Raw genomic sequence first — 57,671 nt, 5'->3', positions numbered from 1 at the left:
ACAAATGCGGTTGGCGTTGTCGCCGCCATGAATGTGACCAAAGTTCATGGTGGGGTGTGGTACCGAAAAGCTTGAATCTGAATATTTATGCTTAAACTCTTCTTTTAATTTCATGAGTGCTGAAATCACTTCGTGCATCAGTTCTATGGCGTTAATACCCAGAGCTGGGTCTGAGCTGTGGCCGGAGCGTCCGGTAATACGTATTACTTCGCTCATGTGCCCTTTGTGGGCATATACCGGACGCATATCTGTGGGTTCGCCTATTACGCAGTAGTCGGGTTTGAGGTTGGCAAAACGACTGACCTCACGGGCACCGTCCATAGTGGTTTCTTCGTCGGCGGTGGCTAGTATCATAACCGGTTTGCTTTGCTGAGTTGCGTCCAGCTCACTCAGAGCCTGAATAACAAAAGCAAAAAAGCCCTTCATATCAATGCTGCCAAGACCGTACCAGCGGTTGTCCTGTTCAGTGAGCTTAAAAGGGTCGAAGTTCCAACGGCTGGCATCGTAAGGCACGGTGTCGGTATGTCCGGACAGCAGTAATCCGCCACTTCCGGCTCCCCGACGAGCCAGTAAATTGAACTTTCCCGGCTGACTTTGCAGCTCATTAATTTCGCACTCGAAGCCTAATACTTCCAACCATTCAGCCAGTAAATTCACAACCTTCTGGTTGCTGTGATCCCATTTAGGGTCAATAGAGCTGATGGAAGGTTGTGCAATGAGTTGCTGATACATTGAGAAGAATGATGGTAAGGCAGGGGTGTTCATGATAGTTAATCCTTAATATAATTATTCACTATTATTGCATAAGTATGTTTATTCGGTTATTCTGCATTTTTACTCAGAAACAGCAACAGGTTTTTGTCGCATGCAGTATACAGCAGCGCAGTCTCAGTCAGTCGCAATAATTGGAGCCAGCGGTTACGTCGGCGTCGAACTAACCCGCTTGGTGCAACAACATCCGGCGCTTAATCTTTTGGGTTGTTATGTCTCTGAGCATAGCAGTGATGCGGGCTCGTTGTTGAGTGATTTACACCCTCAATATGCACATTTAGTGAAACTGCCTTTGCAGGGCTTATCCAGTCATGAAAAAGACTTCATTAAGGGCTCAGCTGACACAGTGTTCCTCTGTACTGATCATGGCGTGAGTGTGGAGCTGGCTCCTGAGTTTCTGGCTGCGGGTTTGAAAGTGATAGACCTCTCCGGTGGCTTTCGCTTAAACAGGGTTGAAGATTACCCGGCATTTTATGGCTTTGAGCACGAGCAGAATCAGTGGCTAGAACAAGCGATTTATGGGCTGGCGGAATGGTACCCGCAAGAGATAGCCGCAGCGCAGTTAGTTGCTGTGCCCGGCTGTTACCCAACCGCCGCTTTAATGGCATTGCTTCCGGTAAAACAGGCAGGCTTACTCAGCGACAATAAAATTATTATTAATGCAGTTTCCGGCGTTACCGGTGCGGGTCGAAAAGCGTCATTGACGAATCATGGGGCAGAGCTATCTTTACAAGCTTACGGACTGTTTGAGCATCGCCATACTCCGGAAATTGCTCAGCAGTTGCAGCAAGACGTGCTGTTTACTCCGCATTTGGCGCAATTTCCGCGCGGTATTCTGGCGACTGTATATGCCGAGCTTAACGATGATGTAAGCGATACGGATTTAGATAAAGCGTACCAATGCTATGCAGGTCAGCCGCTCGTACGTTGTGAAAGACAAGCGCGGCCAGCCATTAAAAATGTGGTGCAGCAACCCTTTGTGGATATTGGCTGGCACCGGCAGGGCAACCAGTTAATTGCGCTGTCGGCTATTGATAACTTGCTAAAAGGTGCCGCCAGCCAGGCCATTCAGTGTGTGAACCTGCAGCTTGGTTTAGCTCTTGAAGAGGGGCTGTTATGAGAGTGATTAAGCTGGGCGGCAGCCTACTTGAACAGCCCGATGAGATGAAAGCGCTGTTTGAGTCTCTGGTCGACACTAAGAACAAGACGGTCATTGTGCACGGTGGTGGATCTTTGGCTCAGCAATGGCTGTCTACTGCTGGCTTAAAAAGTGAAAAGCATGAAGGGCTGCGAGTCAGCCCGGAACAACATATGCCATATATAGTGGGAGCCTTAGCCGGTTGTGCAAATAAACAGCTGATGTCTCAGGCAATAGCCACCGGTATACGGCCCATTGGCTTAACTCTGCACGAAGCAGGTATTTCCTGTCGGCGCCAGTCTGCCGCGCTGGGACAGGTAGGTACGTGCGAGCTGTTTGAGTCCGGGTTAATTGCTAACCTGCTCAAATGCGGCTACCTGCCATTAATAAGCTCTATTGGCTTTGGTAAAAAAGGTGAGTGGTTCAATGTTAATGCCGATGACGCGGCTGTTGCGGTTGCTGCAAATCTCGATGCCGATTTACTGTTTTTGACCGATGTTGACGGTGTGCTCGACAGTGAAGGTCAATTGATAGAGCAACTGAACACTCAGAGCATTGATGAGCTGACAAAAGCCGGCGTAATTCAGGACGGTATGCTGGTTAAGGTTCGTGGCGCGCTGGAAGCGGCCAGACACTTGCGACGATCTGTGCGAATAGGCAGTTGGAATGCAGTCAATAAACCCGATTCAGGCACACAGATTAGTGAGTAAGTATGATGAAACATTGTTTATCCGGGCTGGAGTTAACTCCGGCTAACACATTGCAACTACTGGCTTTAGCGCAAGAGCAAAAAGCACACCCCGAAAAATACTGCCAGACTCTGGCAGGCCGTAGCGTCGTCACTTTGTTTGAAAAGCCAAGTCTGCGTACGCGTTTGTCTTTTGATATTGGTCTGCAAAAGCTGGGTGGTCATGCGGTTTACCTGAATGAGCAGGGCAATGGTATGGGCGTACGCGAAAGCGTTGCCGATTATGCCCGCAATTTATCCTGCTGGGCCGATGCCATTGTCGCACGGGTTATGTCGCACCATACATTACAAGAACTGGCTCAGTACGCCTCGGTGCCGGTAGTTAACAGCTTGTGCGACCGGTTTCACCCGTGTCAGGCGTTGGCGGATTTTTTAACTCTACAGGAGCACTACGGCAAGGTGAAAGGTCTGAAGTTGGTGTATCTGGGCGATGGCAACAATGTCTCGCACTCGCTGATGCTGACTGCCGCCGCACTGGGTGCAAGCTGTACTATTATTTGCCCGTCCGGGTATGAACCCGATGCCGACCTTGTCAGCAAAGCGAAAAAACAAGCAGAAGAGAGTGGTGCCGACATTGTTGTTACCCATGATATTGCCGCTGTTGCAGGAGCTGATGCGCTCTATACCGACACTTGGGTGTCGATGGGCGACGATAAACCGCTGAGTGAAGTACGCGACACTTTCCAGCCTTATCAAATCAATTCGCAGCTGGTTGAGCACAGCGGTGCCACTTCGGTGTTGCACTGCCAGCCGGCGCACCGGGGTTACGAAATAACCTCCGATGTGATGGATGGCCCGCTGTCGCGCTGTTTTCAGCAGGCCGAAAACCGTCTGTATGCGCAAAACGCCTTATTAACTTTATTATTGAATCCGACGGCAGCCGTACTGCCAGAATCTATGGAGAAAGCCTCATGAGCAATGTAAAAAAAGTGGTACTGGCCTATTCTGGTGGCCTGGATACATCGGCGATTGTGCCCTGGTTAAAAGAAAACTACGGCTGTGAAGTGGTGGCCTTTGTGGCTGACGTAGGGCAGGGAGCCGAAGAGCTGGAAGGTGTTGAGGAAAAAGCCAAAGCCTCGGGTGCTTCTGAATGCCATGTGGTGGACTTAAAAGACGAATTCGTTAAAAACTATGTGTACCCGACCCTGAAAACCGGAGCGATTTACGAAGGCACTTACCTGCTGGGCACCGCCATGGCGCGGCCGATAATTGCCAAAGCTCAGGTTGAAGTGGCGCGTAAAGTCGGCGCTGACGCACTGTCTCACGGTTGCACCGGTAAAGGTAACGATCAGGTGCGTTTTGAGTCCTGTTATGCGGCTCTGGCACCTGACTTACAGGTGATTGCGCCCTGGCGTGAATGGGAATTAAGCAGCCGCGAGTCTTTGCTGGATTATCTGGCGGAACGCAATATTCCCTGTTCAGCTTCAGCGACCAAAATCTACAGCCGCGACGCTAACGCCTGGCATATTTCGCACGAAGGTGGCGAACTTGAAGACCCCTGGTGCGAACCCACAGAAAAGGTCTGGACTATGACGGTATCGCCGGAGCATGCACCGGACAAACCGGAGTACCTTTCTGTGACGGTGGAAAACGGTGAAATTGTGGCGGTGAATAACCAGGCGCTGTCGCCTTTTGAAAGTTTGAGTGTTTTAAATGACGTTGCTGCTAAACACGGTGTTGGCCGTGTGGATATTGTGGAGAACCGTCTGGTGGGAATGAAAAGCCGCGGTTGTTATGAAACTCCGGGCGGTACTGTAATGATGGCGGCGTTGCAGGCCATTGATGAACTGGTGCTGGACAAAGTCAGCCGTAGCTGGAAAACTCAGTTGAGCGAGCAGTTTGCACAATTATTGTACGACGGACGTTGGTTTACTCCTTTGCAGCAATCGGTTATGGCAGCGGCGCAGTCGTTATGCGCAACTGCCAATGGGGAGGTGGTTCTGAAACTCTACAAAGGTTCGGTAACCGCAGTGCAGAAACGCTCGCCGCACAGCTTGTACAGCGAAGATTTTGCGACCTTTGGTGCCGATGAAGTTTATAACCAGGCGCATGCCGAAGGCTTTATCCGGTTGTTCTCTCTTCCGAGCCGGATTGCGGCGCTACAAAAACAGCAAAAGGGATAGGTTATGGCGTTATGGGGCGGACGTTTTGCGGCAGGACCCGATGCCGCGTTTCAGCAGTTTAATGACTCGTTACCCTTTGACTATGTGCTGGCAGAGCAGGATATTACCGGTTCTAAAGCCTGGGCCAACGCGTTGCGAAAGGTCGGGGTACTCAGTGCTGAAGAATGTGAACAGTTACAACAGGCTCTGGACGAACTTTTAGGTGAAGTGCGTTCTGATCCTGCGGCTGTTGCTGTCGGCGGTGATGAGGACATTCACTCTTTTGTTGAGGCGGCTCTAATAGCCAAGGTTGGAGACTTAGCTAAAAAACTCCATACCGGGCGTAGCCGTAACGATCAGGTCGCGACCGACTTGCGGTTGTGGTGTCGTCAGCAGTCAGAAGTTTTGCAACAGGCGTTGCAGCAAATCCGGCAGGCATTGCTGGGTTTAGCTGAGCGCGAGCAGGGCACAGTGATACCCGGCTATACCCACTTGCAACGAGCGCAGCCGGTATTGCTGGCGCACTGGTGTTTAGCTTATGTAGAAATGCTGCAGCGCGACAGCGAGCGTTTAGAGGATGCCGTAACGCGCCTGAATAAAAGTCCGCTGGGTTGCGGTGCGCTGGCGGGTACGGCGTATCCGGTGGACCGTGAAGCCATTGCCAGCGAGCTGGGCTTTAGCCAGGCGACGCGCAACAGTCTAGATTCCGTTTCCGACCGTGATTTTGTGGTGGAGTTATTAAGCACCGCGTCACTGTCGATGCTGCATTTGTCGCGCTTAGCCGAGGATCTTATCTTTTATAATTCCGGTGAGGCGGGCTTTATTGAACTGGCAGACAATGTGACTTCAGGCTCGTCGTTAATGCCGCAAAAGAAAAACCCCGATGCACTGGAACTGGTGCGCGGCAAAAGCGGCCGGGTGGTGGGCTCGCTAACCGGGTTGATGATGACACTGAAAGCTTTGCCGCTGGCTTACAACAAAGACATGCAGGAAGACAAAGAAGGTTTATTTGACGCCTTTACCACCTGGCAGGCTTCGCTGGCGATGGTGACTTCCAGCCTGCAGGGCTTAACCGTGAACCATGAGGTTTGCCGCAAAGCCGCGCAGGGCGGTTACGCTAACGCCACCGAACTGGCCGATTATCTGGTCGCTAAAGGCGTACCTTTTAGGCAGGCACATCATAACGTCGGAGAGCTGGTTCAGCAGGCTATTCAGGCTCAAAAACCACTTGAAGACATGCCGCTGGAGGCGTTTCAGGCGGTTGTTCCGGTAATTGAGCAGGATGTTTATGAGTGGTTGACGCTGGATGCTTTACTGGAAAAGCGCTGTGCACTGGGCGGTACCTCGCCGCAGCGTGTGAACGAAGCCTTAAAAAGCGCTCAACAGCAGCAGAAAATTCGTATTAGGGATGCTAACCTCGGTGATATTGGCGCGATTCTGGATTTAGTTCAGCACTGGGCCGGAGCAGGAGAGAACTTACCGCGTGCAAAAGACGACATTGTGCACTCAATTAATGAGTTTGCCGTTACCGAAGTCGGCGGTAAAGTCATGGGCTGTGCGTCGCTTTATATTTATACCACTGGGCTTGCTGAAATTCGCTCGCTGGGTGTTCACCCGCATACGGAAGTGCGTGGGCAGGGCCGCATGCTGGTGTCTTATTTATTGAAAAAGGCACGGTTACTGCAGTTGAACCGGGTCATTGTGCTGACCCGGGTGCCGGACTTTTTTGAGCAACAAGGTTTTAGTCATTGTTCTAAAGACAGTTTGCCGGAAAAAGTCATGAAGGACTGCGAATTGTGTCCAAGGTTGGCCAACTGCGATGAGCTGGCCATGGACTTTCACCTGCAACCACCGGACGAACGGTTAATCTTTAGTACAGCGTTGTGATCCAGCGCTCTTCGTTTATAAAAGACCAGCTCCAGTCTTTCCATTGTTCACTCAGACCCTTGGTTTTTGCTTCATCAAGGGTCATTCCCTGTTGCTTCATGGCATCGACTTCGGCTTTGGTTTCTTTCAGCATGTCCAGAAAGCCTTGATAATCTTCTTTATTGGCTAAAGGGCCGTGACCCGGAATGATCACCGTGTCGTCATTAATGCGATTTAATAATTCTTCAACGTTGGCAATGTAGCCGTCAACGTCACCACCGCTCTTCAGGTCAATAAAAGGGAAGCGTTCATTAAAGAATAAGTCGCCCGGGTGCAGCACATTGGCTTCTTCAAACCATACGGCGCTGTCACCGTCGGTGTGCCCTGCAGGCAAATAAAACACATGAACAGCGTCATTGTTCAAGTGGAAGGTAAGGGTTGAGTCAAAGGTAATGGCTGGAAGGCCGGCTGCGTTGAAATCGCTATCCTGACTCAAACGTTCTCGCACATTGTCATGAGCATAAATAGTTGAGTTCTGATTATTGGCAAACCAACTATTAGAACCTACGTGGTCGCCGTGGAAGTGAGTGTTCAGAATATAACGCACCTCTTCACCACTCAGCTCCTTAATTTTTGCGGCAATTTTTTCTGCCACCTGAGTATACTGGTCATCTACCAGAAATACGCCATCGTCACCAGATGACATAAGCATGTTGCCACCGGCACCCGTCAGCATATAAATATTATCGGCCACTTCGTTATGCTCGACGATAACCTCTTCGGATTGATAGGCCGCGGCTGGTAAAGCAAGTACAGACAGAGTCGTCAGTACACAACTGAGTAATAATTTACGCATGGGGTTTCCTTTTTTGGGTTTTTCATTATTGATATAGGTTACTTATTCAACAAGCGCAAAGATCAAAAATACAACCTCAAATGACTAAAGTGTGAATATATTGTTATTTTAGTTTTCTGGAATGAGCAGGATAAACTGACTCGCCCTAAATTAGGTTGGGGGCTTTAACTAGTCCAGTTGCACTTCGCAACTAGCTTTTTTGCTGTTGGGTTCCCTGTGCTGTGTCGATGCAATTGATTATTTCATTGAGAGGTTACGAACTGCTTTCTCTTCAAGTTAAGCTCTAGCTCTTTAAGCCTTTGTCCTGGAGTCGGGTTTGAAGTAATAGCCATAAGGGTTAATTTCGGGTGATGCTAATCTTAGCAGGCATGCTTATGAAGCGACTTTATTTTAATATAGTGCTTCGTCCGTGTATTCTATATTTAGATTGCACTCACGTGTAGGTCGACTCACCTTTTTCTACTTCGCTTATTTTCAAGGTGGTAAAACAGAGGAATAAGGCCGTAATAAACAACTTACGGCCTTGTGCATAAGTTCTTAATTATTACCGAAAACAGCATTTTTAGATTGAATGAATAGAACCGATGTAATCCGTTACTCCATCTCTACAATCTTTTGCATCATCTCCTCTAAATTCTTCTAATATATATATTTTTAAAGGAGTATTGTTATTTTTCGCATTTGTTAAAGTGTTCAAGTACTCCCCCAATCGGTTGTCTTGATAGGAAATGATAAATGGATCATTCTTTGAGTAAGAGCTGATATTCGATGTGCTTACAACGACTCCATTAGGTTGGTTCTGAGTATTATCGACATATACCGAGCAGTATGTTGCCGCTACAGCAGATGAGGACATTAAACCCATAACAGTACAAAGAGTCAGAATCGAAATATTTTTTGTATTCATAACTTATGTTCCTTTTAAATTAATGTAATAACATCACCTCGATATGAAGCACTTGAGATTTTTCCTTAGTTGTATGACGGTGGAATGAAACATTTATTATCATTTCATTGGCTAAACTCCCGATTATTTCCGTGAGTTTTACTAGAATTCCTGCCTCTAAAGCCCATTCAATGGTTGGCTAGAAGATACAGAGCTGGCAGCACCAGCCTGCGTTCTGGTGCATCGAAGTGTAATGATTGGCTCAAGGCTTCTTGTGCCCACGCCGAATGAGCCCTTCAGTTGCAAGAAATTTACGGATGCCATATACCTTGTACTGAGCAGTTCAATCGCGCGTTTGACCACTGTGGCCAGAGGCACCCGGCTTAAGATAATGTGTTAATGTTGGCGGTAGGTTACTTCTTAAACAATCGCAAAGCTCAAAACCAAAGAGTTAGGTTACGAAATGGTGAATATTTTGTGACACTTTTGTGTTGTCACAATCTTGTCATGCAAGCGTCTTAGTCTTCTTCCGACTTAAATCATAACTGGATAAAATCCAAGTCGGGAGAACCCAATGAAATTTAATACCTTATTCAAAATCTCTGCAGTAACTACAGCTTTATTTTTAGCCGGTTGCGGCGGCGACATTAATGTTACACCAACGGTCAATAATGGCGGCGGCGCTGACGGTGGTAATGGTGGTGACGGTGGTAATGCTGTTGCCTGCGCAAGCTACGGTGATGTGGAAGGTACCTACGACGGTCAAGACTGTACCTATGATGAAAACTTCGCCAGTGCGACCATCGAAATTGATGAAGATATTACTTTTGAAGAATTGCCTGACGGCGGTGTGCACGTATTTGAAGGCGCGCTGCAAATTGGTGTCGATTGCGACACGACGACAAGTTGTGAAATTAACCAGAATGGCCCGGTTATGACCGTTGAGCCAGGTGCTACATTGGCCTTTACCTCTGGTGAAGCCATTATTCAGGTTGCTCGCGGCGCGCAGCTAAATGCTGTTGGTACTTTCGACAAGCCAATTAAATTTACTTCTGCCAACGAATTTGACCGTCTGAACGTTTCTGGTGATGCACCACGTTATGCAGACTGGGGCGGTATCATCATCAACGGTAACGGTATTACCAATCAGTGTACTGACGCGCAGCGCGATGGCGGTACGTGTAACGTAGAGTCTGAAGGTATCGTGAGCTATTACGGCGGCAACGATAACACTGACGACAGTGGTTCAATTAAATATGCAAAAATTTGGTACGCCGGTTCAGGCCCTCGTGATGGTGGTCCCGGAGATGATTTAAACTCTTTAACTCTGAATGCTGTCGGTTCTGGTTCATCTTATGAGTTTATTCACATTCATCAGGGTTTTGATGACGGTATTGAGTTCTTCGGGGGGAAAGCGGATGTTAAAAACGTGGTTTTCACCGATACTCAGGATGACTCAATGGACATCGATGCTGGCTGGCAAGGCCGTGCACAGTTCCTGTTTATTAAACACGGTACAGTAACTGTAGATGGCAATACTAACTACATGGGTAACGGCGGATTTGAAGCCGACGGTGAAAAAAATAACGGTCCAGACTATAGCCAGGCGCCAACATCAGCACCGACCATTGCTAACGTAACTATTATCACCACTGATGGTAAATCTGTACGTGACAACGATCCATCTATTGCCACTAAGTTTGATGATAACTTCCAGGGTCAAATGTATAACGTCCTGAAAGTTAAAGAGAATGGTACTGCTGACGACGGTTGTATCTTCTTTACGACAGACGGTGAAGCTGGCGTAGATAACGGCGAACTGGACTTCTACAGCTCAGTTTTAGCCTGTACTAACAACTTCGTAAATACCGGTGATAACACTTTCGCAGATGGCGAAACTTACTCAGCCTGGTATCCGAACGGTGGCGTAAACGAAATTCTTGATGGTTCCGCTACTGTCCTGAATGATGACGGTATCTCTACAGATATGACTTCATCTATCACTATCGCAGCGAATGACTTAACTGCATTGAACGATGACTTCTTTACTCCGGTTGATTTCATCGGCGCATTGTCTGACGACGATACAAGCTCTGAGTGGTACCAGTGGGTTGAAACTGCTGTAGCTGCTGCTGACGCAGACTAATTTGAGTTGGAATGCGAATGAATAGGCGCAACGGTGTTGCGCCTATTTTCCGATTTTATTGCAGGAGTTGGTTATGAAAAATCAATACAAACTCAAACCTGTTGCTTTAGCGGTTGGACTGGGGTTGTTTGCCTCTGCGCCGGCAGCTTTGGCTCAGCAAGCCGATGAAGCAGACGTTGAACGCGAATCGACGATTGAAGAAGTGGTTACCACTGGCAGTCGTTTGCAGGGTAGTGCCGCGGCTGTTGTTCAGGAACGCAAAAACCAGGCTTTTGTGGCTGATATTCTGGGTGCCGAGCAGTTGTCTCGTTCTGGCGACAGCGACGCGGCCTCGGCTTTACGCCGGGTGACCGGTTTAACCCTGGTTGATGGTAAATTTATTTATGTGCGCGGTTTAGGCGAGCGTTATTCAAGTGCCCGCATCAATGGTGCCAGCATACCCAGCCCGGATTTAACCCGTAACGTCATTCCTTTGGATATTATCCCATCAACTATCATTGAAAGCATGGCAGTGCAGAAGGTGTTTTCACCTTCAATGCCAGCGGCTTTTGGTGGCGGTAATATTGATATTCGTACGCGTTCTTTGCCTGACGACTTTGTCTTTAGCCTTGAAGCGGGCGTTGGTATGAACAGCAACGCAGACGAAGGTTATACCTATAACCGGGACGACAGCGGTATTCCGGCAGGCATAAAAGACGCAATTGGTCGCTATCAGGGTGACTTTAGTCTACGTAATATTGTTAATACTGACGGTCTGACCGGTTCTGGAAATAGTGCAGGGGATCAGGCTCGGGTAATAAATGCGTCGCTGGCTAAACAGTTACCACGAGACATGGTGCTGAAGAAAGAATCTTTAGATCCTAATATGGACTTTAAAGCCACCTTAGGTAATAGCTTTGACGAGTCATTTTTCGGTGGAACCATAGGCGTGTTAGCCGCGGCTTCCTACGATAATGACTGGGATGTTTCTGAACGCAAAAATGCGGTTATCAGTAACAACGCAACAGCTGATTGTTCAACTTCTCTGGCGACGGTCGAAGACATCTCTAAGTCTTGTTACAACACCTTTGAAGAAACCACAGTAACGACAGAAACGGAACGCTTGAATGGTTTCTTTACTGCGGGTTATGAACTGGATACACACAGTGTTAGTTATACCAAAATTTATCTTGAAGACTCGGAAGATGAATCGGAGTTTGGTATCAAGCAAAGCCCGAACGGCAGTAACCTGAAAACTATAGTCGGAACCGGTATTGCTAACCGCGAGCACGAATTCAAATACGAAGAGCGTGTCTTAAACGTGGATCAGTTCCGCGGCCAACATACTCTTATGGACTACTGGGGCATTGGTTTCGACTGGCAGTATACGGAATCAAAAGCGGAAACGGATATTCCTACCGAAGTTTCGTATCGTTTTGACGATATTTATGACACCGAGGGTAACTTCTCTGAAACTCGAGTAACGGGCGATGACAACCGTGCTATTTTCCAGTTTGTTGATATGGAAGATAACGTTAAATCTTACGGCGGTAATTTCTCATTACCACTTGCGTTTTCCGGAATAGAGCTTGAGCTAAAAGCGGGTTATGACTTTGTTGATAAAGCGCGTTATTACAGTACCAGTCGCTTTAGTCTGGACAATGCATCGGGTTCGCGTTTGTCAGTGCTGGACGACTTAGATGACGTGTTAGGTGTCACAGGTTATTTGACGGATGATGTTATAGATGACAACGACTTCCGTATTTCTTTCCGTGAACCCAGTGCGCCAAATGCGGATGACTATCTGGCAGCCCAGAAAATTGATGCCTATTACGGTGAATTCGACGCAATATTCGATAATACCTGGCGTGTAAGTGGTGGTGTTCGTTATGAAGATTTTAAACAGGTTTCTCTGGCAACATCGAGCTTAATTTTTAGTGAGCAGGATTTAAATAATTATTTCAATCCTGAGCGTGTGCTTGAAAGTACCATTGCTGAAGACGACCTCTACACGGCTTTATCGCTGACTTATATGGCCAGTGATAATTATCAGTTGCGTTTTGGTTACGGCGAAACCGTTGTGCGTCCGGATTTACGTGAAACAGTGCCGGTGGCTTACTACGACCCAATTACGGACATTCGTACGTTCGGAAGAGCTGGCTTAGAGAGCAGTGATTTACGTAACTACGATGCACGCTTTGAGTACTATGCCGATAATGGCGACAATTACACTATTGCGGCTTTCTATAAGGACATAAAGAACCCCATTGAATCAGTGCTTCAGGTGGGCGATGAAGATTACACCTTAAGTTACGTTAATGGTGAATCAGCTGAAGTCTATGGTGTTGAGCTTGAGTGGCTGCACGATTTAGGTTACCTGGCGAACGGGTTCTTTACCTCTGGTAACTTAACCTGGAGTGACTCTGAAGCGTCGATTGATCCGGCATTGGCGGGTAACTTAACCAACCGGACTAAGCGTATGACGGGACACTCTGAGTACGTTGCCAACTTCCAGTTGAACTACGACTCAGCTAACGGTGAACATGCCACTTCGCTGGTGTATAACGTGTTTGGTGAGCGTATCTTAGCGGCCGGTATCGGTGGACGTGAGGATGCTTACGAGCAACCCTTCCATTCACTGGATTTGGTTTACAGCTATTATCCGAGCTTTAATTCTAAAATCGGCTTCAAGGTGAAGAACATTCTTGGGGAAGATCAGGAAGTGACTCAGTCGGATATTCTAGTTCGTAGTAAAGAAGTTGGAACCGTGTTTAGCTTGAGTTATAGCTACGAGTTCTGATTGATGGGTGCTGTAGCCTGACATTTATGTCAGGTCCAATATCTCACCTGACGTGAACGTCAGGCTACATAGACGTAGCCTGGCGTTTTTTATGCTCTATCCAATATCTCACCTGACAAAGTGAGGTAGCCTGACATTTATGTCAGGTTCAATATCTCACCTGATGTGAACATCAGGCTACGTCATCTTTATCTCTAACGGCTTCAGGGTATCCAAATGCACGTCGCGCTGTGGGAAGGCGATAACAATATCGTTCTCGGCGAAAAGCTTATCCAGTTTAAAGCGGATATCAGACTGCACCCGGCGAATATCCATAGGGGCTTCTACTTCTGTCCAGAACAGCAAATTGAAGGTCAGGCTGTTGTCGCCAAACTCGTCGAAGAAAACCTCAAAGGGTAAGCGTTGAACTATTTTTTCGTGTTGGCTGGCCGCTTCCATCATCAATTCGCGAACCTTGTCTATCGGAGAGCCATAGGCAACGCCAACAGTCACTGTGCTGCGTATTTCAGTGGAAACCAGTGTCCAGTTTACTACGCGTTGCTCCAGAAAGTAACTGTTCGGTACCAGCACATGCACACCGTCGAAACGTTTGATGCGGACGCAGCGGTTACCTATTTCTTCGATACGGCCACGTTCGTTTTCCAGCTCTACAATATCGCCAATGCGAATAGGGCGTTCGGCAATTAATATCATGCCGGAAATAAGGTTGTTGAGCAGGTTCTGGGCACCAAAACCGACACCAATGGCTAATGCACCACCTAAAACCGCGAATATAGTAATAGGGATGCCAGCGACCGGTAGGGCAATAAGAACAATAAGCACGTAGCCCAGAAAAGAGAACAACTTACGAAAAGCGTAAATGGTGTTCTGCGACGCATGGCTGGACTTTAAGGCACGTTTAACCAGGCTGGAGCCTATCCAGCGTATGACAATGATGCCAACAACAATCAGCGTAATAGCGATAATCACCTGGCTGAGGTATATCTGAGCGTCTCCCGCTTTCCACAGCTCGATATTCCAGATCCTATCTAAACCAGAAGAGATGTCTGTCCAGGACATTTGCATAATCTATTTACCTATTATAGTGAATCTTTCTTTGTAATTTACGCGAAAAACACGTACATTGCGCGCTCAATTTTTACCCTATGATCCTGGATGTTGACTACGTGATTTCTGCTGCAAATATCACCATGCAATTTGGTGCAAAGCCTCTTTTTGAGAATATTTCTGTTAAATTCGGCAACGGTAACCGTTATGGCCTGATAGGCGCTAATGGCTGCGGTAAGTCGACCTTTATGCGCATATTAAGTGGTGAGCAGGAGCCTTCGGCTGGCAATGTGTCGCTGGAACCTAATATTCGCATCGGTAAGTTGCGTCAGGATCAATTTGCTTACGAAGACTACAGTGTCGTTGATGCCGTTATTATGGGGCACGAAGAGCTGTGGGCGGTAAAAGAAGAGCGTGACCGCATCTACAGCAGCGGCGAAATGAGCGAAGAAGACGGCATGCGTGTGGCCGACCTGGAAACCGAATTTGCTGAAATGGATGGTTATACTGCGGAGTCACGCGCCGGTGAGTTATTGCTGGGGCTGGGCATACCGGTAGAGCAGCACTTTGGGCTGATGTCGGCGCTGGCACCGGGTGTAAAAATTCGGGTGTTACTGGCGCAGGTACTGTTTTCCGAGCCGGATATTATGTTGCTGGACGAACCGACCAACAACCTGGACATTAACACCATTCGTTGGCTGGAAGGCGTATTAGCCGAAAAGCAAAGCACCATGATCATTATCTCGCACGACCGTCACTTTCTGAACACGGTTTGTACGCACATGGCTGACATTGACTATGGCGAGCTGCGTGTGTACCCGGGCAACTACGACGAATACATGTTCGCGGCGACTCAGGCGCGCGAGCAGTTAATGAGCGATAACGCCAAGAAGAAAGAGAAAATTGCCGAGCTGCAGAGCTTTGTCAGCCGTTTCTCGGCGAATGCCTCGAAAGCTAAGCAGGCGACCTCGCGCCAGAAACAAATGGAGAAAATTCAGCTGGACGAGGTTAAAGCCTCCAGTCGTGTTAATCCGTACATTCGTTTTACCCAGGAAAAGAAACTCTACCGGTTAGCGCTTGAAACCGAAAACGTGCGTAAGAGCTTCGAAGACGAAGCGGTCTTAAAAGGCTTGAGTACCTCGATAGAAGTGGGTGAAAAAGTCGCCATTATTGGTGCCAACGGTATCGGTAAAACCACGTTGTTGAAATGCCTGATGGGCGAATACACGCCGGACTCAGGCAGTATCAAATGGTCTGAAAACGCGGCTATAGGTTATTACGCGCAGGATCACGCCCACTGGTTTAAGCAGGAAATGACCGTATACGAGTGGATGTATCAGTGGAAGAAGCCGGGTGATGACGAGCAGGCCATTCGTGGTGTTCTGGGTCGTATGTTGTTCTCTTCAGACGATATTCAAAAGCCGGTATCGATTTTATCCGGTGGTGAAAAAGGGCGAATGATTTTCGGTAAACTGATATTGCAACGCCCGAACATTCTGGTGATGGACGAACCGACCAACCATTTGGATATGGAGTCGATAGAGTCGTTGAACCTGGCACTGGAACAGTTTGAAGGCACTTTGCTGTTTGTTAGCCATGACCGAGAGTTCGTGTCGTCACTGGCCACGCGTATTATCGAAATTACCGACAAAGGCTTACGTGACTTTGCCGGCAGTTACGATGAGTATCTGGCGCAGCTCGCTGCGGCTTAACGCTGTACCATTTTCTGGGCGCTCTTGACCAGTTCGTCAGGGTCGCCCATCCGCTCCGGCTTTGTTACGCCGCGTTGGCAGGCTGGGCGCTCACTAATGGTGTTCATCCAGCGTTTTAAGTTCTCCAGACCATCCAGACTCACACCGGACCAGTCATGGGTACGCACCCAGCACCAGTTGGCAATATCCGCTAACGAGAAGTTATCACCCGCTAAATATTCAGATTCACCTAAACGTGTGTTCAGCACTTCAAACAATCGGCGGGTTTCATTCTGGTAGCGCTCAATGGCTGAAGGCAGCTTCTCCGGAAAATACCGATAGAAGACATTGGCCTGACCCATCATGGGGCCAATGCCACCCATCTGAAACATCAGCCACTGGATCATACGTGAACGTTCTTTCGGGTCTTTAGGATTGAGCTTGTCGTAGGTTTCCGCCAGGTACAACATAATAGCGCCGGACTCGAATACCGCGAAATCATCGTTATTTTTATCGACAATCACCGGAATACGGCCGTTAGGGTTCATTTTTAGAAACTCCGGGCGTTTTTGCTCATTCTCCTGCAACTGCACATGGTGCAGGTTATAGTCCAGCCCCATTTCTTCTAAGGTGACCGTGGCTTTATAACCATTGGGGGTTGCTGATGTGTAGAGTTCAATCATGTTTATTCCTTAAACCTTTGATGAGTCGCGCTGTTTCATACGTTCGTACCAGGCTTTTAGATTAGGCCAGCGGTCGTCGACACGCAGCTGAATTAACCTATGCCTGCTTTAGCGAGATTGAAAGGTGCCCTTTAAGCTATTAGCAAAGGCTACGAACTTCTCTTTTATGGTGCGTTTTACTTTCACTTCAACCGAGCCAAGCAACTGGAAGCCTTCAATTCGTATATGCGGAGCTTGCTTTAGGTTGCCCATTGAGGGCGCTTTATTTTCGGTGGAGCCAAGAACACTAAAGACGTTGGTGCTAATGGTAATTTCTTCGGGCACAAAAACTTCAAGACTTGAAAGCCCGCCAATAATTTTGATAGTGACGTCCGGGTGCTGAAATACGGCATCAGTAAAGTCCAGCTCTACAGAGCCTAGCAGAGAGTAGATGGTGATTTCACGCGGCACTGTCCACACGCCGCAGCGCTCATTAGAAGACAGTATGGATATCACCTTTTCCGTTGGTTGAACGCGTCCTTCGCCATAATGTGGCGAGAATTTCTGCTCTTTCATGCTGTCGTAAGAGGTATCTGGCGTCAGCTCCAGGTCTTCTACCAATTCGGCCAGCTGGCTATGTTCAGTTGCGTCCATAGCTTGATCAAGCCGACGTTCAAAAGCCTCTTCAGATAATTCACCGTGGCCGTAGTTCATGACCAGCTGATCGATAGTCTCTTCGCGGACTTTTTCCAGTGGACGGTCTTCAAATTTTACACTCATGATGTTTCCTTGTTGTTCTTATCTTCTTATTATGGACAACAAAGCAATTCTTAGGCCAGAAATAAAATTAAATAAAATCAATCGGTTAAAAAATTTTCATTCGACTACGTCGTGTTAAAAAGCCAAATTATGGCGAAATTGGCTATTCAACAAATATTCTTGCCGTTAATTAAATAGAATTGGATTACATGCTTTTCTTCTTTCGGTACTTGGCATTCAGGCTTTTAGTGGGTTATGTTTATGTCATAACTTCTTTCATGGATGAAATATGAGTTAATGAGTGATAGTGGAATTGACTATTTATTGGAACTGCATGGCACTCAAGTACATAGAAGTGATGGGTACTGGTATAAAGTCGAGGCTTGGCGTGTGAAGCCTTCAAAGCATATCCCCCATGGAATTAGGTATAACTTAACTCTGCACGATAGAAGCAACAAACGTGTTTTTGGGATGGATAACGCGCACGGTATTAAGGCATCAAAAGCGTCAAAAGTGAATGGTAAAAGGCACGCTTATGACCATAAACACCGGCATTTATCAGATAAAGGTGTACCTTATGAGTTTTCTAGTGCATTTCAGCTTATAGAAGACTTTTTTATTGGTATTGATGACACTATTGAGCGGTTAAGCAGTAAATAAGGAGCAATATGATGAAAGCTAAAATAGGAATTATGTCGGAAGCTCTTATCAGAAAAAGAATGCTTGCGATTGCTGCCGGAAAATACGAATCAGATGCCAGTGAGCCCAAAGTTTGGTATACCTCTATGGCTGCGGTTTCGCATATTTTGAATGAACGAAACATTGAATTATTAAGGTTGATTGATAAAGCTCAACCACAAAGCTTGGCTGAATTAGCTGAGCTGAGCGGGCGTCATAAGTCCAATCTGTCAAAAACATTAAGCACTCTCTCAGAAAAGGGCTTTTTAAAAATTGAAAAGCATGGAAATAACATGTCAAAACCTGTGGCCTTATACACAGATTTTGAAATTGTTGTGGATAAGTATTATGAAGATAAAGTAGTGAAGGCAACTTCTGAGGAGGAAGCGGCGTAGCTTGGATTTTGCTCGACTACTAATAACTTAACTAAAACCTAGAAAAATCAGGTTACTTCAAACGGATACGGCTATGAGTAAACTACCTTTCGTTGTTGATGCCCATACCCACCTTTTTAACGCTCGTTATGTGCCTTTGCAGGGGATTCTTGAGAGTTGGGGGATTTGGAAACTATCGGCAAAGCTGATTAGCAAACTGGCCTATTCCCTAACCGCTAGTTCCACGCTAAAAGAGCGGCTAGAATCGTTTTCAGTAGCATCGAAAAAAGGCGCCACTGAAAAAATCTGTAATGAGTTTGCCAATCTGGTTTGTATTGAGATAGAGCATTACTTGGTAGAAGAGTCATTGGCAGACGGTGGTAGCAAGCCAGAGTTAGTCGAAGTCTATCAGGAGCAATTCGTAAACAGCGAGCTGTATTCAGTTCTGAAGGAAATACACCAGTATTACGGTGACAGTGAATCGGCTCAGGAACTTGAATTAGATTACATAAAAACGAAATGGACTTTCAAAGCAGAAAATCACGCTCAAGATAAAATATCAGGCTGGTTCTCAGGCATTCACAAAATGATTGAGCGAATGCTGCGTAAGTCACTGGAGTTTCTGGAAGACGCTGCGGACAAAATAGATTTTGTCCTGAATATGCTGCGTAGCGAAGTCGGGATACTTAAGCGGTTAAAAGGCTATTACGACAACTTCTCAGAACGTTATGTATTTTTTCATTACATGATGGATATGGCTTCTCCGTTCGACGATAACCCCAAGTACGATTTTTATGATCAGCAGTTAGAACGCATGACGGCGTTGGAGAATTTTTCGGATGGAATAGTCCTTGGCTTCTCCGCTTTTGACCCTTTACGTTTTGTCTCTCAATCTCCCTCTGACCGCGTGCTTCGTGATGCTATAGAAAGATCATTAGAACATGGTAAGGCAGGGTTCAAGTTTTATCCTCCTATGGGGTACAAGCCTGCAGGCAATGAACCTAACGTGGAACGAATTGTTGATTACTTTCTGGATTTTTGTGTGGAGTATTCCATTCCAGTTTTCACTCACTGCACTCCAGAAGGCTTTCAAGCCTATAAAGGCTCGGGTCTGAATTCAGACCCGGATTATTGGGAACAGGCGCTGACAAAGAATAAGCAGAGAGAAACCATGAGGTTATGCTTTGGCCATGCTGGTGGCGGAAAGCGAAAAATGAACGGACGCTGGGTTAAAGGGTGGCTGTCGGATACGGAAGACGAATGGAATGACCCCAATAACTACGCTCGTAAAGTTGTTGAGCTGTGTCGGCGCTACCAGCATGTCTATTGTGATTTGTCCTACCTGCACGAAATTGTTGGAAGCAAGAAAGCACAGGCAAGTCTGGCTAAACGACTTGAGATAGAGCTAACGCGTGAAGCGACTACCGACAAACCTTTTAAACTTGCCGATAAAATGATGTACGGTAGCGACTGGCATATGGTGTCTATGGTTAATGATATTGAAAGGTACTTCGGGCAGATAAAGGCTATTTTTGGAACGGAAAAAATGCAGCCCTTTGCCGATAGATTCTACTTTCAAAATGCGCTGAAGTACGTTGACTTAGGCGCTTATATTGAACGTGCAGAGAATGTCTTTAGTCCGGATTACATTGCACGGCTGAAGGAAGTTAAGGCGTATTTGATGTAGCCTGATGCTATTGCATCAGGTGAGATGTTCAAAACAGCAAAACGATACCCAAAACAGCAAAACTTAGCCTGATACTTTCGCATCAGGTGAGATGCCCAACTAATAAGAGGAATATTTATGACCCATGGCGTGGGAATTGCGCGGGCTGAGGAAGCTCTCAGCGCGTTGGAGGATATGACCGAAGGTGTTCAACCTATTGCACTGGAAGAATACCAACAGCGTGTTACTAAGGCGCAGAAACTGATGCGGGAACAAGGCATCAGCGCTATGTATTTAAACGCAGGTACTAACCTGGAGTATTTCACCGGCTTAAAGTGGTACCCCAGTGAGCGCCTAGTTGGAGCTATTCTCCCGGTTGAGGGCAATGTAACCTTGATAGCACCCGCGTTTGAAGTCGGTTCGTTAACTCAGGCAATGGTACTGCCCATGGATACGCTTTTGTGGGACGAGCATGAATCACCTTATGAAGGGTTGCTGGACTTTTTAACTGAGCAGTTTTCTGAAGGCTATAAACTGGCGTTGGATGAGTCCACACCATACAGCGTTGTGGCAAAGCTGGAAGAGCGTAAACCAGCCAAAACAATGTGCGACGCAAAAGTCATTACCGCTGCCTGCCGTATGCATAAGTCGCCCGCAGAACTGGCGTTAATTCAGGCGGCAATGGATATGACCATGGCGGTGCACAGAGCCACCGGTGCCATGCTGCACGAGGGGGTAACTGCTTCTGAAGTCAGAGCTTTTATTAATGAAGCACACCGCAAGGTTGGTGCGTCCGGCTCGTTTTTCTGCATTGTGTTATTTGGCAAGGGAACCAGCTACCCGCACGGCGTTAATTACGAGCAGAAATTAGGAAAAGACGACTGGGTACTTATAGATACCGGTTGCAAGCTGCACGGGTATCACTCTGATATTACCCGTACTTACCCCTTTGGCAACGCGACTGAAGAGCAACGGGCATTTTGGCAATACGAACGAGATTTACAGCAGGCTGCTTTTGATGCGGTTCATATCGGTAAAACCTGCGAATCCGTTGATGACGCAGTTCGGGTTAAATTGAACGAACTGGGCTTAAAAGCCGACTATCAATTACCCGGCGTACCGCACAGAACAGGCCATGGTATAGGTATGGACTTGCATGAATGGCCGTATTTAGTCGGTGGTGATAAGACTAAACTAGCACCGGGCATGTGCTTTAGTAATGAACCTATGGTAATTAACCCGGAAAAGTTTGGCGTGCGCCTGGAAGACCACTTTTATATGAGCGAAGAGGGGGTTTTTTGGTTTACTGAGCCATCTCGCTCAGTGGATGACCCTTTTAACCTTCTGTGATCTGCGAGCATGTAGCCTGACGTTTCACGTCAGGTTCTATGGTCAAATATTGTTTTCTGGTATGTAGCCTGACATTTATGTCAGGTGAGATATCGCACCTGATGTGAACATCAGGCTACAGAAACAAAAAAGCCCCGCTGTTTCCAGCGAGGCCTTGCAATATGTGGTGCCCGGAGGCGGAATCGAACCACCGACACGAGGATTTTCAATCCTCTGCTCTACCGACTGAGCTATCCGGGCAACGAGGCGTATTAAACGTTTTTTTCAGTTTCGAGTCAACCGCTTTTTGTACCTTTTCTACTGTTTGCTCAGTAATTGCGCACTACACGCCTGTTTTGGTGAATTATTCAACGCGTAAGTAGGTGCTCCCGGCTAAGCAGTGTTCGTAGAAGTTTGTCCAGCGGACACCTTCACGTGGCGCTAATGAGCCTTTTCGTACCTGACGGTCAATTTGTTTTTTCACCGTTTTGGCCATGTATTCGGTATTGTACTGCATGGTTTGTAGTACTTTTTCGGCCGATGTGCCCGGTACCACTTCTTCAATATAGAAATCGCCGGGCTCGTCGTCGTGGCAGTACACATGCACTTCGGTTAAGCGCCCAAACAGGTTATGCATATCGCCCATAACGTCCTGATATGCGCCGGTCAGGAATAAACCAACATGGTAGTCTTCGCCTTTGCGCAGGTTATGCATGGGAATGTGGTCGCTAATTTCTGTGCCTTCAATGTACTTACCGAGTTTACCGTCACTATCGCAGGTAATATCGACAATTGAGCAGCGTACTTCTGGCTGTTCGTTCAGCCGTGAAATAGGTACGACCGGAAGCACCTGCCCAATGGCCCAGGTATCTGCCGCTGACTGGAACACCGAAAAGTTACATAAGTATTGGCTGGCGAGCATGTCCTCCAGTTCTTCCAGCTCCTGCATTACATAGGTGTCTTTATCCAGCGAATGATGGATATCTGCCAGTATCTGCCAGTACATGGTATCCAGTTTGGCCATTTCATTCAGCGATAAAATACCCAGTTTAAAAGCTTCATAGGCATTTTGCTTATAACCGGCGGCGTCGTTGTAACGCTCCTGCGGGTGGAACTGGTCGCCCGAGCTGTGCAGTTCGCGCATATTTTTAACTAAAATGTGTTCGTCATCGCTGGCGGAAATATCGAACTGCGTGCCCGCAGGTTTCATTTCGCCGACAATGTTAGTGACTACACAGCTATGATGTGCGGTCATAGCGCGGCCACTTTCGCTGACCAAATTAGGGTGAGGAACCTTTTCCAGATCACAAATTTGTTTCACACCCCAGACAACGTCAGCCACGTACTCTTCTGTGGAGTAGTTACGTGAAGAGTCGTTAGTGGTACTGGTACCGTCGTAATCAATGCCTAAACCGCCCCCAATATCGAGGTACTCTAAAGGCACGCCTGCCAGTACTAACTTGGCATACAGACGAGCGCCTTCGTTGACCGCTTCTTTAATTTTACGAATATCGGACAGTTGGCTGCCAATATGGAAATGCAGCAGCTTAGCGCAATGCAGCATGTCTTCTTCACGCAGGCGCTCAATAACGTTAAGAATTTCAGCAATGCTCAGGCCAAATTTAGCCCGGTCACCGCTGGAGCCCGCCCATTTGCCAGAACTTTTCACCATCATTTTTGAACGCAGGCCTATCATGGGCTCAACACCCATTTGTTTGGCTAGCGGAATTAACATTTCTAGTTCGCTGAACTTCTCAATCACGATGATCATTTTGCGCTTAAGCTGACGCCCAAGCAGAGCCAGAGTGAGATAATCTTTGTCTTTGTAGCCATTGAGAATGGTCAGAGCTTCAGGGTTATCGTTGTAGGCCATTACCGCCATTAATTCAGGCTTAGAACCGGCTTCCAGACCGTAGTTGTAGGGTTCGCCCGCGTCCATAATTTCTTCAACTACTTCCCGCATCTGGTTAACTTTTATCGGGAATACGCCGCAATATTGCCCTTGGTAGTTGGCTTCTTCTATCTGTTTACCAAAGGTTTCGTTAATAATTTCAACTTGCGAGCGCAGAATGTCGTGAAAGCGAATAACGGCCGGGAACTGGATACCTTCCGAAATAATCTCATCCACCACTTCTTTCATATCAATGGTTACGTCGGGTAAGCGGTGGTTCGGGCGAATTTGAATGTTGCCGTTCTCGCCAATAGAAAAGTATCCCGCGCCCCAGCGGTTAACGCCATAGAGCTCTTCTGCTTGATCAATATTCCAGTCTGACATCTCAGGCTCCCGACTGTTGTAAAACGAGTAACAATTCACGCACAATTTTAGCGGCGAATACGTCAGAATTGCCGGTTGGGTCTATTTGTGGAGACAACTCGACTACGTCCGCACCTACCAGGTTCTTTTGGCGTAAGAGTTTCATCAAACTGACAAAGGAATGGAAGTCTTCACCGCCAGGCTCTGGTGTACCGGTGCCCGGTAAAAAAGAAGGATCGAAGTAGTCCAAATCCAGCGTCAGATAAACCGGACGGTCTTTGGCAATGGCTTCGACACTGTCGAGAAAGTCTTTGCGTGAACTGCGAATGGTTTTGTGTTCTTTCATCCACTGATATTCATCGCGAGTGCCTGATCGGATGCCATACTGAATCAGCTCATGACCCGGACCAAAGTGATCGACAGAACGACGAATGATAGAAGCGTGCGAATAATGGTAACCGAGGAAACCATCACGTAAATCAGCGTGAGCATCCAGATGCAGTAAAACCATATCTGGGTATTGTTTTAAGTACTTAACGATAGGCGCATAGGAAATAGAATGCTCGCCACCCAAGGTCAGCAGTTTAATCTGCTCTTTTGCTAAATCAAGCGAGTCAAAAATAGCATTAAAGTCGTGAACCGCATGGTGCCACTGCTTTTCTTCGTCATCATCAAAGCCCAGGCGCAGGTTGCCTAAGTCGTAGAAGGTTTGGTCTTCTAAGTCGGCATCAAGGTAAGGGGAGTATGACTCGATGTCTTCAGAAACGGCACGTAAACCGTCAGGCCCTTCGCGGGTGCCTTTACGGAAACAGGCGGTACCATCAAAACCAAACCCCAGAATATGGGTATGTCCCGGGTGTATATCGGTGCTGTATTGCGAACCGAAAAATGGGCGGCTCGGGTCGTTTAATGGTACAGGTAGTGGCGTTAGGGGCATTATCGTTACAGACCTCTCTTACTGAGTCGATTTATTGCGATCTTTCTTGATCGGATTAAACAGACTTTGTTGAATGTTGATGAGCTCTTCACTGAGCTTTTTACGTTTTGTCCAGGTATCAGTTAATGGTGTTTCGCTGAGCTCATTCGCGGTAACACCGGCCATAACCGCTGTTTTTCCCTGGCGAACGAGTTCAACCGCATGCACACCCAGGCGCGTTCCTAAAATACGATCCATAGCCGTAGGTCGACCACCGCGTTGAACGTGGCCGAGTAAACAAGGACGACAAGGTAAGTTAAGACGATCTTCTAACTGTTCCGCAAGTCGAACCGCACCACCGGGCCATTGGTTTTCGCACAAAACCATAACGTAGCTGGAATTGCCACGAACACGCTGTACTGACTCAATGTGCTTAACCAAAGCCGCTACGGTTAAGGGCTTATCTTTTTGTAACTCAGGTAAAATCATTCGTTCGGCACCGCTTGCCATAGCGCTGCTAATACCGATATAACCGGCATTGCGGCCCATAACCTCAACGATAAAAACGCGATCCATGGCCTCAGCAGTGTCCCGGATTTTATCCAATGCATCCATGGCGGTTTCCACTGCTGTGTCATAGCCAATAGTGTTATCCGTGCCAAAGAGATCATTATCGATGGTGCCGGGTATACCTACAATAGGCCCTTTCCAGAAATTAGCCAGATGCTCAGCGCCCCGGAACGAGCCGTCGCCGCCTATAACGATAAAGGCGTCAATTTGGTGTGCGTCTAAATTTGTCGCGGCTTCCCGTCCACCTTCTTCACTTTTAAAACGCTCGCTGCGGGCGCTTTTAATAATGGTGCCGGAATATTGTAAAATGTGTTCAACGTCTTCGCGATCCAGTTTTACAAAGTCGTTATTCAGCAGACCTTCATAGCCATGGCGAAATCCCATGACTTCAATTCCATAGTTTTCAGCAGCGAGAACCACAGCACGGAGTGCAGCGTTCATACCGGGGGCATCGCCACCACTGGTTATAATGGCTATGCGGTTTATTGTGTTAACAGATGACACAATCTCTACTCCTTGATAATGTCTTATGCGTAGCTTAAACGACCTGCATGCCGTGACCAAGAGGAAATTTCATGAGCACTGATGTTGTACGTTTTGATTATTCAGAATTATCGGACTGGGCGCGTGCCTGTTTAACTGAAGCAGGGGCTTCGGGTGAGGTGGCACGTAACGTTGGATACTATCTGCTGGAAGGCGATTTGCTGGGGTTTAGTACCCATGGGTTAATTCGCCTGTTAAACAACTGCCAGTGGCTGCGCGACGGTAAAAGTCTGGCAAAAGGCCAGCCGGTGGTACTTCGTGAGCGCGCTGCGGTAGCTAACTGGGACGCACAGTTTTTGCCCGGACCTTACGTGGTACCGCAGGCTATTGATGCGGCTTGCAAAATGGCGAAGCAAGCCGGTACCGGTACCGTTGTTGTGCGCCGGAGCCAGCATGTTGCGGCGTTGGCGGCTTATTTAAGCATTGCTACAGATCAGGGCTTGGTCGTGAGCTTAATGTGCTCGACTCCCGGACAGCGTGCGGTAGCGCCTTTTGGGGGCAAAGAAGCCGTGTTTTCACCTAACCCCTTTGCAGTTGGTGTACCCAGTTCGAATAATCCATTGTTGTTTGATATCAGTTTTTCTATGACGGCGGCCGGAAAGGTGCGTCAGGCCAAAGCTAACGGTACCCGATTGCCTTATAAAGCGTTGATAAAGCCTGATGGTGAATGGACGGATGATCCGCTGACTTTCTTTGAGTCACCGGGCAGTTCAATAGCGCCGCTGGGAGGCGAACAGCTGGGCTATAAAGGCTACGGGCTCACTTTGTTCAGTGAAATTTGGTCTATGGCACTAAGCCAGTACGGTCGCAGACAGGGCAGTGATGACGGTGATGCTAACTCGATATGGGTACAAGTGATTGACCCTGAAGCCTTTGGTGAAAAGCAGAAATTTTTACAGCAGGTTGATGACTTACTAGCCGACAGCCGTAAAAGTGCCCCAGCGGTTCCTGAGCAACCGGTGCGTATTCCGGGAGAAGCGGCGCAGCAGCGCAAACGCGAGCAGCTGCAACAGGGGGTTTCCTACAGCAGCGCTACTTTAAAAGTGTTGCAGCGCTGCGCCGAGTTCTGTGATGTCGATTTGCCTAAGGCTGTAAACGGGTAATACGCCAGTTTTCCCGGTCTTTGCTGTACTGGTAGCGGTCGTGCAAACGGTGCTGACCGCCTTGCCAGAATTCAAATTGCTGCGGATGAACACTGTAGCCGCCCCAGCTTTGAGGGCGCGGAACTTCAGTGTTCTCATAGTCTTTCAGTAATGACTGATAGTGGCTTTCCAGCACGTCGCGGCTTTCTACCGGGCGGCTTTGTTGTGACGCGAGCGCCGCAACCTGACTCTCTTTCGGGCGTGAGTGAAAGTAACGGTCATTTTCATCATCACCAAGTGGCACTGCGCTGCCAATAATACTAATTTGACGTTCTAAGGGCAGCCAGGCGAAGTGCAGGGCAACTTGAGGGTTGTCGTTTATGTCCTGGCCTTTGTGGCTGTTTTTGTTGGTATAGAAGCGAAAGCCAGTATGGTCGTAACCTTTAAGCAGCACGATACGCTGACTGGGCATATGTTGTGCATCCACTGTAGCCAGTGTCATGGCGGTAGGATCACTCAATAAGTTGCTGTCTATTGCCTGCTGCATCCACTTTTCAAATTGCTTCACCGGGTCGGTTTCGAGTTGCTCGCGGTGCAGGCTACCTAACCCATACTCCCGACGCATTGCTTGTAAATCCATGACCTCTCCTTAAATGGACTAAAGGTGCGTATCCTGTTTTTTGTCCAGGAAGCGCTGACGTATTTTTTCCATCGCATCCAAATTATCCAGCATAAGTCCCACCAGCTCTGGATCAAAGAACTTGCCGCTGTGCTGTAACAGATAATCTGCGGCATCTTCAGATTCTTTTGCATCACGATAATTGCGCTGCGTTCGCAGTGCATCAAAGTGACTGGTAATACTCAGTATTCGGGCGTTAAGGTCAATTGCCTTTGCCGATTTCTGACTGGGAAAGCCGGAACCATTCCAGCGTTCATGAATATCCTGCGCAATAAGAGCCGCGACTTTAGCTACTGCTGAGTCCGTTTGGCGTAAATAGTCGTGGCCCTGAATGACTTTCTGCATAATTTCTTCATATTCGTGGATACTCAATACGTCCGCACGTTGAGCTAACTCCATTTGCACCGAGACTTTACCGATATCATAAACGGATGCAGCTTGTTTTAACGCTTCGGCCTGTTCTTGCGTTGCGCCTGAGAATATCGCCAGCTGGCCAGCCATTTCAGCGGAACGTTTAACATGGTGGCTAATTTCATCAATGGAGTGTTTTTCAATGGCTTCACCAACGCTATACAGCAGTTCCCGTTGCGCTTCCCGCTCGTTTTCTGTGGCTTGCAGGTTATCTATAGCAATGGAGCTATTATTCACAAAAAGCCCGAGCAGATTTTGATCCAGCTCAGACAAATCACGGACACCCCGAATAAAGAGTAAGTACTGACGCGAGCTGCTGGTTTTGTACAGGCCGTAGTAATTACTATCAACAATACGAAAATCGACATTGTGCGGGCTTTGCTGCATGGGGCGGACAATACTCCAGTCAATTTCACCGTGTACGGGTTGCCCTACAGCTTTTTCATATTCGCCAGTGCCGCCAATAATTTCAAACGGGTCGTCAGTATCCGAACTGGCGGTCAGCGCATCAATGCGGCAATACATGGCGTCGTCAGACAGAGTAATTAACGCGACAAGCTGCTCCAGTATGCCCTGACATAAGGCTTGCATTGAGCGGGCAGAAAACACTTCTGCCGATGCATTAATGACTTTCTCCAGTCCGCGTTTGTTGCGCTCAATGGCGTTTAAGTCGCGATAAGCCCGCAAGCAGGAATACATTAAAGTAACCAGCTTACGGTACGTCAGCTCGGTTTTTTCTTTATAGTCATCAATATCATAACGGGCAATGACATCTTCTTCGGGAGCCTGCCCTGGCTGGCCGGTTCGCAGAACAATGCGTATTAGCCGGTTTTTCCGGGTTTCGCGTACCCATTGGGCAACATCGAGCCCGGCGTGATCGGTTTCCATTACTACGTCCAGCAGCATCATGGCGATATTGTTGTTGTCCTGTAAAAACGCGATAGCGTCTTTGCCGGAATAAACCGAGTGAAACTTGAGCGGGCGACCGTCCAGTTTAAATTCACCTAACGCCATTTTGGTAATGGTGTGTATCTCTTCGTCGTCATCGACAATGAGAATATTATACGGTTCCGATACTTCTTCTTCCGCTATATCAGGCTCGTCATCAGAAAACAGAAAGTCATCGTTCATACTTATGCGTCCCTATTAATAAACTCGCTCGCCCGCAACGTAAGTTTGTTCAACCTGAGTTTGCCAGATATCACTGGCATCGACGGCAAATGGGTCTTGCTCTACGACAATAAAATCAGCCCATTTACCGGGTTCCAGTGAGCCCAGAGATTTTTCCTGCCAGGCGCTGTAAGCGGCATCTATGGTAAAGGAGCGCAGCGCTTGCTGTAGACTCATTTTTTCTTCAGCATACCAACCTCCGGCTGGCATATCATTACGATCTTGTCGGGTAACCGCTGCGTGCAGCCCGTAAAACGGATTAGCCAGTTCTACCGGGAAGTCCGAGCCGGCAGCAATGACCGTGCCCTGATCCAGCAGTGTTTGCCAGGCATAAGCTCCTTCCATACGTGCCGCGCCAAGACGGTCCTCTGCCATATTCTTGTCACTGGTGGCGTGCGTCGGCTGCATGGAAGCTACCAAATTGAGCTGGTTAAAACGTTTCAGGTCGTCCGGATGCACAATTTGTGCATGTTCTATGCGATTACGTAAGTTACGGCCACCGAGTTCATTATAAACTTCCGCAAGGTTATCCAGTACAACGCGGTTTGCCCGGTCACCAATGGCGTGAGTATTTATCTGGAAGCCATGAGGAATGATAAGCTCGTACAGATCGCGAATTTTTTCCTCTGAAGTGACCATCAGGCCATGGTTTCCATGGTCGTCACTGTAGTCTTCCAGCAAAGCCGCACCGCGGCTGCCTAAAGCGCCGTCTGCGTATATTTTAACGCTACGAATTGTCAGTTTCTGGTCGGCACTTTCGTATGGGCCTTCTGCCAGAAGTTGCGCCAGTTTAGGTTCCGTCGCGGCTATCATGCCATAGACTCGAAGAGGCATACGCCCCTGATTGTGCAACCCTTTGTAAACGGAAATTTCGTCGGCATTAATACCGGCGTCATGGACACTGGTAATGCCCAGCTTAACTAAATGCTCAAAAGCGAGTTCGTAAGCTGCACGTTGCTGCTGAAGCGATGGTTCAGGAATAATATCCTCTACCAACTGCATTGCATTATCGACCAGTACACCGGTGGGGTTGCCTTGCTCATCACGAACAATTTCACCGCCTTCGGGGGCTACAGTGTCTTTATCTATTCCTGCACGGCGCAAGGCTTCGCTGTTAGCCCAGCCCGCGTGGGCATCTACGCGCATTAACCAAACCGGACGGTCATTGACCACTTCATCTAGATGCTCTGCGCTGGGGAATACCTTTTGTTGCCACTGCTCCTGATTCCAGCCTCGGCCGGTTATCCATTCCATTTTGGGCTGCTTGGCGGCATAGGTATGAACTTTTTTGACTGCTGCAGAAACCGAGTCGGTGTCGCGTAAATCCACCTGCAATAAGCTGGTGCCCAGACTCTGGATATGTCCGTGGGCATCGGTTAACCCCGGAAGAACGGTTTTTCCCTGCATATCAACGGTTTGTTCAGTGTCAGTAAAACGCTCAGCAAGTGCGTTGCCGCCAATGGCCTGAATTTTTCCATTTTCAACCAGCATGGTTGAAAATTGCTGCAATACCGCTTGTTCGCCAGCGGGGCTGGTAAGGGTGTAGCCTTTCATGTTGGTATACAAGGTGTCGGCAATGGCCGACGCCGATAAGCTAAGGCCGATAAACAGGCAGGTAATACGTCGCATAACAATAAAACTCCGTAGAAAATAACTTGGGCAACACTATAGCGTTTTTACTGTACAAGCGACTAGGCGTTGGCTGATTTTTTTGTTAACTAAGTTAACATTAGCTTTTTATAAGTCGGTATTGTCCGTAAAAAACTTGCTGTCTGTTATATTTTCGGTATGCTAAAAGTTAATTGAATAAGCGTTATTTTGGATCTCAAGATGAAAGTTCTAATTATTGACCCGCAGTTTTTTATGCGCGCTGGTCTTATACAAATTCTCACAAACTATGCGAATCAGCCTTCGATATACGAAGCCGAGTCGTTTGAAGTTGCTGAGAGTTATTTATCGGCCGATGATTATGATTTGATTTTTTTAGAAATGGATTTACCGGATGCCGAAATTCGACCTGCGCTGCAACGTCTGAAAAAAGTGGCTCCACGTACGCACATCGTGTTGTTTACGCGCCCACGCTCAATTTCGGAAGTTCGCCAGGTACTGGCTGCCGGAGTGCGCAGCTACTTACCAAAAGACAGCTCGGCTGAACAGGCTAAACTGGCAATTCGGGCTTTGCTGAATGGTGATCGCCACATTCCTGATGACCCTCATTTGAATGAACCAAGAGACAAGTCCAGTGGAGCCGAGAGCTTTTTGTCACCGCGACAGCTGGAAATAATGCAACTGCTGGCTCAGGGCCTTTCAAATAAAGAAATTGCAAACATTCTGGGCATTACCGAAGGCACTATTCGTGTGCATTTATCGGCAATATTCAAAGCCATTAAAGTATCGAATCGTACTGAAGCGACGCTTTGGTATCTACTGAGACAGAAGAAGTTGGTCGACTAAGTTTCGATTTATGTCACTTAACCGATTAATTTCTGAACTAGAAAAACACCAACATGCACCAACCGAGTTGTGGGATCCCCCGTATTGTGGTGAGATCCCTATTCATATTGCCTCAAATGGCGACTGGTTTTATCAGGGGAGCCAAATAAAGCGTTCCGCATTGGTAAAACTCTTTGCGTCTGTTTTAGTGGTTGAAGACGGTGAGTATTTTTTAATAACACCAGCCGAAAAAGTTAAGATTACGGTTGAAGATACGCCCTTTGTTGTCGTTGACTGGCGTCAATTAGAAGAGAATGGTCAGCAATTATTACTGTTAACCACCAACATCGGTGATACTCTGGTATTAAGTTCTGAACATTCGCTCACAATGAAAAACGGTGTGCCCTACATTGTGATGCAACGAGGATTGACAGCGAGAGTACATCGCAATGTATTCTATCAGTGGGTTTCACACGCAGAGTCGCGGACTGTCGATGGACAAGAACAGTGGTATCTGTCCAGTGCGGGTGAAACGTTTGTGTTAGGAAATGTGAAATAGGACGTTGCGGTAAACTCGTCTATGACAAAAACAAGAATAGTCTACCTGGTTGAACAGCAACCAGAGCGTCGTCAGCATTTTGAAACGGTATTAACCTTTATTGGTGAAACCGTTGAAGTCATATCTCCCTCAGACACTCTAAAGCTTTGTGCTGCCGATGCACTCTGTGTGATTGCCGGTAATGGTATCGAGAATCTGCATAAATTAGCCGGCGATGCTCCACACCTACCTTTTATCTGTGCTACTGACGACCAGAGTAACGCTTTACAGAAAGCGAATGTCATAGGTCCTCTGGAAAAGTCTTTCGATTACTCCAGCTTGTCGAATATGCTGCATTACTGTCAGGCCTATCACCAGCAAATGCCGGCTAAAGCGGCAAGAAAGCGGCATCCGGGCGGTGGTAAGCTGGAACAAACCCTGGTGGGTAACGGCCGTACAATGAAACATGTACGTCAGCTGATAGAGCAGGTGGCAGTATCAGACGCTAATGTCTTAGTGCTGGGTGAATCAGGAACGGGTAAAGAAGTTGTGGCCCGCGGTATTCATGATTTATCCGGTCGCAGCAATGGACCCTTTGTGCCGGTAAATTGCGGTGCAATTCCGGGAGACTTGCTGGAAAGTGAATTGTTCGGGCATGAAAAAGGTGCTTTTACCGGTGCTATAGGTGCGCGCAAAGGTCGTTTTGAATTGGCTCAGGGTGGCACCTTGTTTCTGGATGAAATTGGCGATATGCCTATGCCCATGCAAGTCAAACTGTTACGGGTTCTACAAGAACGCACCTTTGAACGGGTAGGTGGCAACAAAAGTATTGTTGCAGATGTGCGGGTGGTTGCGGCTACTCACCGCGAGCTGGAACAGATGATCATTGACGGTAAATTCCGTGAAGACTTGTATTACCGTTTAAACGTGTTTCCAATTGAAATGCCGGCATTGCGTGAGCGTCAGGAAGATGTGCCTCTGTTATTACAGGAGCTGACCCAGCGTTTTAAGAAGGAACGTGGTGTTGGTGTACGCTTTACCGAGCGGGCACTGGAGTCACTGTCTTATCATCGTTGGCCGGGGAATGTAAGGGAGTTAACTAACCTGATAGAACGTCTGACCATTATGCACCCCGATAGCCTGGTTGATGTGCCTGATTTACCGCCTAAGTATCAGCATGTGGAACACGATGCGCCAACCCCGGATTACCCTGAGGAAATGCTGGAGCGTGAGGCGCTGAGTGCGATTTTCAGCGAGTCAGAGGAAGAACTTGATGACGAGACGAATAGTGCTATTGACTCTGAATTGCCCGATGACGGCGTTAATCTGAAAGATATGCTAACCGAAATAGAAACGGGGATGATAGCGCAGGCACTGAATAAATCTGACTGGGTAGTTGCTAAAGCGGCCGATTTACTCAGTATGCGCCGCACAACCTTAGTTGAGAAAATGAAAAAGTACGGTATCCAGAAAGATTAAACTCAAAGCGTCAGTCTTTTGACAGCGCTTTGTTAAACTTAGCTTATTGAAAACAAAGAAAATTATACTGGCATCTATTTTGCATTAGCTTCTCCATAGTTGTTAATTGGAGATGTCAGTATGGCCACCTACCATCAAATTATTGATGCCATGCCTAACGCTGTTATTTTATTGGACAGTCATGGGGTCGTGGATTATTGCAATGACAATGCCACCAGCCTTTTAGGACACCCTCTTAAAAAATTTCTATGGCGAGAACTGGTAAGTGAACTGTTTGCTCCCAAAGCGGATGACTGGCACGAAGTGTCTCTGCGTAACGGGCGACGGGTTCGTTTAGATACTTCGGTTGTGAACGAAAAACCAGGACAGCTTATTGTCCTGACAGACTTAACTGAGACCAGGCGTCTGCAGAATCGTATTAGTCATTTGCAGCGCTTGTCTTCGATGGGAAAAATGGTGGCTTCGCTGGCACATCAGATAAGAACGCCACTCTCTGCCGCTATTCTTTATGCGCAAAACCTAAAGCAGGGCACGATTTCAGCGGCTAAACAACAGCGTTTCTCTGACAAATTACTTTCCCGCCTGCACTCGCTGGAACAACAGGTCAATGACATGCTGTTGTTTGCCAAAAGTGGTGAGCAACCCATGCTGGAAGAACTCAGTACCAATAGCTTGATCCAGCAGGTGTTAATGAATACAGAGAGTTATGCCGAGCAGCATCAGGTGAAAATTCATTGTAATGATCCAAACTTGGGTGTGGTGTTGCGAGCCAATCAGACCGCATTAGTTGGGGCAATACAGAATTTGGTTAACAACGCAGTTGATGCCAGCCAGCCTGGACAGGAAGTGTTGCTGAAAACCGATGTTGATGGCGGTAGCTGGAAAGTTTCTGTTATCGATTCCGGCTGCGGCATTCCGGCCGAAAAACAAGACAGTGTATTCACCCCATTTTTTACTGAAAAGTCTAATGGAACCGGCTTAGGTCTGGCGGTTGTCCAAACCGTGATAAAAGCACATAACGGCTTAATTGACTGGGAAAGTCAGCCAGATAAAGGCTGCCGTTTTACCTTGTCATTGCCGGTATATGAATGGTCAGAGAATAAAATGAAAGAGGTACGTTATGGCTGAGCGACAGGTATTGGTTGTTGAAGATGACGTATCGCTGCGTGAAGCAATTATCGATACACTGGAACTGGCTGACTGTCAGTGCCTTGAAGCAGCCAACGGCGAAGAAGCCTTGCTTATTCTGAAAAAGGAATCGGTGGCACTGGTTATCAGTGATGTGCAAATGCCGGGAATTGATGGCTTACAACTTTTGCGCAGCATGAATAATCAGCAATACGATATTCCGGTTATTATGATGACGGCCTTTGCCAAGGTGGATGATGCAGTTGTTGCTATGCGCGAAGGCGCTGTCGATTATCTGACTAAGCCATTCTCAATTGAAAAGCTACAAACACTGGTTCAACGTTATTTACCGGATGGGGCTATTAACGACATTGAACCGGTAGCAGAAGAAGATTCCAGCCAGGCTGTATTGGCTATGGCACGAAAAGTCGCTGCCAGTGAAGCGAGCGTTATGGTCACCGGACCAAGTGGCACCGGTAAAGAAGTGCTGGCGCGTTATATTCACCAGCATTCTGACCGTTCAGACGGGCCTTTTATTGCAATTAACTGCGCTGCTATACCGGAAAACATGCTGGAATCGATGTTGTTTGGTTATGAGAAAGGGGCCTTTACCGGCGCGAATCAGTCATCGCCTGGTAAATTTGAGCTGGCGCAGGGCGGTACTCTGTTGTTGGATGAAGTTACTGAAATGGCCATGCACTTACAGGCTAAGCTGTTAAGGGTGATTCAGGAGCGTCAGGTCGAACGTTTGGGGTCACGTAAAACTATACAGTTGGATGTCCGTTTAATAGCTACCTCTAACCGGGATTTACAGCAAGCGGTGCGCGAAGGACTATTACGTGAAGACTTAATGTACCGGCTAAACGTGTTTCCGCTGCACTGGAAGTCTTTACGTGAACGGCCTGCGGACATTGTTCCTCTGGCAGAGAACTTACTGCAGCGACATAAACAGCGCTCTGGTATTAAAACGCCTGTCAATTTTTCCGCTGCAGCAGAGCAGCAGTTAATGCGTTATTCCTGGCCGGGCAATGTTCGCGAGCTGGAAAATGTGGTGCAAAGAGCTCTGGTTCTGCATCGCGATGGAGAGATTCAGCCGCAGGATCTTATGCTGGAACTGAACGACGTTGCGGAAACCGTTAGCGTGTTTCCGGAGCAAGTCCAGACGCCAGAAGATAAGTCAGAAAACCTCGATGAGTCACTTTTCCATCAGGAATACCAAATTATCAAAGAGGCGCTGCAACGGCATCAGGGGAAACGCCAGCCTGTTGCCGATGAGCTTGGGATTAGTCCACGCACGTTGCGCTACAAGCTTGCGAAAATTCGGGAACAGGGGCTGACTCTGACCGGCTCATAATACGGTCTTGAAATACCTCTTCCATTACCATTAGCCCTGTTTCTCAGGGCTTTTCTTTGTACCTCACCGCCGCGATTAAAAGTTGGCACTTTGTTTGCATAACTAACCTTAAATAAAGTCAGTGATGAATTTTTGACGGGGTTAATTATGAAAGTGGAAGCAAACGCACTTTACCAACAGTTACAGTCTATGGCTACGCAGGCTTCTCAGCGTGATCAGCCTACGAATGTGAACGCCCTGCAAGGCAATACCGCTCAAGCTGATTTTTCCAATATGCTGAAAAATGCATTGGATAACGTCAACGAACTGCAGCAAACCTCCGGTGATTTAAAAACTCGCATGGAGCTTGGTGACCCGAATGTCACCCTGGAGCAAACCATGATTGCCAGTCAAAAGTCGAGCATAGCGTTTGAGGCAACGGTTCAGGTGCGCAACAAAGTGGTTGAAGCGTACAAAGAAATAATGTCAATGCCGGTATAACCGCTGCATCATTGGAGATATAAGTCGTGGCTGAATCAACAGATTTAATGGTACAAGATACTGACTTACCTGATAACAACAGTTCAGGTAACGATGACGGCAGTGAGAAAACCGGCATCATGACGATGTTAGGCAACTTTGACATGCTGCGTCAGGTCATTGTGGTATTGGCTTTGGCTATTTGTGTGGCCATTGCAGTGTTCATTATGTTGTGGGCGCAGGAGTCAACCTACCGGCCTTTGGGCCAGCTGGAAACTCAGGAGTTGATCAGCACACTCGATTATATGGATGCCAATGCGATTGAATACCAAGTGGAAGGCAACACCGTTTCCGTGCCGGAAGAAAATTACGACGCTATTAAGTTGCAGCTAACCCGCGCGGGTGTTGATTACGGTAATTCGACCAATAACGGTTCAGAAATATTAATGAGTGAACCAGGCTTTGGCGTTAGTCAGCGACTGGAGCGTGAGCGTCTCATTCATTCTCGTGAAGTTCAGCTGGCACGAGCTATTGAAGAAATCAAAAAAGTGTCTGCTGCCAGAGTGTTACTCGCCGTACCTAAAGAAAATGTTTTTGCCCGTCGCGAGAAACAGCCTAAAGCGTCTGTTATGCTGAATGTACGAGGTGGAAGCTCGCTCAGTGAAGAAGAAGTCGCGTCAATTGTGGATATGGTCGCGTCATCCGTTACCGGCCTGAATACCGAGAACGTAACCGTAACTGACCAGGCCGGACGCCTGCTCAACTCTGGTTCACAAAGTGCGTTGGCGGCGAAAAGTTCGCGCGAATACCAAATTGAACAAAAACGTGAAGAAGCCTATCTGCAGAAAATAGACAGTATTTTGATTCCCGTATTGGGGTACGACAATTATACCGCTCAGGCTGATGTGACCATGGACTTTACTCAGCGTGAAGAAACACAGCGGCAGTTTAATCCTGATATGCCAGCCATTCGCAGTGAAATGACAGTTGAAAACCGCTCGATGGGTAGTGCAATTGGCGGTATTCCGGGCGCGTTGACAAATCAACCTCCACTGGATTCAGACATTCCTGAAGAAGCTGGAGATGGCACTGCCGGCGGCGGTGCTACGGGTAGTACTCATCGTGAAGCAACCCGAAATTATGAGCTTGATAACTCGGTAAGTTATACGCGTAGCCAAACTGGTACCGTCGAACGCCTGAGTGTTTCTGTTGCTATTGACTACGAAAAGGTAACTAACGCTGCGGGTGAAACCGAAATGCAACCGCGTAGCGCAGAAGAAATAGCGGATATTCGCCGTTTGCTGCAAGGTGGCTTAGGCTTTGATATTAATCGTGGTGACAGCATTGAAGTCGTATCGGTACCCTTCGCGCAACTGCCCGACTTAGGTGCTGGCGAAACGCCAATATGGGAAGAGCCTTGGTTCTGGCGTGCTTTCCGTCTGGTGATGGGCGCTTTGGTTATTATGGTATTGATTCTGGCCGTGGTGCGTCCAATGCTGAAGAAACTGATGAATCCGGAATCGGGTGTGGAAGATGATGCCGATGCGTTTTCCGATGAGGAATCGATGGGCGATGAAACCATTGATCTGTTATCCTCACAGTTTGATGAGAGTGCAGTTGGGTTTGGGGCTGATGGCAGCTTGCAACTACCGGATCTGCACAAAGATGAAGACTTGTTAAAAGCGGTTCGCGCGTTGGTTGCCAACGAGCCTGAACTGTCCTCACAAGTGGTTAAAGCGTGGTTGAACGAAGATGCCTGATCAAGATACTAGAACCAAGCGCGGTAAGGTTGAATTTGATGTCGACACTTTAGAAGGTGTTGAGAAAGCGGCTATTTTACTGCTTAGCTTATCGGAAGAAGATGCGGCTCAGATTCTGAAACACCTGGAACCTAAACAGGTGCAGAAAGTGGGTATGGCAATGGCTAGCCTGGAGGACTTTAACCAGGACAAAGTGAACGCTGTGCACCATTTGTTCCTGGAAGACATTCAGAAGTTCACCAATATTGGCTTCAAGAGTGAAGAGTTTGTGCGTAAGGCATTGACCTCAGCTCTGGGTGAGGACAAAGCCGGTAACCTGATTGAACAGATTGTTATGGGCGGCGGCTCGAAAGGTCTGGATTCACTGAAGTGGATGGACTCTAAACAGGTAGCCACTATTATTCGTAACGAACACCCGCAGATCCAGACCATTGTCCTGTCTTACCTTGACCCTGAGCAAAGCGCGGAAATTATGGCGCAGTTCCCGGACAAAGTACGTCTGGACTTAATGATGCGAATAGCCAACTTAGAAGAAGTTCAGCCAGCAGCTTTGCAGGAACTGAACGAAATTATGGAAAAACAATTCGCCGGTCAGGCTGGTGCTCAGGCGGCGAAGATGGGCGGCCTGAAAGCGGCAGCCAATATTATGAACTACCTGGATACCAACATCGAAGGTCAGTTAATGGACTCTATCCGCGAGCAGGACGAAGAGATGAGTCAGAGTATTCAGGACTTAATGTTTGTGTTCGAAAACCTGGTGGAAGTCGACGACCGTGGTATACAGGCCTTGCTGCGTGAAGTGGAAGGTGAAACCTTGCAGAAAGCGATGAAAGGTGCGGACGATGCGGTTCAGGAAAAAATATTCAAGAACATGTCGAAACGTGCTGGCGATATGCTGCGTGATGACCTTGAAGCCATGGGACCGATTCGTATTAGCGATGTAGAAGCAGCGCAGAAAGATATTCTGGCAGCGGCGCGCCGTTTAGCTGACGCAGGTGAAATTATGCTTGGCGGCGGTGGCGGTGACGAATTCCTATAAGGGTTTAACGCATAATGACGGACGATAAAGACGCAACCCAGCTTTGGGATTTACCTGACATGACTTCGGAAGAGCTTAAGCAGGGCTCTCAGGTAAATGCGTTAAATAAACCCCGGCGCTGGCAATATGAGCCGCCGGAAGCGGACAATGAACAGGAAGAAGAGCTTAAGCCTCTGACCGCAGAACAATTGGAAGAAATTCGTCAGGCCGCACGCGAAGAAGGCCATAAAGAAGGTTTTGACGAAGGTCGCAATGAAGGTCTTAAGAAAGGCTACGACGAAGGTTACGAGGCAGGAAAAAAAGACGGTTTTGAGGCCGGTGAACAGCAAGGTGTTGAAGCTGGTAAAGAGGCCATGCAGGAGCAACAGCAGCAGTTAAGAGTTTTGCTGCAGAGTTTGTCGCACCCGAATGAACGTATTACCGAAGCCGTTCAGGACGAGCTGATTGATATGGTCACTGAGCTGACTCGGGTCATCTGTCTGGATGTCGCTGCTAATTCGAAAGAACTCATCGTCAAAGCTGTGCGCGAAGCTATTGCGGTATTACCGGTTACTGATCAGCGGGTCATTATTCATCTGAATGAAGAAGACTTAGCTATTTTGCAAAGCACATTCAGCGAAGATGAGCTGAAAGAAAAAGGCTGGCTGCTAAATAAAGACGATTTACTGGAACGCGGCGGTTGCCGGGTTACTACAGAAAGCTCCACGATAGATTACACCCTGACCAGCCGTATGGAAGATGTGTTCTCCAAATTAAAAGGTTAACCCATGAGCGTTTCTGAGCAGTTAGTGAAACAACTACGCAAAAAACGTGAGCGTATACAAAAGCCCTCAGTGGCTGTGTCGGGCTATCTTACCCGCGTCGTTGGTTTAATGTTTGAGGCTGTTGGCTGCCGGGCTCCAGTGGGTTCAAGCGTAGCGGTTGAGGCTGACAGTGGTGACATTGAAGCCGAAGTGGTGGGTTTTGAAGGCAACATCAGTTACTTAATGCCCACCGAAGACGCTCATGGCGTTATCCCCGGAGCCAGAGTACGTCCGCTAAACCGCAAAAACCAACTACCGCTGGGTATGGAGCTGCTGGGGCGTGTTATTGATGCCCGTGGTGAACCTCTTGATGATAAAGGTCCTATTTTCTCTGACGGTAAAACATACCGTAGCAAGCCGATGAACCCACTGAACCGACGTCAGGTGAAGCAGCCGCTGGATGTTGGCGTAACGGCTATTAATGCCTGCTTAACCGTGGGGCAGGGGCAGCGAATGGGGCTGTTTGCCGGTAGTGGTGTAGGTAAAAGTGTGCTTTTAGGCATGATGACTCGCGGTACCACTGCGGATGTCATCGTTGTTGGCCTGATAGGCGAACGTGGCCGCGAAGTAAAAGAATTTATAGAAGAAATTCTCGGTGAAGAAGGCCGTGAAAAAGCGGTTGTAATCGCGGCGCCTGCCGACCAGTCTCCACTTATTCGTTTACGAGGTTGTGAAACGGCCTCTCAGGTTGCTGAATACTTTCGTGACCAGGGTCTGAATGTGTTGCTGTTAATGGATTCATTGACTCGTTACGCCATGGCGCAGCGGGAGATAGCGCTGGCCGTTGGCGAGCCACCGGCAACCAAAGGTTATCCGCCTTCTGTTTTCGCTAAGTTACCAGCATTGGTCGAGAGAGCAGGGAATGGTGGCGACGGACAAGGTTCTGTGACCGCGTTTTATACGGTTCTGACCGAGGGCGACGATTTGCAGGATCCTATTGCGGACTCCGCGAGAGCCATACTGGACGGACATATTGTACTGAACCGGGAGCTGGCCGACAGTGGCCATTATCCGGCGATTGATATTGAAGCTTCTATTAGCCGGGTTATGCCACAGGTTGTTTCAGAAGAGCATATGCAACAGGCGATTAAAGTTAGACAGTGGTACTCAAGTTACCGTCGCAATCGCGACTTGATTTCGATTGGCGCATACACCCGCGGAAGTGATCCGGCAATTGATCAGGCTATTGCAATGCAGCCGCGAGTAAGTATGTTTTTGCAACAGAAAATGCGGGAAGTTGTGAACTATGATGAAAGCTTGTTGCTGCTTAATCAGCTAGTCAATCCGAAGCAAAAACAGTCAGCGGGCATGTAATTTATGGCTGAGTTGGCACAGTTGAAAATGTTGCTGGAGCTGGAACAACGGCGTGAAGATAAAGCCGCTCAGGATTTCTCTCAGGTGCAGCAACAGGTTCAGGAGCAACAGATGCGCCTGGATGGCATGTCAAAATATCGACTCGACTACTTAAATCAGTTACAGCATCGTGGTCAAAGCGGGATTGCCTCAATTCAGGTAGGGCAGTATCACGCGTTTGTCGGTAAGTTAGATGAAGGTGTTGAACAGTTGCATCACGATATTATTAAGTTGCAGCAAGTGTTACAACAGCGCAAAGATCGTTGGCTGGCGCAGCGTCGCAAGCGCGAGTCGATAGACTTTTTAATAAAAGAAAAGCGCAAGCGTGAGCAAATAGCAGAAGCCAGAAAAGAACAGAATAATCTGGACGATTTTAGCAGTCAGCGTTTTATTCGCGCCAGAAAATAGTTGGAACGAAATTTGCTTAGATACTTACTAGATATTGTTTGCTCAGCTATTGAAAATAGCGCAAGCGCATTGCGAAGTATTGTTAAGCAAGGCGTCAATAAGCACTTAATTCAGGAATAAAACTATGCAACAGCTGCTTAATTTAACCGAGTCTGCCGACAACTTTGCCCGTGTTGGTAAAGGTAACGACCTATCATTAAAGAGCGCCGATGGCGATAGCGGTGAGTTCTCGCGGCTGATGCTACAGCAAAATAGTGGCGATAAAGAGCTGCAACAACTGGCCGCCAAAATTGAAGCTTACCAGAAAGCCGGTAATGACGGTGAGGTTGAGGGCAAAGACATTGAACGCAAAAATGTTGGCGAGCCGGTAACCCGAAATTTATGGGAACTGTTGCAGCAAATGAAGCAGGAAAGTGCCGAGGTTAGCTCTGAAGGCGAAACCGTGGTTAGTGACGAGATTGATCTTGCTGCGGGCGATGGCGAACTAAAAATGACAGATGAGCAACTGGCGGAAATGCTGGAAGCTTTAATGGCTAAGCTGGATTCTGCCGGTGAAGGCGAGGGCGATGCCGTTATGACCGATGCCGAGCGGCAGAAGTTTGCCGATGAGCTGCTGGCCGGCATGACTGATAGTGATAAACAGGCACTGCAGGCAAAGCTGCAACAACTGATCCAGGCCGCAGAGCAGGGCGAAGGTACTGAAAGCGCCGTTGAGGATGCCGGTAAGTTCATAGTTAATTTGCTTGAACCGCTGTTACCCAAAGCCGATGCTGATAAGTTATTAGTAGGTAATGAAAAAGCGTTAACTCAGGCTCTGAATGAAGCCGCAGAGCGTGTACTGGCTCAATTGTCTGAACCTCAGGACAAAAATTCAGGTAAGCCGCAAAATGCTGAAGAATTAACAAATTTGCTTAAGCAACTGGAGCAGCAGGTTTCTGCGCAACAAGCGAAAGGTGAAAGTAGTGAGTTGAGTTTAGCGGAGCAAAAGAAACTGCAGCAGTTTACTGCCGAGTTGCGCAAAATTTTAGCCAGTCAAAATGGTGGTGGAGATAAATCTCAGGCTTTGACTCAGGAACAGTCGGCTAAAGCGGAGCAGTTATTGGCTGAAGTAAGGCAATTATTAAAAGGTCGTACAGGACTGAGTGAAAAGTCGGTAGAGGGTAAGGCGCCAGAGTCGGTTATTACAGCAACAGATGTCAAAGCAGGTAAAGAAAAATCTGGTTCTGGCGATATTGGTGTTAAAAGCGATGATGGCAAGCAAACGACTAAAGCCGCTTCTGTGAATACAGCTGGTGAAGCAGAAACAAAGGTAGCTGATGCGGTTCCGCAGGGACAAGTCTTTCGGAATAACACCGATGCTTTAGTTGACGCCAGTGCGGCCCGGGCAATTCAGGGGCAAATGGTGTCAACCGCGCAGGGAACTGTAGCTGCGAATGAATCCAGTCAGGCTAATACTTTGCAGGCACTGCAACGGCCGTTAGATTTGCAGCAAACTGAAGCGTCGCAAAAACTGCAGGAACGCATCAATATTATGATGAGCAGGAATATCCAGCGTGCGGATATCCGTCTGGATCCGCCGGAACTGGGTAGTGTTCACATTCGCGTTAACATGAGCGGTGAGCAGGCGTCAGTGCAGTTTCAGGCTCAGACACAACAGGCTCGTGATGCATTAGAGACGACCATGCCACGATTACGCGAAATGCTGGAACAGCAAGGCATCAATTTAGCTGATACCCAGGTTGGAGAGCAAAGCAAAGAAGGCGGGCGCACCGCTGGCGGCCAAGCCGGAGGAGCTCATGATGCGGAAGACTGGGCTGTTGAGGGTGAAATAGCTTTAGAAGAAGGCCGCGTGCTTGCCGACGGACAAGTCGATTTCTATGTCTGAAACGGTATATCTAAAGCGGCTATCAAGCTATAGTAACTGTCGGTGGACGGTAATACAGGAAATTGAGCATGGCAGAAGATAAAGACAACAACGATACGGAACAAACTGAAGAGCAGGCCGGTGGTAAGAAGAAAAAACTGATTATCTTCGGTGGTATCGGTATTGTTTTAATCATTACCGTAGTCTTGGTGTTGTGGCTATTCGGTGGCTCGTCTGAGGGTGAATCAGCTGCTGCCGCAAATGATATGAGCAGCGCAGCGGCACCGTCATCATCGCCACGTCCGGAAATTGGCAATGCACTTTATGTTGGTATGCCCCGGCCTTTCGTTTTCATTGTCCCGGGTGACTCACGTGAGCGAACAGTACAAATTAAAGCGCAGTTAATGGTGCGTGGCGAAGAGAGTGAAGAACTGGCGAAAAAACATATTCCGTTAATTGAAGGCACGCTGCATGAGGTGTTTTCCTCTACCACGGCTGACAGGTTAAAAACAGCCGAGGGTAAAGGACAATTACGTGAACTGGCTTTGACTGAAGTTCGTTCTGCGCTTGAAGAAGTAACCGGGAAACCGGTTGTTGAACAGGTTTTATTTACCAGCTTGGTAATGCAATAAGTGAGCTATTATGGCTGTGAGTGACTTACTATCTCAAGACGAAATTGACGCGCTTTTACATGGTGTTGATGACGTTGAAGAAGAGGACACAGAGAAAGAATCCGCCTCTGCGGATGCGCTCGACTATGACTTTTCGTCGCAAGATAGGATTGTTCGTGGGCGTATGCCAACGCTGGAAATTGTTAATGAGCGTTTTGCCCGTCATATGCGGGTCAGCTTATTCAACATGATGCGGCGCACAGCAGAAGTGTCTATTAACGGTGTCCAGATGATTAAATTTGGTGAGTACGTGCATACATTGTTCGTACCAACCAGTTTAAACATGGTGCGTTTTCGTCCGCTTAAGGGAACGGCATTGATTACTATGGAGGCGCGTTTAGTCTTCATTCTGGTCGACAACTTTTTCGGTGGCGATGGGCGCTATCATGCAAAAATTGAAGGCCGTGAATTTACGCCGACCGAGCGCCGCATTATTCAAATGTTGCTGAAGCTGGTATTTGAAGATTACAAAGAAGCCTGGGCTCCGGTCATGGACGTGGGTTTTGAGTATTTAGATTCCGAAGTTAACCCGGCCATGGCGAACATTGTTAGCCCAACCGAAGTTATCGTTATTAGTTCGTTTCATATTGAGTTAGATGGTGGCGGTGGGGACTTTCACATAGCTCTGCCTTACTCCATGCTGGAGCCCATTCGCGAGTTGCTGGATGCGGGTGTGCAGTCGGATAAAGAAGACACCGACATGCGCTGGAGTAAAGCTCTGCGCGACGAGATCATGGATGTTCCGGTGGAAATGATTGCCAAACTGGCGCAAACCGAAATGTCGTTACGCGAAGTGATGGACTTGCGCGAAGGTGATGTTATTCCGCTTGAGTTGCCAGACGACTTAACCGTGCTAATTGAAGATTTACCGACTTTCCATGCGAAAATGGGGCGTTCAAGAGACAATGTCGCTTTGAAAATTTCAGAGAAAATTAAACGCCCTGAAACCGTGAAGTCGGATATTCATATGTTGACTCGTGGAGGCCGCCGAATTGGTGGTGATGCCGAGTTACAACAGTTAGAAGAAGATATTGATTTATAATAATTGCTGCTTGAGAAAGTGAGGTTGCAACATGAGTAACGATGATAAAGATATGGATGACTGGGAAGCAGCAATGGCTGAACAGGAAGCTGCGGAAGATGAAGAAAGTGGCGAATCAGAAGCCGGTGGAGGCAAAGGGAAATCGTCCAGCCACTCTGGTATGGATAACGTGCAGACCGCTGAACTCGAAGAACTGAGTGAAGATAAGCCGGTAACTGAAGAAGAAAAACGCAAGCTTGATGCCATTCTCGATATTCCGGTTACCATTTCTATGGAAGTGGGTCGTAGCCAAATTAGCATTCGTAATTTGCTGCAATTGAATCAGGGCTCTGTGGTGGAACTGGAACGTGTTGCCGGTGAACCACTGGATGTACTGGTTAACGGCACTTTGATAGCACACGGCGAGGTGGTTGTTGTTAATGATAAATTCGGGATACGCTTAACCGATGTTATTAGTCAGATTGAACGTATTCGTAAGCTTCGCTAGTTTGGTGCTGTTGCCCTCTGCTGCCAAGGCGGAAGAGAAAGCCGGCATTATTTCAGGCAATGACATAGGCGCCATGGTTTTGGCGCTTTTTGCCGTTTTAGCGGTGATTGTGGTTTTGGCCTCGCTGCTAAAACGTTTTAACCTCAAGTTTCAGGGCGCATCTGGTCTGAAAGTACTGAGTAGCGTGTCTTTAGGGCCCAAAGAGCGGCTGGTCATTGTTGACGTTGGGGGGCAGAAATTGTTACTTGGTGTCACTCAGCAACGCATAGAATGCCTGAAAGAGCTGCCAGGCGATATCAACCTGGAAGGAAAACAAGAACAATGAACCGCTGGTTGCTGCTTTGTATTTTAGCCGTTTTGTGTTTGCTGCCTGAGCAGGCTTTCGCCTGGCAGGATCTTACTGCGGTTACGGTAAAAACAAACCCCGATGGTAGTGAAGAGTACTCTGTAACGCTGCAAATTCTGGCGATAATGACGGCGCTGACCTTCATTCCCGCTATGGTCATTATGATGACCTCCTTTACCCGAATTATCATCGTTTTAGCTATTCTGCGTCAGGCTATTGGTCTGCAACAGTCGCCTTCTAATCAGGTGTTACTGGGCATTGCGCTGTTTTTAAGCTTTTTCATCATGACGCCGGTTTTAAACGAAATAAATGACAAAGCGTTACAACCGTACTTAAATGAAGAGATACAGTCGATGGAGGCGGTCGACAGAGCAAAAGCGCCGATAAAAGCCTTTATGCTGGCGCAAACACGCTTAACCGATTTAGAAACCTTTGTCGAAATATCTGGAACCGAGGGTGTGCAAGAGCCGGAGGACGTGCCTATGTCGGTGCTTATTCCGTCCTTTATAACTTCCGAGCTCAAAACCGCCTTTCAAATAGGCTTCATGCTGTTTATTCCGTTTTTGATTATTGATTTGGTGGTCGCCAGCGTTCTCATGGCCATGGGTATGATGATGCTGTCGCCCATGATTGTATCGCTGCCGTTTAAACTCATGTTGTTTGTGCTGGTTGATGGCTGGAGTTTAACCATGAGTACCCTGGCCGGAAGTTTCGGGGTTTAGGAGGCAATATGTCACCGGAAATGTTTCTCGACATTTTTCAGGAAGCCCTTAAGGTTATCGTAATTATGGTGGCTTTTATTATCGTTCCCGGGCTTTTAGTGGGTCTGGTCGTTGCCGTTTTCCAGGCGGCCACCTCTATCAATGAACAGACCCTAAGTTTTTTGCCTCGCTTATTAATCACTCTTGCCGTTATTGGTCTTGGTGGACACTTTCTGACTGAAACCGTAATGGATTTTACTATCGAGATGTTTAACCGGATACCTGAAGTGGTCGGCTAATGGATCTGGTGACTTCGGTTCTGATTGAGTGGTTGGAACAACACCTGTGGCCACTAACACGGGTGTCTTCGATGATAATGAGCATGGCGCTATTTTCCGGTACCATAGTCAACTCCCGTGTCAAAATTTTTCTCTCCCTTGCCATTATTATGGCCGTTTCACCTGCTTTGCCCGAGATTAACGCCGGCGTTGAAATGATGTCAGTCGGCGGTTTTTTGGTCACGGCTCAGCAAGTCGTTATTGGTGTCGCTTTAGGTTTGCTCTCCATTTTATTTCTGCAAACTTTTGTTCTGGGTGGCCAAATTATTGCCATGCAAATAGGTTTGGGTTTCGCTTCTATGGTTGACCCCACCAACGGCCAGCAAGTGCCGGTTATTGCGCAGTTCTTTTTAATGTTAGCCAGTCTGGTTTTTCTCGCGTTTGACGGTCATTTATTAATGATTCATATGGTTGTTGCCAGTTTTGACGCAATACCTGTGGGTATGACAGGGTTAGATGCCGACGCTTTATTTGCGGTTGCGGAGTGGGGCGTTTATATGTTCTCGGCGGCCTTAACCGCAATGCTTTCTGGTGTCATTGCTTTGCTGTTAATTAACTTAAGTTTTGGCGTTATGACCCGGGCGGCTCCACAGCTGAATATTTTTGCCATTGGTTTTCCTATTACCATGGTCAGTGGACTAGTGGTCGTGTGGCTGACCATGGGGGGCTTTATTTTCCACTTCGAAAACCAATGGGCGCGGGTTGTACAAACCATGTGTGAAATATTGGGTAGTCAATGTGCTTAAACAGACTTTCTCTGACAAAGGGCAATAAGCATGGCTGAGACTGATCAGGAACGTACAGAAGACCCCACGGAGCGACGAAAACAGCAGGCCCGCGAAAAAGGCCAAATTGCTCGCTCCAAGGAAATGGGAACCGCCTTTGTGTTGGTGAGTGCTGCGGTTTCTTTTTTCTGGTTCGGCGGCGCGCTGTACCAGGGGGTACGTAACGTTTTTGAAATTATGTTTACTATCGACCGTCAGCAGGCCTTTGATACTACTAAACTATATGAAGCCTTTGCCATTGCGTTTGGCGAAATTCTCTGGCCAATACTGACCATTTTTGCCTTTATTGTTGTGTTTACCTTTTTAGGAAATAGTTGGTTGGGTGGCATTAATTTTTCCGCTCAGGCTATGGCGCCCAAATTTAACCGAATGAATCCGCTTAATGGATTTAAGCGAATGTTTGGTGTTCAGGCCTTAGTGGAGCTTTTAAAAGCCATTGCTAAATTTATGGTGGTGGCCGTTTCTGCGTATTTTCTGCTTAAGTGGCAATTTGTCGACATTCTGCAAATGTCCATGGGGCAAATGCCAACCATGATTGAAAACGCGCTGGATACCTTGCTATGGATGTTTTTGCTGCTGTGTTGCTCCATGTTTCTTATTGTCGTTATTGATGCTCCCTTCCAGGTATGGAAACACAATAAAGACTTAAAAATGAGTAAGCAGGAAGTTAAAGACGAACATAAAGACACTGAAGGTAGCCCGGAAGTTAAAGGCCGTATCCGTCGCTTGCAAATGGAAATGGCAAACCGCCGAATGATGCAGGAAGTGCCTAAGGCCGACGTTGTTGTAACTAACCCTACCCACTATGCTGTCGCTTTAAAATATGACGACGGCGGCGTACAGGCTCCGGTTCTTCTTGCAAAAGGAACCGATGAAACTGCTGCAAAAATTCGTGAAATTGCTTTGGAATATGAAATTCCACTGGTTGCTTCGCCGGGGCTTGCTCGCTCAATTTATCACACCACTGAGCTGGAAAAAGAAATTCCGAAAGGGCTGTTCGTGGCCGTGGCACAGATTCTTGCCTACGTATATCAATTGCGAATGTTTAAGAAAGGGCAGGCAAAACGTCCGAAAAAACCACCTATGGATAAAGATATTCCGGACGATTTACGTTACTAACCAGCCTGATTACAACGTCATTCGACTTGCATAATTTGCGCGTTAAGACGGGCTGCTATATCATTCGCCACCATTCGTGCCGATATCGGCAGTGGCAAATTTGGACTAAGCAGTTATGGCTAAACTTTCTTTGTGCCTGGCACAGCTGGACTTTACAGTTGGTGCCATTCACAACAACACCGCCCTAATTTTAAAGACGCTGCGTGAGCAGGGCGAGCAACATGATATTATTGTGTTCCCTGAGCTGGCTATTACCGGTTATCCGCCGGAAGACTTATTATTCCGCGATGACCTACATCAGGCAGTGGATAATGCGGTAGAACAAATCAGTGCAGCGGCTTCAGATTGTGTGGTTATTGTCGGCCATCCGCAAGCCGTTGGCGGAGAGTTGTTCAACGCTATGTCCGTGCTACACCGGGGAGAATGCCTGCACCGCTACTTTAAACAGCGCCTGCCCAATTACGGTGTTTTTGATGAACAACGTTACTTTATTCCTGGCCATCAGAGCCAGGTGTTTGAATGGCAGGGCGTGCGCATTGGTTTACAAATTTGTGAAGACTTGTGGCACCCGCAACCATTACAACAATTACTGGACGACGACATTGATCTGGTGCTTTCAATTAATGCTTCCCCGTACGAGTTAAACAAACACGAACAACGTTTAGGTGTGTTGAAACAGCGTGTGGCAGAAGCCGGTAAACCCATTTTGTATTTGAATAATTGTGGTGCACAGGATGAGCTGGTGTTTGATGGTCATTCTTTGGTTTTAGATGCAGAAGGTGAGTTGGTTGCGGAATTACCGCATTGTGAAATGACGACGGCAACCGTAACATACGAAGACAAGCGTATCAGTTGTGCCGGTTTTGAGGCGCAGGCTGAACAAAATGATCTGGCTCACGTATACGACGCTTTGGTACTGGCGGTGCGAGATTATGTGACCAAGAATGGCTTTTCCGGTGTTGCTTTAGGTTTGTCCGGTGGTATTGATTCGGCATTAACTTTGGCAATAGCAAGTGACGCTCTGGGAGCCGATAAGGTTCACGCGGTTATGATGCCGTTCCGCTATACTTCAGATATGAGCCTGGAAGATGCAGAGAAACAAGCTGATACCTTAGGTGTTCGCTACGACGTGGTACCAATTGAACCCATGTTTAATGAGTTTATGACCCAGTTGGGACCGTTATTCGGAGAGACTGAAACCGATACCACCGAAGAAAATCTGCAGTCTCGCTGCCGAGGCGTATTGCTTATGGCTTTATCGAATAAAACCGGCTCGCTGGTGTTGGCTACTGGCAACAAAAGCGAAATGGCGGTGGGTTATGCGACTTTATATGGTGATATGTGCGGCGGTTTTGCGCCTATTAAAGACATTCCTAAATTGCTGGTTTATCAATTGGCTGAGTTTCGCAATACTCGGGGTGCCTGCATACCTCAAAGGGTTATAGACAGACCGCCTTCTGCTGAACTCGCACCCGATCAAGTGGATTCCGATTCCCTGCCAGACTATAGCGATTTAGATCGCATTCTGGCATTGTATGTAGAGAGAGACTGGTCGGTAACCGATATTATCGCGGCCGGATTTGCAGAGGAAGACGTGCGCCGGGTGGTTCGCCTGGTTGATCTAAATGAATATAAGCGTCGCCAATCTGCTGTCGGGCCTAAAGTGACACCTCGTAACTTTGGTAAAGATCGTCGTTACCCTATTACCAGTCACTATCGCCATGAATTACAGCGACAAGGTCAATAGGACAAATACTGATGAAAAAAGTTGAAGCCATTATTAAGCCGTTTAAGTTGGACGATGTGCGCGAAGCGCTGTCTGAAGTCGGCATTGCCGGTATGACCGTGTCAGAGGTAAAAGGCTTTGGTCGTCAGAAAGGCCATACCGAACTTTATCGTGGCGCGGAGTACATGGTCGATTTTCTACCAAAAGTAAAACTGGAAGTTGTGGTTGCGGATAGCGAAGTTGAGCGTTGTATTGAAGCGATTATGGAAACCGCTCAAACCGGGAAAATTGGTGATGGGAAAATTTTTATCACCGAAATTGAACGTGTTATTCGTATTCGTACAGGCGAGGAAAACGAAGACGCGGTATAAGCTACCGCGTCATTTTTTGTAAGAACCTAGCGGGCTGAGACTAACTGATTCTCAGGAAAGTTTGCTCTCAGCACCTTCATTGCGTCTTCACGTAGTTCAGGCAGCTCCAGTTGATCATAACTTTCTACCATTATAGCTAAGGCATTTTCGACTTCCGGTGTGTCTGAAAAATGCTCTAATACATACCGACCACGGTTAGCTGCGGCTAAGTAAGCCTGACGTTCCATGTAATATTGGGCAATAGCCAGTTCTTTTTTAGCCAAACGACTTTTCAATGCAATTAAACGTTTTTTCGCATCTGCTGCATATTCGCTTTTAGGGTACTTGCGAACCAGTTCAGCAAAGTCTTTAAACGCCGCCTCGGCCATAGACGAGTCACGGTCAGAGCGGTCAACACCAGCCAGATTATGTATGGCGTTGTGCTCAGCACGCTGATTAACCAACCCGCGCATATAGAGTGCGTAATCGACATCTTTATGATTTGGGTTCAGGCTGATGAAGCGATCGATTGCGGCTAAGGCTTCGTCTGTATTATCGAGTTTGTAATGCAGATAAATAAGGTCTAGCTGAATTTGATGAGCAAAAGGACCAAAAGGGTAACGCTTGTTCAGGCTGGACAATTGTTCCTGCGCCAAATTCAAATTACCATTTGCCATACTCTCCTGAGCCTGCTCATACATGGCTTCGACTTGTGTTTTTGCAACTTGTTCTTCTTCCGACTGGCTTGAACAACCCGCTAACATTAATCCCAGAACCGATGATAAAACGAGGCTTCGGCTTAACTTATTACTAAACATATTATGAAGGATTCCCTTTATTTTTTTGGCGCTGCACCGGCAAACCGTTACACTAGCATATTCTTGCATTCTAACGCAGCCGTAAAGGCTTTGACAGTCGAAACCCAATATATGAACAAAAGCATTGAATTAGAAGCCATTGTTACCGAGTCTCTGGCTGGAAAAAGATTAGACCAGGCACTTGCAGAGTTGTTCCCTGACTACTCAAGGTCACGTTTAAAAAACTGGATAACTGATGGAAAAGTGAGCGTTGACACCAAAGTCATCGAAAAACCGCGAGAAAAAGTGGTTGCCGGTGCTTTAGTTGCTGTGGACGCAGAAATTGAAGGCGAAGAGCGGCACAAAGCACAGCCGGTGGAACTGGATATCGTTTATGAAGATGACGATATTTTGGTCATTAACAAGCCTGCTGGCTTAGTTGTCCACCCCGGTGCAGGAGCGCCTGACAGAACCTTGCTGAATGGTTTATTACATTACGATCCGCAGCTCGATTTAGTGCCGCGGGCGGGCATTATTCACCGCCTGGATAAAGACACAACCGGTCTGATGGTTGTTGCGCGTAATGTGCCTGCACAGACGCAGTTAGTATCAATGATGCAGGATCGCGACATTACTCGTGAATATGAAGCGGTTTGTAATGGTGTGATGACAGCCGGCGGTATGGTTGAGCAGCCTATCGGTCGTCATCCGACAAAACGTACGCATATGGCGGTGGTACAGTCGGGGAAACCGGCAGTGACGCATTATCGAGTGGTAGATCGCTACCGTGCGCATACATTACTTCGTCTGCGTTTAGAGTCCGGCCGAACTCACCAGATTCGCGTGCATATGGCGCATATTCGTCATCCCTTAGTCGGTGACTTAACTTATGGTGGTCGCCCGCGTCCGCCGAAACAGGCTGAGGATCGTCTATTGCAAACGTTGCGAGGGTTTAATCGCCAGGCGCTGCATGCGGCATCATTGGGCTTACATCATCCAATTACCGGCGACTGGTTGGAATTTAATGTTCCACGGCCAACCGATTTTCAATATTTAATTGAAGAACTGCGTGTTGATCATGAACGTTTCAAGTCAGCATGACGGCATTATAGTTCCTGACTGGGAGCTGCCGCCGAATGTTCATGCTGCAGTGACCGCCAGAGCTTTTGGAAATCTGGCCGTACACGTCGGAGACGACCCTGCTGCGGTTCTTTTGCGTCGCCGACAATTGCAGCGGTCACTCAAATTGCCGGCCGCGATTACCTGGTTGCAGCAACAACATACTAATAGGGTTTTGCGCTGGCCTTTTAAGTCCGCTGTTGGTGATGCAGCATACAGTGACCGACCTCAGAGTGTTTGTGCGGTTTTAACGGCAGACTGTCTGCCTATTCTTTGTTGTTCGGACGACGGAAAGGAAATTGCAGCGGTACACGCCGGCTGGCGTGGTTTAGCCGACGGAGTATTACAAAATGCGTTGGCAAGTTTTAAAACGCCAGCGGCTAACATTCGCATTTGGATAGGACCGTCTATCGGCGCTTCGGCTTTTGAAGTGGGAGATGACGTACGAGATGCTTTCGTTGCACGTCATTCATCTAATGCAGAATATTTTCTTTTTCACTCCGGTAAATGGCTAGCCGATTTAGCTTCAATAGCCGCCGCCGAATGTTTGCGCGCGGGAGTAAAAAATATTACCAAAAGCGACGAATGCACCGTCGGCAATAACACAAACTGGTACTCGTGGCGTAAAGAAAAAGCAGCAGCAAGATTTGCGTCAATTATTTGGCGAAATTAATTTTAATCACTTGAAAATGCGCAAAAAGTACCCACATTTAACTTAACGAAAGAATTAAGTGAGGAAGTACCAATGCGACACGATAAATTTACCAGTAAGTTTCAGATGGCAATTGCTGATGCTCAGTCAATTGCTCTGGGACGTGATCATCAATTCATAGAACCCGTCCATTTAATGCAGGCGCTGTTGGATCAAAACGGCGGCTCAGTTCGGCCTTTATTTACTATGCTGGGCGTGGACATCCCCCAGTTCAGAGCTAATTTGTCAAAAGCTCTGGATGCGTTACCTCAGGTTGAGGGTACCGGCGGTGACGTTCAGTTATCGCAGAACACAGCTCAGTTGCTGAATTTATGTGATAAATACGCGCAGAAAAGAAATGATTCTTATATCTCGTCTGAACTGTTTTTGCTGGCTGCGGCAGAAGACAAAGGCAAGCTAGGTGATATTTTCCGCCAGCAGGGCATAAAACGTGATGCGCTGGAAAAAGCCATTAATGATATTCGCGATGGCGAAAAAGTGGATGACCCTAATGCCGAAGATAAACGCCAGGCACTGGACAAGTACACCATTGATTTAACCGAACGTGCGGAGCAGGGCAAGCTGGATCCTGTTATTGGCCGCGATGAAGAAATTCGCCGAACTATTCAGGTATTGCAGCGCCGTACTAAAAACAACCCGGTACTTATTGGTGACCCCGGTGTCGGTAAAACCGCCATTGTTGAAGGGTTAGCTCAGCGTATTGTTAACGGCGAAGTGCCTGAGGGTTTAAAGCATAAACGAGTATTGTCTCTGGATTTAGGGGCTTTATTAGCGGGGGCGAAATTCCGCGGTGAGTTTGAGGAGAGACTCAAAGCCGTATTGACCGAGCTTTCTAAAGAAGAAGGCCGCATCATTTTGTTTATTGATGAGATGCATACCATGGTCGGTGCCGGCAAGGCCGATGGCGCAATGGATGCCGGTAATATGCTTAAGCCGGCTCTGGCTCGTGGCGAACTGCACTGTGTCGGCGCCACTACACTGGATGAATATCGTCAGTATATTGAAAAAGATGCGGCACTTGAACGACGCTTCCAGAAAGTTCTGGTGGAAGAGCCAAATGTGGAAGACACCATTGCTATTTTGCGTGGTTTGAAAGAGCGATACGAACTGCACCATTCGGTAGAAATTACCGATCCGGCTATTGTGGCCGCGGCGTCTTTATCGCATAGATATATCAGTGATCGTAAACTGCCGGATAAAGCCATCGACTTAATTGACGAGGCAGCATCAAGTATTCGTATGCAAATTGACTCTAAGCCAGAGGATCTGGACCGTCTGGAGCGTCGAATTATTCAGTTAAAACTTGAACGTCAGGCGTTGCAGAAAGAAAAGGATGATGCCAGCAAAAAACGCTTGGAAATTCTGCACGACGAGCTGGATGAGCAAGAACGTAAATATGAAGAACTGGAAGAAGTCTGGAATACTGAGAAAGCTGCAGTACAAGGCACCCAGCATATTAAGGCGCAGTTAGAACAAGCTCGCACGGATATGGATATTGCCCGCCGCGCCGGCGACTTAAACCGGATGTCAGAACTTCAGTATGGCCGTATTCCTGAGCTGGAGCGACAGCTGGATTTAGCGTTGCAAGCCGAAATGCAGGATATGAGCTTGCTGAAAAACCGTGTTACTGAAGAAGAAATTGCTGATGTGCTGTCACGGTGGACAGGTATTCCGGTTAATAGAATGCTGGAAGGCGAACGTGAAAAGCTGCTACAGATGGAAGAGCAGATCCACAGCCGGGTCGTTGGACAAAATGAGGCAGTCGATGCGGTCTCAAATGCTATTCGACGTTCACGTGCGGGACTTGGTGATCCGAATCGTCCTATTGGCTCATTCTTATTCCTGGGTCCAACCGGTGTGGGTAAAACTGAGCTCTCTAAAGCTTTGGCGAACTTCATGTTCGATACCGACAATGCCATGGTGCGTATTGATATGTCAGAGTTTATGGAGAAGCATTCGGTTGCCCGTCTGGTCGGTGCGCCTCCTGGCTATGTTGGCTACGAAGAAGGCGGTTACTTAACCGAAGCTGTGCGGCGTAAACCGTATTCGGTGATTTTGCTTGATGAAATTGAGAAGGCTCACCCCGATGTCTTTAATATCTTATTACAGGTATTGGATGATGGCCGTTTAACTGATGGTCAGGGACGTACGGTCGATTTCAAAAATACCGTTATTATTATGACCTCTAACCTGGGGTCTGATTTAATTCAGGAGCATGCCAAAGAGCATACTTATGAGCAGATGAAGGCCGAGGTAATGGAAGTGCTGGCGCATCATTTTCGTCCTGAGTTTATTAACCGTGTGGATGAAACCGTTGTTTTCCATCCTCTTGGGGAAAGTGAAATTCGATCTATTGCTCAGTTCCAGTTACAGCTTCTTTATAAACGCCTGGAAGACAAAGACTATCAGTTAGAATTGGATGATAAGGCTTTATCTCATCTGGCAAGAACGGGATTCGATCCTGTTTTCGGAGCGCGACCTCTGAAACGTGCAATTCAGCATGAGCTGGAGAATCCTTTAGCGCAAAAAATCTTGTCAGGGGAACTTGAGCCTGCTAAACCGATCAAAGTAAGTGTTGAAAATGAGCGGTTAGTGATCACGCAATAGCCACACAGGGCTTCGGGCATTTCCTGTTCGAAGCCCTAATGTGATAACCTGACTACTTTCTATTTAGTGACTAAAGAGTGTTTTATACATGAGTAATGACAGCTCAAATACCAATGGTAAGAGCCGCGGTATCTATTTACTGCCAAACTTGTTTACGACTGCAGGCTTGTTTTCAGGCTTTTATGCCATAGTCGCGTCAATGAACGATCGCTTTATTGAAGCGGCAGTCGCAATTTTTATTGCAATGGTTTTTGATGGGCTGGACGGCCGGGTTGCAAGAATGACCAATACCGAAAGTGACTTCGGCGCTGAATTCGACAGTATGGCCGATATCGTCTCCTTTGGTATGGCACCTGCCTTGGTTATGTATAACTATGCCTTGGCTGATCTCGGAAAAATAGGTTGGTTAGCAGCCTTTATTTTTGTGGCCGGTGGCGCATTACGACTGGCGCGGTTTAATACTAACCTCGGCTCCTCCGATAAAAACTTCTTTCAGGGTCTGGCAATACCCAGCGCGGCGGCTATTGTTGCCGGTTTAGTTTGGGTGGGTGCTGAGTATGGTGTTGAAGGTAGTGATATGGGTGGCTTTGCTGCTGTTATTACTATTTGTGCTGGCCTACTAATGGTCACGAATTTCCGTTACCACTCTTTTAAAGACGTTGACTGGAAGGGCAAAGTTTCATTCCTTGTTATTCTGGTTATTGTTTTGGTTTTCGTTATTGTTGCAACGCAACCATCTTTAGTGTTGTTCTCAATATTCTTCTTATATGCCTTATCGGGTCCGGTATTAACTATCAAGAATGTGAAAAAATTGAAGTTAGGTCACGTTGTTGGTGACGATGACGAAGATGACGCCGACTTTAATGACAATAAAGAGACTAAAAAAGAAGCAGATAAAGCTGAGAAAGAAGATTAAATTAGCAAATTGGTGAAGTTCTGAGCAAACAATCAAAAAGGTTCTAAAAAGATCTTGCAAGGCTCAGGGAGATCACTATAATTCGCCGCCGTTGTCATGAGTTATCCGCACGGAATTCTGACAACGGCGTTTTGTTTTAACCGGGCTGAAAAAGCTGAAAAAAATGGGTTGACGAAACGAGAGGGACGTGTAGAATACGCCTCCCTGCTTCGAA

52 protein-coding genes and 1 tRNA gene (1 of these 53 running past the window's edge) are annotated in these 57,671 nt (G+C 47.5%); 39 read left to right on the top strand and 14 right to left on the bottom strand.

Annotated elements, in window-relative coordinates; genetic code table 11:
* Positions 1 to 765 carry the 5' portion of an acetylornithine deacetylase gene (argE, locus tag NJR55_RS02720; protein WP_253617614.1) on the bottom strand. Its footprint begins 396 nt before the window's first position, so 765 of the gene's 1,161 nt are visible here — the first part of the coding sequence; its start codon is at positions 763 to 765; the stop codon falls past the left edge of the window.
* Positions 766 to 865: 100 nt separating this feature from the next.
* Between argE and argC the strand changes: the two genes are divergently transcribed.
* From argC to argH, 5 genes are read left to right on the top strand one after another with little or no spacing between them, the layout of a single operon-like run.
* Complete coding sequence (argC, locus tag NJR55_RS02715) at positions 866 to 1,891, top strand: N-acetyl-gamma-glutamyl-phosphate reductase (RefSeq protein WP_253617612.1); 1,026 nt, start codon at positions 866 to 868, stop codon at positions 1,889 to 1,891.
* A complete protein-coding gene (gene argB, locus NJR55_RS02710) occupies positions 1,888 to 2,619 on the top strand; it encodes an acetylglutamate kinase (RefSeq protein WP_253617611.1) in 732 nt (243 codons plus the stop codon). The genes argC and argB overlap by 4 nt, the downstream gene beginning before the upstream one ends.
* A 2-nt stretch (positions 2,620 to 2,621) precedes the next feature.
* Positions 2,622 to 3,572, top strand: coding sequence for an ornithine carbamoyltransferase (locus tag NJR55_RS02705; protein ID WP_253617609.1), 951 nt, complete (start codon positions 2,622 to 2,624; stop codon positions 3,570 to 3,572).
* On the top strand, positions 3,569 to 4,780 hold the full coding sequence (locus NJR55_RS02700; protein ID WP_253617608.1) for an argininosuccinate synthase: 1,212 nt from the start codon (positions 3,569 to 3,571) through the stop codon (positions 4,778 to 4,780). The genes NJR55_RS02705 and NJR55_RS02700 overlap by 4 nt, the downstream gene beginning before the upstream one ends.
* Positions 4,781 to 4,783: 3 nt before the next feature.
* On the top strand, positions 4,784 to 6,646 hold the full coding sequence (gene argH / locus NJR55_RS02695; RefSeq protein WP_253617606.1) for an argininosuccinate lyase: 1,863 nt from the start codon (positions 4,784 to 4,786) through the stop codon (positions 6,644 to 6,646).
* Here the strand turns inward: argH and NJR55_RS02690 are convergent.
* Both NJR55_RS02690 and NJR55_RS02685 read right to left on the bottom strand, forming a co-directional pair.
* Complete coding sequence (locus tag NJR55_RS02690; protein ID WP_253617604.1) at positions 6,630 to 7,481, bottom strand: MBL fold metallo-hydrolase; 852 nt, start codon at positions 7,479 to 7,481, stop codon at positions 6,630 to 6,632. The genes argH and NJR55_RS02690 overlap by 17 nt on opposite strands.
* Positions 7,482 to 8,043: 562 nt before the next feature.
* Positions 8,044 to 8,388, bottom strand: a complete 345-nt coding sequence (locus NJR55_RS02685; protein ID WP_253617602.1) for a hypothetical protein — start codon at positions 8,386 to 8,388, stop codon at positions 8,044 to 8,046.
* Between the two features lie 553 nt (positions 8,389 to 8,941).
* Here NJR55_RS02685 and NJR55_RS02680 point away from each other — a divergent pair.
* The gene (locus NJR55_RS02680) at positions 8,942 to 10,513 is read left to right on the top strand and encodes a hypothetical protein (RefSeq protein ID WP_253617600.1); all 1,572 of its coding nucleotides are present in this window, start codon (positions 8,942 to 8,944) and stop codon (positions 10,511 to 10,513) included.
* A gap of 73 nt (positions 10,514 to 10,586) precedes the next feature.
* On the top strand, positions 10,587 to 13,292 hold the full coding sequence (locus tag NJR55_RS02675) for a TonB-dependent receptor domain-containing protein (protein ID WP_253617598.1): 2,706 nt from the start codon (positions 10,587 to 10,589) through the stop codon (positions 13,290 to 13,292).
* Between the two features lie 177 nt (positions 13,293 to 13,469).
* Here NJR55_RS02675 and NJR55_RS02670 read toward each other — a convergent pair whose 3' ends face one another.
* Entirely contained in the window at positions 13,470 to 14,357 is an 888-nt protein-coding gene (locus NJR55_RS02670; protein ID WP_253617596.1) for a mechanosensitive ion channel family protein, read from the bottom strand.
* 101 nt (positions 14,358 to 14,458) lie between these two features.
* Between NJR55_RS02670 and NJR55_RS02665 the strand changes: the two genes are divergently transcribed.
* The gene (locus NJR55_RS02665) at positions 14,459 to 16,051 is read left to right on the top strand and encodes an ABC-F family ATPase (RefSeq protein WP_253618044.1); all 1,593 of its coding nucleotides are present in this window, start codon (positions 14,459 to 14,461) and stop codon (positions 16,049 to 16,051) included.
* Here NJR55_RS02665 and NJR55_RS02660 read toward each other — a convergent pair.
* A complete protein-coding gene (locus NJR55_RS02660; RefSeq protein WP_253617594.1) occupies positions 16,048 to 16,713 on the bottom strand; it encodes a glutathione S-transferase family protein in 666 nt (221 codons plus the stop codon). The two genes, NJR55_RS02665 and NJR55_RS02660, sit on opposite strands and share 4 nt — an antisense overlap.
* A gap of 108 nt (positions 16,714 to 16,821) precedes the next feature.
* On the bottom strand, positions 16,822 to 17,472 hold the full coding sequence (locus NJR55_RS02655; protein WP_253617592.1) for a DUF1707 SHOCT-like domain-containing protein: 651 nt from the start codon (positions 17,470 to 17,472) through the stop codon (positions 16,822 to 16,824).
* 261 nt (positions 17,473 to 17,733) lie between these two features.
* Here NJR55_RS02655 and NJR55_RS13755 point away from each other — a divergent pair, with 261 nt between their 5' ends.
* The 4 genes from NJR55_RS13755 to NJR55_RS02635 all read left to right on the top strand — a co-directional run bounded on the left by NJR55_RS13755 (position 17,734) and on the right by NJR55_RS02635 (position 21,519).
* Positions 17,734 to 18,111: a toxin-antitoxin system TumE family protein gene (locus NJR55_RS13755; protein ID WP_338034523.1), complete on the top strand. Its 378-nt coding sequence runs from the start codon at positions 17,734 to 17,736 to the stop codon at positions 18,109 to 18,111.
* Between the two features lie 8 nt (positions 18,112 to 18,119).
* Positions 18,120 to 18,524, top strand: a complete 405-nt coding sequence (locus NJR55_RS02645) for an HVO_A0114 family putative DNA-binding protein (RefSeq protein ID WP_253617588.1) — start codon at positions 18,120 to 18,122, stop codon at positions 18,522 to 18,524.
* A gap of 73 nt (positions 18,525 to 18,597) precedes the next feature.
* On the top strand, positions 18,598 to 20,190 hold the full coding sequence (locus NJR55_RS02640; protein ID WP_253617586.1) for an amidohydrolase family protein: 1,593 nt from the start codon (positions 18,598 to 18,600) through the stop codon (positions 20,188 to 20,190).
* 117 nt (positions 20,191 to 20,307) lie between these two features.
* The gene (locus NJR55_RS02635; RefSeq protein ID WP_253617585.1) at positions 20,308 to 21,519 is read left to right on the top strand and encodes a M24 family metallopeptidase; all 1,212 of its coding nucleotides are present in this window, start codon (positions 20,308 to 20,310) and stop codon (positions 21,517 to 21,519) included.
* Positions 21,520 to 21,683: 164 nt separating this feature from the next.
* Here the strand turns inward: NJR55_RS02635 and NJR55_RS02630 are convergent.
* From NJR55_RS02630 to NJR55_RS02615, 4 genes are all read right to left on the bottom strand, one after another.
* A tRNA-Phe gene (locus NJR55_RS02630) sits at positions 21,684 to 21,759 on the bottom strand.
* Positions 21,760 to 21,862: 103 nt separating this feature from the next.
* Entirely contained in the window at positions 21,863 to 23,773 is a 1,911-nt protein-coding gene (gene speA, locus NJR55_RS02625) for a biosynthetic arginine decarboxylase (RefSeq protein WP_253617584.1), read from the bottom strand.
* A gap of 1 nt (position 23,774) precedes the next feature.
* On the bottom strand, positions 23,775 to 24,689 hold the full coding sequence (gene speB, locus NJR55_RS02620; RefSeq protein ID WP_253617583.1) for an agmatinase: 915 nt from the start codon (positions 24,687 to 24,689) through the stop codon (positions 23,775 to 23,777).
* Positions 24,690 to 24,707: 18 nt separating this feature from the next.
* Positions 24,708 to 25,742, bottom strand: coding sequence for a 6-phosphofructokinase (locus NJR55_RS02615; RefSeq protein WP_253617582.1), 1,035 nt, complete (start codon positions 25,740 to 25,742; stop codon positions 24,708 to 24,710).
* 71 nt (positions 25,743 to 25,813) lie between these two features.
* On the opposite strand from NJR55_RS02615, the gene NJR55_RS02610 reads away from it, so the two are divergent.
* Positions 25,814 to 26,884, top strand: a complete 1,071-nt coding sequence (locus NJR55_RS02610; protein ID WP_253617581.1) for an Ldh family oxidoreductase — start codon at positions 25,814 to 25,816, stop codon at positions 26,882 to 26,884.
* Here the strand turns inward: NJR55_RS02610 and pdxH are convergent.
* Genes pdxH through NJR55_RS02595 form a run of 3 tightly spaced genes read right to left on the bottom strand, consistent with a single transcriptional unit; the run spans position 26,865 to position 30,752 of the window.
* Complete coding sequence (gene pdxH, locus NJR55_RS02605; RefSeq protein ID WP_253617580.1) at positions 26,865 to 27,503, bottom strand: pyridoxamine 5'-phosphate oxidase; 639 nt, start codon at positions 27,501 to 27,503, stop codon at positions 26,865 to 26,867. The genes NJR55_RS02610 and pdxH overlap by 20 nt on opposite strands.
* Before the next feature lie 18 nt (positions 27,504 to 27,521).
* Positions 27,522 to 29,084: a response regulator gene (locus NJR55_RS02600; protein ID WP_253617579.1), complete on the bottom strand. Its 1,563-nt coding sequence runs from the start codon at positions 29,082 to 29,084 to the stop codon at positions 27,522 to 27,524.
* Between the two features lie 15 nt (positions 29,085 to 29,099).
* Complete coding sequence (locus NJR55_RS02595) at positions 29,100 to 30,752, bottom strand: amidohydrolase (protein ID WP_253617578.1); 1,653 nt, start codon at positions 30,750 to 30,752, stop codon at positions 29,100 to 29,102.
* 201 nt (positions 30,753 to 30,953) lie between these two features.
* Between NJR55_RS02595 and NJR55_RS02590 the strand changes: the two genes are divergently transcribed.
* The 22 genes from NJR55_RS02590 to glnB all read left to right on the top strand — a co-directional run bounded on the left by NJR55_RS02590 (position 30,954) and on the right by glnB (position 51,327).
* Entirely contained in the window at positions 30,954 to 31,577 is a 624-nt protein-coding gene (locus tag NJR55_RS02590; protein ID WP_034818127.1) for a LuxR C-terminal-related transcriptional regulator, read from the top strand.
* 10 nt (positions 31,578 to 31,587) lie between these two features.
* Positions 31,588 to 32,115, top strand: coding sequence for a DUF1285 domain-containing protein (locus NJR55_RS02585; protein WP_253617577.1), 528 nt, complete (start codon positions 31,588 to 31,590; stop codon positions 32,113 to 32,115).
* A 21-nt stretch (positions 32,116 to 32,136) separates the two neighbouring features.
* Complete coding sequence (locus NJR55_RS02580) at positions 32,137 to 33,573, top strand: sigma-54 dependent transcriptional regulator (RefSeq protein WP_253617576.1); 1,437 nt, start codon at positions 32,137 to 32,139, stop codon at positions 33,571 to 33,573.
* A gap of 120 nt (positions 33,574 to 33,693) precedes the next feature.
* Positions 33,694 to 34,701, top strand: coding sequence for a sensor histidine kinase (locus NJR55_RS02575; RefSeq protein WP_253617575.1), 1,008 nt, complete (start codon positions 33,694 to 33,696; stop codon positions 34,699 to 34,701).
* Positions 34,694 to 36,055, top strand: coding sequence for a sigma-54-dependent transcriptional regulator (locus NJR55_RS02570; RefSeq protein ID WP_253617574.1), 1,362 nt, complete (start codon positions 34,694 to 34,696; stop codon positions 36,053 to 36,055). Before NJR55_RS02575 ends, NJR55_RS02570 begins: the two co-directional genes overlap by 8 nt.
* Before the next feature lie 147 nt (positions 36,056 to 36,202).
* Positions 36,203 to 36,535 carry a flagellar hook-basal body complex protein FliE gene (gene fliE / locus NJR55_RS02565; protein WP_011234452.1) on the top strand — a complete coding sequence of 111 codons (333 nt, stop codon included), beginning with the start codon at positions 36,203 to 36,205 and terminating at the stop codon, positions 36,533 to 36,535.
* 47 nt (positions 36,536 to 36,582) lie between these two features.
* Positions 36,583 to 38,274, top strand: a complete 1,692-nt coding sequence (gene fliF, locus NJR55_RS02560; RefSeq protein ID WP_253618042.1) for a flagellar basal-body MS-ring/collar protein FliF — start codon at positions 36,583 to 36,585, stop codon at positions 38,272 to 38,274.
* Positions 38,267 to 39,313 carry a flagellar motor switch protein FliG gene (fliG, locus tag NJR55_RS02555; protein WP_011234450.1) on the top strand — a complete coding sequence of 349 codons (1,047 nt, stop codon included), beginning with the start codon at positions 38,267 to 38,269 and terminating at the stop codon, positions 39,311 to 39,313. The genes fliF and fliG overlap by 8 nt, the downstream gene beginning before the upstream one ends.
* 14 nt (positions 39,314 to 39,327) lie before the next feature.
* Complete coding sequence (gene fliH, locus NJR55_RS02550; RefSeq protein WP_153850284.1) at positions 39,328 to 40,077, top strand: flagellar assembly protein FliH; 750 nt, start codon at positions 39,328 to 39,330, stop codon at positions 40,075 to 40,077.
* 3 nt (positions 40,078 to 40,080) lie between these two features.
* A complete protein-coding gene (fliI, locus tag NJR55_RS02545) occupies positions 40,081 to 41,430 on the top strand; it encodes a flagellar protein export ATPase FliI (RefSeq protein WP_253617573.1) in 1,350 nt (449 codons plus the stop codon).
* 3 nt (positions 41,431 to 41,433) lie between these two features.
* Complete coding sequence (fliJ, locus tag NJR55_RS02540) at positions 41,434 to 41,877, top strand: flagellar export protein FliJ (RefSeq protein ID WP_253617572.1); 444 nt, start codon at positions 41,434 to 41,436, stop codon at positions 41,875 to 41,877.
* Positions 41,878 to 42,001: 124 nt separating this feature from the next.
* Positions 42,002 to 43,762, top strand: a complete 1,761-nt coding sequence (locus NJR55_RS02535) for a flagellar hook-length control protein FliK (RefSeq protein ID WP_253617571.1) — start codon at positions 42,002 to 42,004, stop codon at positions 43,760 to 43,762.
* Positions 43,763 to 43,830: 68 nt separating this feature from the next.
* Positions 43,831 to 44,373 (top strand): flagellar basal body-associated protein FliL, encoded by a 543-nt coding sequence (gene fliL, locus NJR55_RS02530; protein ID WP_253617570.1) that lies wholly within the window; start codon positions 43,831 to 43,833, stop codon positions 44,371 to 44,373.
* A gap of 16 nt (positions 44,374 to 44,389) precedes the next feature.
* On the top strand, positions 44,390 to 45,454 hold the full coding sequence (gene fliM / locus NJR55_RS02525) for a flagellar motor switch protein FliM (RefSeq protein ID WP_016341320.1): 1,065 nt from the start codon (positions 44,390 to 44,392) through the stop codon (positions 45,452 to 45,454).
* Positions 45,455 to 45,485: 31 nt separating this feature from the next.
* Positions 45,486 to 45,941 carry a flagellar motor switch protein FliN gene (gene fliN, locus NJR55_RS02520; protein ID WP_253617569.1) on the top strand — a complete coding sequence of 152 codons (456 nt, stop codon included), beginning with the start codon at positions 45,486 to 45,488 and terminating at the stop codon, positions 45,939 to 45,941.
* Positions 45,916 to 46,266: a flagellar biosynthetic protein FliO gene (gene fliO / locus NJR55_RS02515; RefSeq protein ID WP_227016386.1), complete on the top strand. Its 351-nt coding sequence runs from the start codon at positions 45,916 to 45,918 to the stop codon at positions 46,264 to 46,266. Before fliN ends, fliO begins: the two co-directional genes overlap by 26 nt.
* Positions 46,263 to 47,009: a flagellar type III secretion system pore protein FliP gene (gene fliP, locus NJR55_RS02510; protein ID WP_011234441.1), complete on the top strand. Its 747-nt coding sequence runs from the start codon at positions 46,263 to 46,265 to the stop codon at positions 47,007 to 47,009. The genes fliO and fliP overlap by 4 nt, the downstream gene beginning before the upstream one ends.
* 8 nt (positions 47,010 to 47,017) lie before the next feature.
* Entirely contained in the window at positions 47,018 to 47,287 is a 270-nt protein-coding gene (gene fliQ / locus NJR55_RS02505; RefSeq protein ID WP_253617568.1) for a flagellar biosynthesis protein FliQ, read from the top strand.
* Entirely contained in the window at positions 47,287 to 48,072 is a 786-nt protein-coding gene (gene fliR, locus NJR55_RS02500) for a flagellar biosynthetic protein FliR (protein ID WP_253617567.1), read from the top strand. Before fliQ ends, fliR begins: the two co-directional genes overlap by 1 nt.
* A gap of 30 nt (positions 48,073 to 48,102) precedes the next feature.
* Entirely contained in the window at positions 48,103 to 49,230 is a 1,128-nt protein-coding gene (gene flhB / locus NJR55_RS02495) for a flagellar biosynthesis protein FlhB (protein WP_253617566.1), read from the top strand.
* Between the two features lie 115 nt (positions 49,231 to 49,345).
* Positions 49,346 to 50,977, top strand: a complete 1,632-nt coding sequence (locus NJR55_RS02490; protein WP_253617565.1) for an NAD+ synthase — start codon at positions 49,346 to 49,348, stop codon at positions 50,975 to 50,977.
* Between the two features lie 11 nt (positions 50,978 to 50,988).
* Positions 50,989 to 51,327, top strand: a complete 339-nt coding sequence (glnB, locus tag NJR55_RS02485; protein ID WP_011234436.1) for a nitrogen regulatory protein P-II — start codon at positions 50,989 to 50,991, stop codon at positions 51,325 to 51,327.
* A gap of 26 nt (positions 51,328 to 51,353) precedes the next feature.
* Here the strand turns inward: glnB and NJR55_RS02480 are convergent, their stop codons facing one another.
* Entirely contained in the window at positions 51,354 to 52,124 is a 771-nt protein-coding gene (locus tag NJR55_RS02480) for an outer membrane protein assembly factor BamD (RefSeq protein ID WP_253617564.1), read from the bottom strand.
* Between the two features lie 111 nt (positions 52,125 to 52,235).
* On the opposite strand from NJR55_RS02480, the gene rluD reads away from it, so the two are divergent.
* The 4 genes from rluD (at position 52,236) to pssA (ending at position 57,457) form a co-directional block, all read left to right on the top strand.
* Positions 52,236 to 53,204: a 23S rRNA pseudouridine(1911/1915/1917) synthase RluD gene (rluD, locus tag NJR55_RS02475; RefSeq protein ID WP_253617562.1), complete on the top strand. Its 969-nt coding sequence runs from the start codon at positions 52,236 to 52,238 to the stop codon at positions 53,202 to 53,204.
* Positions 53,182 to 53,895 carry a peptidoglycan editing factor PgeF gene (gene pgeF / locus NJR55_RS02470; protein ID WP_253617560.1) on the top strand — a complete coding sequence of 238 codons (714 nt, stop codon included), beginning with the start codon at positions 53,182 to 53,184 and terminating at the stop codon, positions 53,893 to 53,895. The genes rluD and pgeF overlap by 23 nt, the downstream gene beginning before the upstream one ends.
* 72 nt (positions 53,896 to 53,967) lie before the next feature.
* Positions 53,968 to 56,541: an ATP-dependent chaperone ClpB gene (clpB, locus tag NJR55_RS02465; protein ID WP_253617558.1), complete on the top strand. Its 2,574-nt coding sequence runs from the start codon at positions 53,968 to 53,970 to the stop codon at positions 56,539 to 56,541.
* An 88-nt stretch (positions 56,542 to 56,629) separates the two neighbouring features.
* A complete protein-coding gene (gene pssA / locus NJR55_RS02460) occupies positions 56,630 to 57,457 on the top strand; it encodes a CDP-diacylglycerol--serine O-phosphatidyltransferase (protein ID WP_253617556.1) in 828 nt (275 codons plus the stop codon).
* The last annotated feature ends 214 nt before the right edge of the window (positions 57,458 to 57,671 follow it).

It is taken from the genome of Idiomarina rhizosphaerae (assembly GCF_024159085.1).
GTDB lineage: Bacteria > Pseudomonadota > Gammaproteobacteria > Enterobacterales > Alteromonadaceae > Idiomarina > Idiomarina rhizosphaerae.
Note: the sequence above shows the minus strand (reverse complement) of the source record. Positions and strands in the feature narration are given on the sequence as shown.

Coding starts and splice junctions, on each gene's coding strand:
- pgeF (WP_253617560.1), top strand. CDS start 53,182: ATGAACGTTTCAAGTCAGCATGACGGCATTATAGTTCCTGACTGGGAG.
- argB (WP_253617611.1), top strand. CDS start 1,888: ATGAGAGTGATTAAGCTGGGCGGCAGCCTACTTGAACAGCCCGATGAG.
- NJR55_RS02660 (WP_253617594.1), bottom strand. CDS start 16,713: ATGATTGAACTCTACACATCAGCAACCCCCAATGGTTATAAAGCCACG.
- fliF (WP_253618042.1), top strand. CDS start 36,583: ATGGTACAAGATACTGACTTACCTGATAACAACAGTTCAGGTAACGAT.
- NJR55_RS13755 (WP_338034523.1), top strand. CDS start 17,734: ATGAAATATGAGTTAATGAGTGATAGTGGAATTGACTATTTATTGGAA.
- fliH (WP_153850284.1), top strand. CDS start 39,328: ATGACGGACGATAAAGACGCAACCCAGCTTTGGGATTTACCTGACATG.
- speB (WP_253617583.1), bottom strand. CDS start 24,689: ATGCCCCTAACGCCACTACCTGTACCATTAAACGACCCGAGCCGCCCA.
- NJR55_RS02535 (WP_253617571.1), top strand. CDS start 42,002: ATGCAACAGCTGCTTAATTTAACCGAGTCTGCCGACAACTTTGCCCGT.
- NJR55_RS02670 (WP_253617596.1), bottom strand. CDS start 14,357: ATGCAAATGTCCTGGACAGACATCTCTTCTGGTTTAGATAGGATCTGG.
- NJR55_RS02590 (WP_034818127.1), top strand. CDS start 30,954: ATGAAAGTTCTAATTATTGACCCGCAGTTTTTTATGCGCGCTGGTCTT.
- NJR55_RS02580 (WP_253617576.1), top strand. CDS start 32,137: ATGACAAAAACAAGAATAGTCTACCTGGTTGAACAGCAACCAGAGCGT.
- fliI (WP_253617573.1), top strand. CDS start 40,081: ATGAGCGTTTCTGAGCAGTTAGTGAAACAACTACGCAAAAAACGTGAG.
- NJR55_RS02480 (WP_253617564.1), bottom strand. CDS start 52,124: ATGTTTAGTAATAAGTTAAGCCGAAGCCTCGTTTTATCATCGGTTCTG.
- pdxH (WP_253617580.1), bottom strand. CDS start 27,503: ATGGATTTACAAGCAATGCGTCGGGAGTATGGGTTAGGTAGCCTGCAC.
- NJR55_RS02600 (WP_253617579.1), bottom strand. CDS start 29,084: ATGAACGATGACTTTCTGTTTTCTGATGACGAGCCTGATATAGCGGAA.
- argH (WP_253617606.1), top strand. CDS start 4,784: ATGGCGTTATGGGGCGGACGTTTTGCGGCAGGACCCGATGCCGCGTTT.
- fliJ (WP_253617572.1), top strand. CDS start 41,434: ATGGCTGAGTTGGCACAGTTGAAAATGTTGCTGGAGCTGGAACAACGG.
- fliQ (WP_253617568.1), top strand. CDS start 47,018: ATGTCACCGGAAATGTTTCTCGACATTTTTCAGGAAGCCCTTAAGGTT.
- NJR55_RS02585 (WP_253617577.1), top strand. CDS start 31,588: ATGTCACTTAACCGATTAATTTCTGAACTAGAAAAACACCAACATGCA.
- rluD (WP_253617562.1), top strand. CDS start 52,236: ATGAACAAAAGCATTGAATTAGAAGCCATTGTTACCGAGTCTCTGGCT.
- fliE (WP_011234452.1), top strand. CDS start 36,203: ATGAAAGTGGAAGCAAACGCACTTTACCAACAGTTACAGTCTATGGCT.
- NJR55_RS02655 (WP_253617592.1), bottom strand. CDS start 17,472: ATGAGTGTAAAATTTGAAGACCGTCCACTGGAAAAAGTCCGCGAAGAG.
- NJR55_RS02490 (WP_253617565.1), top strand. CDS start 49,346: ATGGCTAAACTTTCTTTGTGCCTGGCACAGCTGGACTTTACAGTTGGT.
- pssA (WP_253617556.1), top strand. CDS start 56,630: ATGAGTAATGACAGCTCAAATACCAATGGTAAGAGCCGCGGTATCTAT.
- speA (WP_253617584.1), bottom strand. CDS start 23,773: ATGTCAGACTGGAATATTGATCAAGCAGAAGAGCTCTATGGCGTTAAC.
- NJR55_RS02570 (WP_253617574.1), top strand. CDS start 34,694: ATGGCTGAGCGACAGGTATTGGTTGTTGAAGATGACGTATCGCTGCGT.
- NJR55_RS02690 (WP_253617604.1), bottom strand. CDS start 7,481: ATGCGTAAATTATTACTCAGTTGTGTACTGACGACTCTGTCTGTACTT.
- clpB (WP_253617558.1), top strand. CDS start 53,968: ATGCGACACGATAAATTTACCAGTAAGTTTCAGATGGCAATTGCTGAT.
- NJR55_RS02685 (WP_253617602.1), bottom strand. CDS start 8,388: ATGAATACAAAAAATATTTCGATTCTGACTCTTTGTACTGTTATGGGT.
- flhB (WP_253617566.1), top strand. CDS start 48,103: ATGGCTGAGACTGATCAGGAACGTACAGAAGACCCCACGGAGCGACGA.
- glnB (WP_011234436.1), top strand. CDS start 50,989: ATGAAAAAAGTTGAAGCCATTATTAAGCCGTTTAAGTTGGACGATGTG.
- fliG (WP_011234450.1), top strand. CDS start 38,267: ATGCCTGATCAAGATACTAGAACCAAGCGCGGTAAGGTTGAATTTGAT.
- NJR55_RS02645 (WP_253617588.1), top strand. CDS start 18,120: ATGATGAAAGCTAAAATAGGAATTATGTCGGAAGCTCTTATCAGAAAA.
- argC (WP_253617612.1), top strand. CDS start 866: ATGCAGTATACAGCAGCGCAGTCTCAGTCAGTCGCAATAATTGGAGCC.
- NJR55_RS02705 (WP_253617609.1), top strand. CDS start 2,622: ATGATGAAACATTGTTTATCCGGGCTGGAGTTAACTCCGGCTAACACA.
- fliN (WP_253617569.1), top strand. CDS start 45,486: ATGAGTAACGATGATAAAGATATGGATGACTGGGAAGCAGCAATGGCT.
- NJR55_RS02640 (WP_253617586.1), top strand. CDS start 18,598: ATGAGTAAACTACCTTTCGTTGTTGATGCCCATACCCACCTTTTTAAC.
- NJR55_RS02575 (WP_253617575.1), top strand. CDS start 33,694: ATGGCCACCTACCATCAAATTATTGATGCCATGCCTAACGCTGTTATT.
- NJR55_RS02610 (WP_253617581.1), top strand. CDS start 25,814: ATGAGCACTGATGTTGTACGTTTTGATTATTCAGAATTATCGGACTGG.
- NJR55_RS02680 (WP_253617600.1), top strand. CDS start 8,942: ATGAAATTTAATACCTTATTCAAAATCTCTGCAGTAACTACAGCTTTA.
- fliR (WP_253617567.1), top strand. CDS start 47,287: ATGGATCTGGTGACTTCGGTTCTGATTGAGTGGTTGGAACAACACCTG.
- fliL (WP_253617570.1), top strand. CDS start 43,831: ATGGCAGAAGATAAAGACAACAACGATACGGAACAAACTGAAGAGCAG.
- NJR55_RS02700 (WP_253617608.1), top strand. CDS start 3,569: ATGAGCAATGTAAAAAAAGTGGTACTGGCCTATTCTGGTGGCCTGGAT.
- NJR55_RS02595 (WP_253617578.1), bottom strand. CDS start 30,752: ATGCGACGTATTACCTGCCTGTTTATCGGCCTTAGCTTATCGGCGTCG.
- NJR55_RS02635 (WP_253617585.1), top strand. CDS start 20,308: ATGACCCATGGCGTGGGAATTGCGCGGGCTGAGGAAGCTCTCAGCGCG.
- NJR55_RS02675 (WP_253617598.1), top strand. CDS start 10,587: ATGAAAAATCAATACAAACTCAAACCTGTTGCTTTAGCGGTTGGACTG.
- fliP (WP_011234441.1), top strand. CDS start 46,263: ATGAACCGCTGGTTGCTGCTTTGTATTTTAGCCGTTTTGTGTTTGCTG.